This is a genomic window from Desulfuromonas sp. (assembly GCA_002869615.1).
In the GTDB taxonomy this organism is placed as follows: Bacteria; Desulfobacterota; Desulfuromonadia; order Desulfuromonadales; family UBA2294; genus BM707.
On record PKUH01000001.1, the window covers coordinates 1 to 57,671 of the forward strand.

Below are 57,671 nucleotides of genomic sequence, written 5' to 3' on the forward strand. Positions count from 1 at the left end.
CGTTGTTGAGATCATAAACAACAGCAAAACGCTTCAATCCCATTTCCTGGCAGGCCAGTTCGGCAATTTTTCTTGCGTTGAAACTGCTGGGGGCCGTCACCCGTAAAAGGTAGTCATCCTTACCGCTGAAAAGGTCGGATTTGCTGGTCGGGCTGATCATCAACTTCTCAGCCTGGTTGACCAGCGGCAGCGTCACAGCAGTCATCGAACTGGTCATGTGTCCGATAATGGCGACAACATCCTCTTTAATGAGTTCGGCAACACCCTGTTTCGCTGCAGTCGGATCCTGTTTGTCATCCTTGACCACAATAACGACATTGCGCCCGTTGATGCCACCCGCCGCATTGACTTCCTCGACCGCCAGCAAGGCCCCATCACGCCCTGAGATACCGAGCCCCGCTACGCGACCGGTCAAACCTCCGACAAAACCGATTTTAATCGGTTTCACCTCGCGCTCGCAACCGAGAACCAGCAGCAAAAGAAACGGCACGAGCATCACGCGTCGAAAGCTCAATCGCAACATGAAATATTCCATCCGAACCCTCCCCTGGATATTTTTTCAGTTAAATCAGGCCAGGTACACCCGCGAAAAAACATCCAAACCAATCGGACCAGCCATTGCAAGAAAAACAATCTGATTATACTATCATAATTCATTGAGAATCTGGAACGTTTCCTTATCCACTGCGAGAGAAACAAAATATTTACAACGACGAATTTATCAGTCTATTCAACCGGCCAGCATTTATACAAAAAAGGGAACGCCGTCTGGCGTTCCCTTGGAATTCTTTTTTCTGATCGTAATCAGGTCTCAATTTTATCCGGCGAATCGTTGACAGCTCCTGACTCATCAACGTCCAGAACAACTTCCCGGTCAGTCTTTTCGCTACCGGTTCCTGCAACCTTCGGCAGCGGCACAATGTTGCTGGCGCTGCGGCCATTGCCGACCTTGAATTTACCAATCCCCTGTAACAGCATGTCGGTCTGGGTCTTGAGCGATCCTGCGGCATCACTGACTACAGCAGTCGCTTTCAGGTTCCCCTGTGCTGACAGATTGATCCCGGCGACAGCCTCGACGATCTGCTGGCTCTCTTTCCGTTGCTCATCGCAAGCCATGTTGACCTTCTGGATCATACCGTTAACTTCTTCCATGCCGGCAGCAACATTCCGGCTTGCATCACTCTGCTCACGGGTCGATGTGTTGATCTTACCGGTCAGGTCACGCATGTTTTCCGAGACGGAAATGATTAATTTACTGCCCGATTCCTGTTCACGAATAGCGGATACAATCTGATTGACCATATCGGAGACACGATCCATGGCAATCCGGATCATCTCACCGCCTTTGACTTGTTCGCGCGTGGCCGAAGATATCTTGTTCATTTCTCCGGCGACCTGCTGCGATCCGGAGACGATTTTCTTCAGGGCTTCACCTGATTGGAGCGAGAGGCTTTCGCCCTCGGAAATGTTTTTCTCTGCTTCATTGATTGCACTGACGGCATTGCGGCTTTCCATCTGAACGCCCTCGATTATCGACACGATTTCCTTGGTCGACAACGATGTCTGGTCCGCCAGCTCCTTGATCTGGTCGGCCACCACGGCAAAACCGCGACCATGTTCTCCGGCCTGTGCTGCGATGATGGCTGCATTCAGCGCCAAAAGATTTGTCTCGTCGGCAAGATTGTCGATCACTGAAAGAATTTCACCGATATTCTGGGCCTTGTCGGAAAAGGAGTTGATGGCCTGGGCGGCCTGTTCGGATGTTTCCTTGATGCGTGACATTCCGGAAATTGTCGCATCTACAGCCTTCTGGCCGGCCTCGGCATCCTGCCGAACGCTTGCTGTAATCTCGGCTGTATCCTTTGCTCCCTGTTCAACCTGGCGGATTGAACTTTCCATTTCAGCTACCGACGAGGCGGTCACATCGGCCTCTTCCTTCAACCCGGAAACACTTTCGGAAACCTGTTTGATATTGCTCGCGATCTCAACAATCGATGAATTGACGTTTTCGGCCGATTCGGACAGGTTCTCGACATTCTGGGCGATCTCCTCGGTACTCGCAACCTGCTCGAGTATTGACGTGGTCACATCATCGGAAGTCGCAGTGATATGGCCCATTGAACGGGCAACATCAGCAACCGAGTTATCAATCCGCTCGATCGCAGCAGAGGTTTTACCAACCTCCTCTACCTGTCCACGTGCTGATTTATCCACCTGCCGGGCCGTGCTGGTCAGATTTGCAGAAATTTCTGTTATCTGATCAGATGAACTATTGACCTTGAGAACCATCTCACGCAGGTTATCGGCCATCCCGGTCATCGCCTTGACCAGATCACCAACCTCACCGTCCGCCTTGATTTCAAAAGTCCTGGCAGCATCGATGTCGCCTTCGGCAAGACGTGTCGCCAGATTCTGAACTGACCGGATCGGTTTGATCAACAGTCTCCCCGAGGCAATATTGATAATCACAGCCGAAAGAACCATGAAAGCCAGAAACAAAACAAGAATCAGATTTGATGTGTTGTTAGCGAGAGATTCGCCAGCAGCGATCTGATCTTCGACTGAAGCGACATGCGTCTGGTTGAGATCGTAAATTGCGGCGGTCAAGCTCTGCTGTAACTGGCCAACTTCCCGAATCTCATCCTGCAGCGATGCGACATCCTCCCCTTCAGCCAGCATCGTGTAGTATTTGCTGGCTTTCGCCTTGTAACCGGCATAATTTTCGCGGAATTCAATCAGGGCTTGATGGAATTTGGTGTTTACCTTGCCACCCTCTGTTGAGAGTTCAACCATTTCATCGAGTAGTGAGAGCACCGTATTGCCGAGGATATTCGCCTTTTCAAGGGCTTCTTCATCGGCCAGAAGGAAGGCATCCTCATAAAAGCTGGATTGTTTCAAAAAAACATTCTGAGCCTCGGTACCGCGTAAGGAAAGAGGAAAATCGGCATCACGCAAGCTACTGAGATCATTGACCAACTGATTGTTGGCATTGAAGGTCACGACTGTCGCTACGAGAAAGCCGAGAGCAACGACCCCGACACAGATCCAGATCTTGAATTTGATACCGCTGAAAAGAATCATAACCCCTCGTTCAGGATACCTGCTTAATTGATATCCAGCTTCTTGACTGAATCGTCCAGTGACGCTGCTGAAATATAGCCGATCGCACCGGCCTTGGCAGCAACCGCCTTTTTCATGGCAGCATCATCCGGGAAATCTTTCGGCGGCAATCCGGTGCCGGTGAAGAGTGATTTTTTCCAGAAAGTTGAATACTGCTGCGGCGATTTTTTCACTATTTTCTTAAGAAAAGCTCCATTCACCGGTGAAGCCGTCTGGGTATAAACGGTAACCTGTGAGCCATCGTTCCAACTACGCTGTTTACCGAGATAAATATTCTTGACCTCCTTGGCCGAGACAACCGTTACCGGATTTGATTTATTGGTAATCACCACATAATCAGCAGCGAACGCGACTGAACTGACCAGGAGCATTGAAAGGGTCAGGACACATATCAAATATTTCATCGTATAGCCTCCGTATATTTTAGGCTTGGGAAGGTTCATGTATTAAAAGTTGAAGGACGTTTTGAAGATATAATAGTTCCAGTCTTTTTCAGTGTTAAACGCCCCCGGACCATCGTTGAAATAATTCGTTAACAGGTCCGCTCCTTCAATATCGTGCCACTCGGCCTTGATCAGCCAGTTGCCGCTGAAATCGTACCGAAAGCCGACACCAAAATCTTCACGATAGAAATAATGCGCTGGCATTCCACCGTTTGCAACAGATTGAGCAACTCCATCCTTATCACCTTTATCACGATAAAAAGCATCATAGAGCACTGTAAAGGAGAGAGCTTCAAACCCCGGGGTCGGAACCGTCAGCATCGCATAGTATCCCATTGAATCATCTGGGTTCGGCAATGCCGGTGATGGAGATATCTGACCAAATTCATTATATTCTGCCGGCTGTTCAAACTGGATGTATTCTCCGGCAAAAATAAGATACGGTGTTGCGTACTCCAGAGAACCGATATACATCTGTTCCAATCGAACTCGTAGATTGTTGACTTTCCCAGGAGTGTCAGTTTGTAATCTAAAGTCTGCCTTACCTTCAAAAAAAGAAACGCCGACTTTCAATCCATCCAACACGGTGTTATACATAAACCGACCACCATAAACATATTCATTGTCAGCTGATATGCTCAATAACTGGTCATTATTCCCACCGAAATTCATTTCGGCCATCTGGGCAAAACCAAAAAAAGCTTGAAGAGTCGGCGAATCATCCGGGAAGTTGATCTGGCCACCATAGGCGGCATAATCAAGATCACCGGCAGCACCGAGTGATATATTGCCATAGAGCTGCCCACCCTGGGAGGCGACGAGCAGATTGCGGCGGGTTTCATCGTAGACCGATTGCGGCAGGAAGGCCATGTTGCGCAGGAAGTCCGAGTCACGCCCTTCGTTGTAGAGGCCGATCGGCATCTTGACTTTACCGAGACGAACGCCCAGAGCATCATCGAAACGATAATCTCCAAAAGCCCAGTCAAGACGGATGTCGTTGTTCCCCTCGTCGCCGAGGTCCCTGGAGAGGAACTGCATGCCGACCCGCAGTTTATCATTGACCGGAACATTAATGGTTAAACCCGCTTCAAGAATCTGGGTCGTTCCATCCGTAGAATCGGTCGCCAGCCAGTCATTTTTATCCGTTTTCATATAACCCTGCGAAACGAAACCATTCAGCCGCAACTGGGTCAGATCAAAAGCCAGTAAAGCCGTCGGGAGCAGAGTCAAGACCAGTACCAGACAAATAATTCTTGCGTTGTGCATGGAGCCTCCTGATAAAAAGCGCGATGGAGTAATGTAATATTACGAGTCAAAACAACGATTAATGCCGAGCACAGAACATTTAAAGCATTATGATGACAATCGAAACTTTCGTTTAACAATACAATACCAAAAGAGGAGAATTTTACATTTACCATGCCAAACAAATATTCAGAATCGATTAAAAACCAAAAACTACAGTAAATACTTATCTTTATTCATATCTGAATCATCTTTTTTCAATTGCTAAATTCATGATATATGTCGTGGAACCGCCTCCCCATCAGAGAAACTAGCCAAACCACTGAAATCCTTTTCAATTTCAGTGATTTGGCATATACAAAAAACAGTTTTAGTTCTTATTGGCTCTGAAAAACGCTTAAATGTGATAAAATGTCGATCTGGTTCAATATAAAAACAACTGGAGTACCAATGATCCGAACAATTTTGATATTGATCATTTTTGTATTTTCAACAATGCATTGTTATGCAGCTGAGACGGATAAGCAAGGTCGGTTGTCCCAACGCGATCTCGCTGTCGAACTGGTTCAAAGCCTCGGCTGGTCTTTCGGCCTGCCCGATGAACCTGAGAATGAAGATTACCTGACCATCCTTAACGGTCGCCGCACCTGGCGGTTTGAATTTGAAGATATCGTTATCCCCGATGCCGAGGCGCCACTGGCCCCGAAAGAGATCCTCACCTTCGGTAAGTTCAGCGGCAAGAACTGGCAGCGGGCTCCGGGGCGCAGGATCACGCCGCGGCTTGAATTCCTTCTGCCGCTCTCCGGTCGCTACACCATTAAAGCATCGCTGTTCAAGCCGGGCTACCAGCTCGCGATCAATGAGCACGAACTGGCAGCAGACGGTACTACCAATTTCAGCAAGGTGACCTTCGGAACGATCGACCTGACGGCCGGTCGGCTGAACGCCGAGATGACAATACCGTCGCGCGGCGGTATCGATTACATAGTCCTCGAAGCACCGCCGGCCCGCAACATCGCTCCGCACTCCGGATGGGAATTCGACCGGCCACTTGAAAACAGGTATATGGCTGTGACTGCCCTGCAGGCTCTGGAACTCGAAGGGCTGCTGCCCGGGCGTCCGGAAACGCTGGAACTGGAAGCAGAATCAGCGCCCACGCCGAGCGGCGCTGTCTGCTGCACCGACCTTTACAAGGGTCCGATCAAGGGAGAGTGGGTCCGCTCGGACAGCGGCCAGTCCGAATACAGTCACCTGTTTGAGATTGAACAACCGGGAGTTTACGATCTCTCCATGAATGTGCAGGGAAAAAGCCCTTTTTCAGGGATGCTGAACGGCAAGGATTATTTCAAAATCGATCCAAAACCGTATTTCACTGAGATTTATTCCGGATCGTTTTTCCTTGAAAAAGGGACCAATCAGATCGAAATAAATATTCCGCACCGGGGCGGCCTCGACCGCTTCTCTTTCCGGGCCAGATCATCGTCTCCGGACGATTACCTGCAACTTGCCGGGTTGGCCGATACCCCAACAACACCGGAAGAGCTCAATAGATTCCTGCGTCTCGTTGCCGCCATCGGGACCAATCGATAGGTCAGTATAGAGATACGATAAATGAAAATCGGAGGGGGATTGACAAGTTACGGGGCCGGTCTGTCTGCCGCTCCTTTTCTCTACTGGTTCGAGCTGTTCCACAGCTTTCCTTTTATTCTGGCGGCTCTGGCGCTGCCAGCCGCGCGAACCAGGCTGTTTCCGGTCGTCATGGTGCTTTTTCTTTTCCTGACCGGACTGAGCAGCTACAACGTATTTATATCTCATGACATTCCGTCCGAGCTAAAAAAAAGCCTCTCCAGTCACCAAAACATACGGATTGAGGGAACGATCCGGACCCTGAACAGCCGGCCCGAAAACGGGCTGCGCATTGATCTTGAATCGGTTGTGGTCGAAAATGGCAACGGGACGATACCTGTGCCCGGAGCTCTCCGGATTTATGCCGATATTGACAATTCGGACATCGCCCCCGGAAACCGGGTCCGACTCATGGCCAGACTGCGCCCTCCCCGGAACTTTGCGACGCCGGGAGGTTTCGATTATGTCCGCTACCTGCAACGGCGCGACATTATCGCCACCGGATATACCGAACAGACTGCCAATCTCGCCGTAATCGCAGATGAAGTCAAAGAGAGTATCATCAACCGCATCAGGCGATGGCGCGCGAGGTTGCGTCAACAGATTCTTTCAAACATCGACAGCGAGTCAGCACCCCTGGTTAACGCCCTGACAACCGGAGACCGGGGCGCAATCACGCAACAGCAGCGTCAGCTCCTGGCACAGAGCGGTCTGGCCCATCTCTTCGCCATCTCCGGACTCCATATCGGGCTGGTTGCTGCATTTCTCTATGCACTCTGTCGATATGTCTACCTGGCCATTCCGATCGGTCAGCACAAGCCACCGCCGCGGCGCATTCTGCCGCCGTTACTGGTACCGTTTCTATTCGGCTACATGATTTTGACCGGCTCGGCAATTTCAACCCTACGGGCGTTTATCATGCTGGTCGCTATTGTTCTCCTCTGCGGCATGGCGCGCCGCAGCCGACCGTTCGACATCCTGCTTGTAGCCGCCTTCATAATCCTGGTGGCCGACCCGCTGGCCCTTTTCGAACCATCGTTTCAACTCTCATTTGCCGGTGCCGCCGGCATCGCTCTCCTGTTCCCGCTCTGGCGGCATCGCCTGGCCGACAAACCGCTCTACCTGCGCTACCCTCTCGGGCTGCTGGCCGCCAACCTGTCGGCAACTGCAGCAACAATGCCACTGGTGCTCATGCATTTCCATATCCTGGCGCCGGCCGGGCCATTGCTCAACATGCTTGCGATCCCTCTTGTTTCGCTGATAATCGTCCCGATCATCCTTGTCGCGACCTTGTGCCAACTGTTCTCGGCACCGCTGTCGCTTCTGCTGTTCAAATCTGCAGCAGTCATCCTTTCCATGTTTTTTACTTTCTGCCATACAATCGTCAATAGCGATTACCTGAACGCTGTCACAATTTATTCCTCATCAGTCGAAATACTGGTGCCGATCATTTTGGCGGCAACTCTGTTCTTACTCTATCGGGCGACTGAGCAATGGAGATTTGTTATCTGCGGCTTATCGATCTTTATTGCGATTTCGGCTTTTGCCTTTCAATCGCCCCGTCCGCTCACCGTAACAGTTCTCGATGTCGGCCAGGGTGATTCGACCCTGCTGCAATTTCCGAATAACAAAAGCTACCTGGTCGATGGCGGTGGTCTCTACAGTGACCGCTTCGACATTGGAGAGAAGGTCGTCGCACCGGCCCTCGGTGCACTCGGAATCGACCGGCTCGAGGCTGTTATCCTGACCCATGACCACCCGGACCATCGGAAGGGGCTTGTCTATATACTCAAACATTTCAAGGTCAAAGAGTTCTGGTGCGGCCAATCTGCCGAAGAACTGCATCCGGACCTGGAAGAAGTATTGAATGCAAAAAAAATCCCGTACCGTCAATTTGAACCGGGCTGGCAGGATCTCTCGACCGGAACCAGTTTGTTTAAAATATTCACGATCAGAACCGTTCGGCAAAAAAAGAACGATCAATCACTCGTTCTTTATGCTGCAACCGGCAATGATGGCGTTCTGCTGACCAGCGACCTCGAAAAGGAAGGGATCCGGATGCTCGTTTCTTCGGCGCCGCCAGGTCCGGTTAATCTTTTAAAAATACCGCACCATGGCAGCCGCTATTCCAACCCGAAACCATTACTGAATACCTATGCCCCCGGGCTCAGCTTTATTTCCGTTGGCTACAACAACCGTTACAAGCATCCTGACCCAACAATGATTGAACAGATTAAGAAATCATCATGCCGCATTGATCGAACCGACCTTGACGGATCGATCCGGTATCTCACTACCGGCAATGGCTGGGCTATAACACATTGGAAAAAGGGGCTTTTTCGTTGACAAAATCTTGTTCAAGCTGTTATTTTTACTAGGTTTAACCTGCAATCTTCAAGGGATCCGAAATGACACAAGCAACCATCCTGGTCGTCGATGATGAATTGTTCTTCCTCCGCCTGTACTCTGAACTGCTTGAATCGGATGATTACCTGATTGAAACAGCTGCATCCGGTGAAGAAGCGGTTACCAGAATCAGGCAGGGCGGAATTGATCTTGTCATGACCGACATGAACATGCCGGGAGTCGATGGTCTCGAAGTTTTGCGGGCCTCACGAAATATCAGAAATTCCCCCGATGTCATCATGGTGACAGGCCATGCGACCACCGAGAGCGCTATCCAGGCGCTCAAAAACGGCGCCCGTGACTACATCATAAAACCATTTAATCCGGACGAATTGCGCCATCTCGTCCATACCTGTATTGAGCAACGTCGTCTGCTCAATGAGAACAGTTCCCTGAAAAGTCAAATCGAGCTTTTCCAGAAAGGTCAGAACCTCGCTTCGCTGATCGATCTCGATCGATTGTTGCCACAATCGATCAACTCGATGCTACAGGAATTGGGCGGCGGTCGAGGGATCGCCTTCATGTATGGCAACAATTCGGCTCCGGTACTCCGTTCCTGTATCAGCATGAACGAAAATGAAGGCCGCGCTATTGCCCAGACAATGCTCCCAATGATCGATCCGCAGGGCAGACTCAGATTCCTTGACGGAAGCGAGTTCACCACTTCATCCGGATGGCCCGAAGATGTCAACTCCATCGGCATTCTCCCTCTTCCGTGCCAGGGCGACATAAAAGGTGCTATCATCCTCTGCAACGCTCCGGACGACCGCATGGAAACACTGGAAACGACCGAAAACCTGCTTTTTCTTTCAGAACAGATCTGTCTCGGCTTTGATAATGCCTTTCAGTTTCTCGGTACCCGCGAGCTGGTTTACACCGACGACCTGACCGGCCTCTTCAATCACCGTTATCTGCACCTGGCTATCGAGAAGGAAATCAGCCGTGCATCACGGTATGATTTGAAATTTTCAATTATTTTTCTCGACCTCGATCATTTCAAGCAGATCAACGACACGCATGGCCATCTGGCCGGGAGCAAAACCCTGACCGAAGTTGCCGCTGTCCTCAGATCATCGGTTCGCGAAGTCGACACCCTCTTCCGTTACGGTGGAGACGAATTTACGGCCCTGCTCGTCGAAACAGATGAAGAGGGGGCACGCATTGCAGCAGAAAGAATGCGGGCCTCCATTGCCGGCACAACCTTCCTGCAGGATGAGGGGATTAATGCCAAGGTCACAGCGACTATCGGTTATGCGACATATCCCTACCACACCGGGAACAAGTTTGACCTGATCGACATGGCCGACAAGGCTATGTTCAATGGAAAAAAAGAGCGGAATGTCATCCGAGTTGCCAGCCCAAACAGAAGTCAGGAAGCCTGATGATATTTTCCATTAAAAATGGAATTCTGCTTTACCTTCTGCTTTTACTATTGATCCCGGCCACGGTCAGCACCGTTGTCTCGGCAGCTGAAAACTCGATGATTGAACGGTATCGACTTTCTCTCAAAGTCGACCCGGACAACCCGACTCTGCACTATTTTCTCGGGGTCGCTCTGATCCGGGAAAATCTGATCAAAGAGGGGCTCAAAGAGCTCAGAATCGCCTATCCTGCCTATACTGATTCGATTGAGATGCAGTACAATATGGGCATCGCATTTTCGAAGCTGGGAGACCAGGATAGCGCCATGCTCTACCTCGAGCAGGCCGAAGCCCTCGGCGGCCTCGATTCACCCGATGTTTTTCCACTGATTAATGCCTATTACAATGTCGGCCTGGCATACCTTGAAAGCGACAATTTCGCAGCCGCGGAAGAGGTATTACTGAAAGTTTTGCGGCTCGACCCCGACCGGGTCGAAGTGTACCGTCTGCTTGGCGACATCGCCGCCCGAAGCGGCCGGGAAGAAGAAGCCCAGTCCTTTATCTCGAAGTATCTCAACAACTACCCCGATGACCAGTCGGCCCGCGACTACCTCTATGCGCTGCATTTCAACCGGGCGCTGAAACTGCTCGGTAAGAATGATAATGCGGGGGCCCGGCAGTCGTTCCTGAAAGCTTTTGAACTGACACCGGACAGTCCGCTTGTTCTCTACTATCTCGGCTCCCTCGATTACAATCAGGGCAATTATACATCGGCTGTTGAAAAACTCCGGGCCGCCTACCCGAATGCCCCGGAGGAACTGGAAGACAGTACCCGGGCAATGTTGTACAACTGTGCCCTGCAACTGTCACAACAAAAAAGATGGGACAAGGCAATCAGGGCGGTCGAGCCATTAACCGATATCGCGGCTCCGCGCATCAAGGATCTTCTTCTCGCCGGAAACATCTACCTTCAACAGGGAAAACATGATCAAGCCCGCAAAATATACCTGCAGGTTCTGGCGCGCGATCCGGCAAACTCAAAAGCGGTGGTCAATCTGGCCAATGCAGAAAATGGCGCCATAGACACCCTGTTCGAAGAAGGCCGGGTCCTCTTCTCCCGTGGCGAATATAACAAGGCACTCGAAAAATTCGATACCGTACTGTCTATCCGACCGAATGAAAACCGCAGTCTTGCCTATCGGCAAAAGACACAGGAACGGATGGCTTCTGATGCCGCTGGTGCTTTCGCCGATGCCAGGAAGGCCCTGTTGAGGAATGATTATCCGGCCGCTGTCACCAGCGCCAACCGTGGCCTGGCGATGCAGCCGGAAAACCGGGAAGGACAAAGCCTGCGCCAGCAAGCACTCAATGCCCTGCAGCAGGAAATAAATCAGCTTATTGATAACGGTCAGGCTTTGCTCGCGCGGAATGACTTCGCAGCGGCCGAAGCGCAATACAACAAGGTCATCAATCTCGAACCGGACAACAGGCGGGCTCTCGATGGTCTGCAAAAAATTGGCAAAAGTAAACACGAACAAGCCATTTCAGCGGTTAATGCCGGCAACAAGGCTCTTGATGAGGGGAAGATCAAAGCAGCGAAAAGCGCTTTCACAAAAGCCCTGAATTTTTCGCCCGATTACGCTGAAGCGAAACAGGGACTGGCCCGACTTGAATCCCTCACCAATTCACTGGTTTCCCAGGAAGTTCAGTGGGGGCGTCGGGCTCGAAGTGCCGGCCAGCTCGACCAGGCGAAAAAACATTTCCGCAACGCTCTTGCGCTTAAAGACTCGGCGGAAATCCGGCGTGAGCTTGCATCGATAGACAAGGCCCGGACCGACAAGGTCAATTCCCTTCTTACGGCGGCTCGCAAAGCACGCAACACGAAAGATTACGCCAAGGCCCGCACTCTTTACCGGCGGATTCTTGACATCAATCCCGAGCATAATGCAAAGAAGGAGCTTTCTGCTCTGGAGAGCGAAGTTTCATCGTCGATTACTGCTGCGCTTGATGAAGCCCGGCGGCATATACTGAACGGAGAGTATCAGGCCGCCGTTTCCAGCTATCGTCAGGCACTCGACCTTGACCCGGCTAACAAGACTGCGTTGGCCGGGCTGGAAAAGGGTCGCAGCAAACTGACAACATCGATTACAGATCTTGTCGGCACCGGTTATGCCGCCCTCGACAAAGGAGACTTCGCAGGCGCCGAAAAAACTTTCAACGAAGTGCTCAAACTCGACCCCTACAACACCGACGCAAAAACAGCTTTACAGAGACTCGACAAGATTAAGCTGATCGAAACAAAACCGGGTGACGAAAACAAACTTTACCTCCGGGGCATCGAGCTATACACCAAGGGAAAGTATGCCGAGGCGGTTTCGGCCTGGGAACAGGTTCTGGTTATAGCCCCGGATCATGACAAAGCAAAAATGAACATCGAAAAGGCCCGACGCAAATTGAAAAAAATAAAGGAGTTTCAGGGTGGCTAGGTAACCACAGCAAAAGAAGCTTCCCAAGATCGGATTTTTCTCAAGTCTGCGTTTCAAGTTTGCCTTTACCATGGCTGTTTTCAGTGGTCTGCTCATGGTCGGCGTCATCTTTACCCTGGAACAGAATTTCCGTGAATCCCTGATCCGGGAAAGCATCGAAAAAGGTCTGGGTATCGCTCGCGGGGTAGCCTTCAACGCCGAGGATCCCCTCCTGACCGGCGACGATCTGTCTCTCTTCTCAGCAATCACCAACGCTGCCCGTTCTCCCGGCATCCGCTATGCCATGATTGTTGACAACGAATTAAAAATCAGGGCTGCCAGCGATGTCAACAGCGTTGGCGGAACCTATCAACTACCGGCTCAAACAGAGTTGATCGACAGCCAGCAGGACTATCAGGTCAAACAGATCGGCCGGGGCGAAGACACGATCTATGACCTGCAGGTTCCGATCTTTACGCTGGCCGACAAGCCGGTTCGTCTCGGTGCAATCCATCTCGGCCTTTCGGACGAGCGGGTCAACAGGGAAATATTGGCGATGCGCTATCGACTCGCTATCCTGACGGCTGTTGCCCTGGTGATCGGAATCATCGTTGCCTATGCCCTCGCCGGCGTTTCCGTTCGTCCTGTTCACTCCCTGCTTCGTGGCGTCCGGGCCGTTGGCGCCGGACGTCTCGATCAAACGATCGATATTTACCGGCGCGACGAAATTGGGGTCCTGACCCAGGCGTTTAATGACATGACCGAAAATCTGCGCGACAAGGAGTTCATCAAGCAGACGTTCGAACGTTATGTCAGCAAACAACTGGCTGAACGGTTACTGAAACGAAAGGACGAAATCAAACTTGGTGGCGAAGAGATGATGATCACCATTCTCTTCTCGGATATCCGCCGGTTCACATCATTGGCCGAAAGACTACCGCCAAAACAGGTGGTTGATCTGCTGAACGACTATTTTACGCGGATGATCAATGTCGTTACAAAGTATGACGGCGTGGTTGATAAACTGATGGGGGATTCGGTCATGGCTCTGTTCGGCGTACCGTTCCCCGGCGTTGACGATGCAATGTCCTCGGTGCGCTGCGCCATAGCAATGCAGAAAGAGGTTAAAGCTTTCAACCGGATCAGATCTGGCCAGGGGCTGCCAACTATCGATCAGGGTATTGGCCTCAATACCGGCCCGGTAATCGCCGGCAATATCGGCTCAAAAGAACGGATGGAATATACTGTCATCGGCGACAGTGTTAATATTGCCGCCCGGCTACAGGGCCTTGCCAAGCCGGGAGAAGTTCTGGTCTCGGAGACAACCTATCGCCAGGTCAAGGGCAAGGTTCTGGCCACGCCGCTGGAACCGATGACCCTGAAAGGGAAAAGGATCCCGGTCGGTGTTTACCGGATTGACAGTCTACTTGAAATCTGAGAAGCTTCACCACCCCGCTGAACCAGGCGTCTCGCGGAGAGCTTTCCGGGGCGTTCATTTTACGTTGAAAGAGAAGAGCAAACAGTGAGTATTACAGGCATCAAAGGTATGAATGACATCCTGCCGGAAACGATCTCGACCTGGCAGTTCATCGAAGCAAACGCCCACCGCATTTTCAAAAGTTTCGGATTCAGTGAGATCCGCGTACCGGTCGTCGAAAAAACGGAACTCTTTTGCCGATCGATCGGTGAAGCCACCGATATCGTTGAAAAGGAGATGTACACCTTTAATGACCGGAGTGACAATTCACTGACCCTGCGGCCGGAGGGAACTGCTCCGGTTATGCGATCACTGATCCAGCACAAGCTGTACAATGCCGACCCGATTCAGAAGCTTTACTATTCAGGTCCGATGTTTCGTTATGAACGGCCGCAAAAAGGGCGTTACCGCCAATTTCACCAGATCGGTGCCGAGGTGATCGGAGCAGACGATCCGAAAATCGATGCCCAGGTTCTGGCGATGCTGTCCCATTTCTTTACTGAAATCGGGATCAATGATGTTGAGTTGCAGATCAATTCGCTCGGCTGTCCGGAATGCCGGCCGGATTTTCGGGACGAACTGACTGCCTTTCTGAAAAAGAGACTGGATCAGCTCTGTGATGATTGCCGTCGACGTTACACAGCGAATCCGCTCCGGGTCCTCGATTGCAAAGTTCCCGGCTGCAAGGACGCAACAATTGATGCACCCGACATGCTCGACCAACTCTGTGCCGTCTGCAACGACCATTTTACTGCGGTCAAAAACCACCTTGATCAGATCGACGTCGCCTACAGTATCAACCCACGCATGGTCCGCGGACTTGACTATTACACCAAAACCACTTTTGAAATGATTACCGGCAATCTCGGCTCGCAGAATGCGGTTGCCGCGGGCGGACGTTATGACGGGCTGATCAAAGCTCTCGGTGGCCCGGAACTTCCCGGCATCGGTTTTGCCATGGGCGTTGAGCGCCTGGCGCTCCTGCTGCAGGGTTCCAGCACCATTAGTGATGATGTTCCGCAACTTTTCATTGCGGCCCTCGGCGCCCCGGCGATTGCCGAAGGGTTCTGCATCCTGACCGAATTGCAGCGCAAAGGTATCTGCGCCGAAATGGATTATCACGGCAGAAGTCTGAAGGCTCAGCTAAAACGAGCGGATAAAATCAGAACCAGATTCACCCTGATTCTCGGAGAGGATGAACTCGCCTCCGGCAAGGCATTATTGCGGAACATGAGCGATGGCAGCCAGCAGGAGATTGAGCTGAGCAATATTGCTTCCGTCCTGGCGGAAGCGGTCTCCTGAATACCCGCAAATAACTTCTTGACGACAAACTTCAAATGTCTATACTGAACCGCTGTCTAAAACGACCTGAAACTGCAAACAGAGCGGCTGCGCCGCATATTTTCGTATTAAATGGAGGAACGCTGTGAGCGACATTCTCGGCGACTGGAAACGATCTCATTATTGTGGCGATTTAAGAGCAGAGCACATCGGCCAGGAGGTCTGCCTGATGGGCTGGGTGCATCGGCGCCGCGACCATGGCGGCCTGATCTTTATCGACCTGCGTGATCGCACCGGAATCGGCCAACTCGCCCTTGATCCGGATCGGGACCTCAAGTCCCATACCAGGGCGGAAGCAGTTCGCAACGAGTTCGTTATTGCCGCCAAAGGCAAGGTTTCGCCACGCCCGGAAGGGACCGTGAACCCTTCGATGAAAACCGGTGATGTTGAAGTCGAAATTACCGAGCTGAAAATTCTTAATCCGGCCAAAACACCACCGTTCATGCTTGATGAATACACTGAAGTTGCTGAAAACCTCCGGCTCAAGTACCGCTATCTCGATCTGCGCCGGGAAACCGTTCAACAGAATCTGATCATGCGCCACAAGGTCGCACAGACCGTGCGCAACTACCTGACCGACAACAATTTCCTCGAGATTGAAACCCCGGTCCTGACCAAGAGTACTCCGGAAGGTGCCCGTGACTACCTTGTTCCGAGTCGGGTTAATCCGGGCAACTTTTATGCCCTGCCCCAGTCACCGCAACTGTTTAAGCAGCTATTGATGGTCTCCGGCTTCGACCGTTATTTCCAGATCGTCAAATGCTTCCGGGATGAAGATCTGCGGGCTGACCGGCAGCCGGAATTCACCCAGATTGATTGCGAACTCTCTTTTGTTGATCACGATGATGTCATGTCGATTATGGAAGGTATGATCGCCGCAATCTTTCAAAACAGCCTTGGTATCGAACTCCAACTACCGATGCCGCGCATGACTTTTAATGAAGTTCTTGAACGCTACGGAGTCGACAATCCCGATCTTCGTTTCGACATGGAACTGGTCAATATTACCGAAATCGTCAAAGGCTGCGGCTTCAAGGTTTTCGCCGACGTCGCTGCCAAAGACGGTCTGGTCAAGGCCATCAACGCCAAGGGCTGTGCAACCTTCTCACGCAAAGAACTCGACGATCTGACCGCATTCGTCGGTATTTATGGCGCCAAAGGACTGGCCTGGGTCAAGATCCAGGAAGATGGCAGCTGGCAATCACCTATTGCGAAATTTTTTAACAAAGACGAACTCGCAGCAATCGGGCAGGCGCTTTCTGCCGAACCGGGTGACCTGCTGATGTTTGTTGCCGATACGGCGACCGTGACCAACGAGGCCCTCGGACGCCTGCGCGGCCATCTCGGACAGAAACTTGGCCTGGCCGACCCGAAAGAATACCGATTTGTCTGGGTTACCGAGTTTCCGCTTCTTGAATGGGATGGCGAAGAGCGGCGCCATGTCGCCGTCCATCACCCCTTCACGGCTCCACTTGACGAAGACATCCCGCTGCTCGAGACCGACCCCGGCAAAGCCCGGGCCAAAGCTTATGACCTCGTCCTTAATGGCTCCGAGATCGGTGGTGGTTCAATCCGTATCCATGATCAGAACGTGCAGAGCCGGATGTTTGCCTTGCTCGGTATCGACGATGAAGAAGCAAGAGAAAAGTTCGGGTTCCTGCTTGATGCGCTCGAATTCGGTGCTCCACCGCATGGCGGAATTGCCTTTGGCCTCGACCGGATCATGATGATCCTGACCGGAGCCGACTCAATACGTGACGTCATTGCCTTTCCGAAAACCCAGAAAGCGACTGATATGATGTCTGAAGCACCGGGTGTCGTTGACGAAAAACAGCTCCGCGAACTCGGTATCCGCCTGGCGAGAAAAAAGACAGACTGACACCCGAAACGCGATTTCGAAAATCCGGAACAATGAATAGAATCTTAATATCATTTCTTATAACTTGCCCTCTGCTTTTCGGCGGATGCGCCAGCCATATTCCGCCAGAGCTTGAACTCGCCGAGACTGCCGTATCAAATGCTTACTTCTCCGGAGCGGGCCGGATAGCTCCCGAGCAGTACCGGGCGGCACAGAAAGACCTCGAAAAAGGCCGCGAACTGGTCGATGCCGGTGATGATTCGGCGCATCTGGCTCTGCTTGATGCAATCATCAAAAGCCACGCCGCTGAAATCGAAGCGTATCGCCACCAGATCGAAGCGACCGAAGAACAACTCGATTCAGCCGAAGAGTACATTCTCAAGCTGGAGATCCAGCGTAGCAAATACTTTGAAGTTCTCGGAACAATTTATGATGAGCAGAAATTGTCCGAAATCCGGGCAAACGGCGATAATGACGGCTACAAGCCCGCTTCAAACTACCGGGTTCGACGAGGAGAAAACCTGTTCGCGATTGCGGCCAGACGTAAAGTATATGGTGACGCCCTGCTCTGGCCACTGATCTATAAGGCCAATCGGGACCAGATCAAGGACCCGCAACAGATCTACCCGGGCCAGGTGCTGACGATCCCGCGCGATGTTTCGGAAGAGGAAAAAGATGAGGCGCGGGCGACCGCTAGAGAGTCAAAAATCTTCCAGCAACCGGCAAAAGGAAGCAGCAAAAAATAAAACGTGCTTACCAACAAAAAAACTCTCTTAACAGACAAATCCGGACCCCGAAAAGGTTCGGATTTTTTCTTGACAGCCTACAGCCGTTTGTATACTGTATACAATCCATCCGGCCGTCGGAACAACTTGCGACGGTCATTATTTATCATATATTGAACATCTGTTTTTCAACAGTGAACATCAATATCATAGAAGAACAAGGAGAGAGAAAATGGCAAAAATTATCTGGTCAGAAATCGATGAAGCTCCGGCCTTGGCGACCTATGCTTTTCTGCCGGTTGTCCAGGCCTTCACCAGGGGGACTGGCATTGAAGTTGAAACCAAGGATATTTCCCTGTCGGGCCGCGTTATTGCAAACTTCCCGGACAAGTTGACTGATGAGCAGAAAATTCCAGACTATCTGTCAGAACTGGGCGACCTGGTCAAGAAGCCGGAAGCGAACGTGATCAAACTGCCGAACATTTCGGCCTCGATTCCCCAGCTCCAGGCATGCATCAAGGAACTGCAGGCAAAAGGTTACGATATTCCAAGCTATCCGGAAGAAGCCAACACTCCGGAAGAAAAAAAACTGCAGGAGCGTTTCGCCGCGGTTCTCGGTTCGGCCGTAAACCCGGTTCTGCGCGAAGGCAATTCCGATCGCCGTGCCGCCACCTCGGTCAAGAAGTTTGCCCAGAAAAACCCGCATCGCATGATGAAAGACTGGCCAGCGCCTGGCACTTCAAAGTGCCGCGTTGCACACATGGAGAGTGGCGACTTCTATGAAACCGAGAAATCGGTAACCATGGATGCTGCCGACACTGTTAAAATCCAGTTTGTCGATGAAGCCGGAAACGTAGATGTCAAGAAAGAAGTAGCGCTGCAGGCTGGCGAAGTCTTCGACAGCTCGGTCATGAAGGCTGCTGAACTCCAGGATTTCTACGCCAAAACGGCACAAGAGGCAAAGGAGAAAGATGTTCTTCTGTCGCTCCACCTCAAAGCAACCATGATGAAGATCTCCGATCCGATTATGTTCGGTCACTGCGTCAAGGTATACTTCAAGGACGCCCTTGACAAACACGCAGCCACCCTTAAGGAAATTGGTGCCAACCCCAACTACGGTATGGGTGACATTCTCGCAAAACTTGAAAAGCTGCCGGCTGACAAAAAAGCTGAAATTGAAGCCGACATCAGTAAATGCTACGAATCCGGCCCCGCCCTGGCCATGGTCGACTCACGCAAAAACATCACCAACCTGCACGTCCCGAACGACGTTATCGTCGATGCCTCGATGCCGAACGTAGTCCGAGACGGTGGCAAAATGTGGAACCTGCAAGACGAACTGCAGGACACTATCGCCATGGTCCCGGATCGCTGCTACGCCACCATGTACCGCGAGATCTGCGAAGATGCCAACAAGAACGGTCAGTTCGACCCGGCAACCATGGGCAGTGTTGCCAATGTTGGCCTGATGGCACAGAAAGCCGAGGAATACGGCTCTCACGACAAAACCTTCGAAGCTCCTGCCAACGGTAAGTTCCAGGTTGTGGCTTCCGACGGAACCGTGCTTATGGAACAACCGGTTTCACCAGGCGATATCTATCGTTCCAGCCAGGCAAAAGACATTCCGATCAAGGACTGGGTCAAGCTGGCAGTGAATCGTGCCAAAGATTCAGGAGAGCCGGCCATCTTCTGGCTCGACGAAAAACGCGGTCATGATGCCGAGATTATCAAGAAGGTCAACAAGTATCTGCCTGAACATGATACCACCGGGCTTGACATCCGGATCATGGCACCGGTCGATGCAATGAAGTTTTCTCTGGAGCGGGTTCGCAAGGGACTGAACACCATTTCAGTGACCGGTAACGTCCTCAGGGATTATCTGACTGACCTCTTCCCGATTCTTGAACTCGGAACCTCGGCTCGGATGCTTTCGATTGTACCGTTGATCAACGGCGGCGGCCTGTTCGAGACCGGTGCCGGCGGTTCTGCTCCAAAACATGTCGAGCAATTACTCCGGGAAGGTCACATCCGCTGGGATTCCCTCGGTGAATATTGCGCGCTCGTTCCTTCCCTGGAGCAAGCGGCCAAAGCCGACAACAATCCGAAAGCAACGGTTCTCGCCGAAACGCTTGATGAAGCGATCGGCCAGTACCTGGAAAACCAGAAGCTGCCGTCACGGAAAGTCAAGGAAATTGACAACCGCGGCAGCTCGTTCTGGCTCTCGGTCTACTGGGCCAAGGCTCTCGCCGCCCAAGACAAGGATTCTGAACTGAAAGCCCGCTTTGAGAAAGTTGCGGCCGACCTGACAGAAAATGCCGAAAAGATCGACCAGGAACTCATCGATTGCCAGGGTGAGCCGGTTGATGTCGGCGGTTACTTCCGTCCTGACCCGACCAAGGCGGCTGCCGCGATGCGCCCGAGCGCCACATATAACGCCATAATTGATGCGATGTAATTGCTATTCAATTTAATTTGGTACAAAAGGCCGGGGCAGTGTTGCTCCGGCCTTTTTATTTCCAGATCAGCGCAGCCGGACCACAAAGTCACGAGGCAGTGAAAACTGCCGACTAATCTTGTTCAATATCAGTTCATTTTTAAAGAAAAGAATTACCCGGACTGGCAATTTGGAACTCTCCGGATGTCGAGGCCCAATGAACAGATAATCGTGACCGAAAAACAGCCTTTAACATACAAAGTCCTCTTGACAGCCATACCTTGTTTGTATACTGTATACAGCGTTCTTTTATGAGAAGATTCTACTCTTGTTTCTTGCCCAAAGTTGCCGGTATTTGATGACAGGCGAAATTTAATTATTCAGTTAAAGGAGAGAAAAATGGCCAGACCTAAAATTGCTTTAATCGGTGGTGGACAGATTGGTGGCGTGTTGGCTCAACTCGCATGCCTGCGTGAACTGGGTGATGTCGTTATGTTTGACATCGTTGAGGATATGCCTCAGGGCAAAACCCTCGATATCGCTGAAGCTTCCCCGGTTGACGGTTTTGACGTTTCCTGTACCGGAACAAATAGCTACGAAGGTATTGCCGGCGCTGATGTTGTTATTGTAACCGCTGGTCTGCCCCGTAAGCCGGGCATGAGTCGTGACGACCTGATCGAAGTCAACTCGAAGATCATGACCTCGGTTGCTGAAGGAATCCGTGACAACGCTCCGGATGCACATATTATTGTTATTTCCAACCCCCTTGACGCCATGGTTACCCTGTGCCAGAAAGTAACCGGCTTCCCGCCGGAGCGCGTTATGGGTCAGGCCGGAGTTCTTGACTCAGCCCGTTTCGCGACTTTCATCGCCTGGGAACTCGGCGTTTCGGTCAAAGACGTTACCGCCATGACCCTCGGTGGTCACGGTGATACCATGGTGCCACTCGTTCGTTACGCCAGTGTTCAGGGTATTCCGGTCATGGAGTTGCTCGAGCAGAAGTATGGCTCGGCTGCCAAGGCTCAGGAAGTCATGGAAGCCATGGTCGACCGGACCAAGAAGGCCGGTGGCGAAGTTGTTGCCCTGCTCAAAACCGGTAGCGCTTTCTACAGCCCGGCCTCTTCGGCAATCGCCATGGCCGAGTCGATTCTCAAGGATCAGAAGCGGGTTCTGCCGACCTGTGCACTCCTTGACGGTGAGTTTGGTGTTAAAGGCTTCTACGTTGGCGTACCGTGTGTCCTTGGAGCCGGTGGTGTTGAAAAGATCATCGACTTCAAGCTTGACGAAACCGAGCAGAAAGACATGGATCGTTCTGTTGCAGCGGTTGAAGAACTCGTTGGCGTACTGAAAAACCAGGGCCTGATCTAAACCCGGGTTGTTATTTGCCATCTAAAGAAGGGCAATGGCAACATTGCCCTTCTTTTCATTCAGTTTCACCAAAAAATCGAGATTGGTCAGACCTTTTAATACCCTGTAATCAATAGACTTTTTTATCGGTTTTTTATTATCACTATAATTGAATTTTCAGCGCACAAATCGCTGGTACATAACAGGCGATTGTGCTAAGATTCCGCCGTTTATCAGCCGTCACAGACGGTACCAAAAAGCAAAGGAGAGAGACGGTAATGAGCAGTCCTAAGGGTGAAGTCGAAATCATTGATCAGTACTGTAAAGGCTGCAACATCTGTGTTGCATTCTGCCCGACCAATGTACTGGAGATGGACCTCTTTGTGGTCAAGGCCGCAAAGCCGGAAGCTTGCATTGCTTGCATGCAGTGCGAACTCCGTTGTCCGGATTTTGCAATCAAAGTTCACAAAATTGAAGATAAATAGAGGAGGAGCTCAAAGTGGCTAAGAAAGTTGCTCTGTTACAGGGGAACGAAGCTTGTGCGCAAGGTGCCGTTTACGCCGGCTGCACATTCTTCGGTGGTTACCCCATCACCCCTTCCACGGAAGTCGCCGAAGTTCTCTCGGGCGAACTGCCGAAGGTTGGAGGGAAATTCATTCAGATGGAAGACGAAATTGCAGCCATGGCTTCGGTCATCGGCGCATCGCTAACCGGAGCCAAGGCGCTGACTGCGACTTCAGGTCCCGGCGTCTCCCTCAAGCAGGAACTGATCGGCTATGCCTGTATCGCCGAAACCCCCTGCGTTATCATTAACGTTATGCGTGGTGGTCCTTCGACCGGCATGCCGACCGGACCGGGGCAGTCCGATGTCATGCAGGCCAAGTGGGGAACTCATGGCGACCATGCAGCCATCGCTCTGGTTCCGGCTTCCTGCCAGGAAATCTACACCGAGACCATTCGTGCCTTCAATCTGGCCGAGAAGTATCGGATGCCGGTGCAGGTGCTCTATGATGAGATCGTCGGTCACATGCGTGAGCGGGTCGAGTTTGCCGAGCCCGGCGAACTGGAAGTTATCGATCGCGAAGCTCCGTCTGTATCACCGGAAGAATATAAACCGTACGATGATACCAAGGGCCAGGTACCACCACTGGCGGCTTTCGGATCCGGCTATAAATTTCATGTAACCGGCCTGAACAAGGCTGCCGATGGCTTTCCGACCACCAAGGCTGAACTGGTCGATGCCGAGGAACGGCGTCAGATCGACAAGGTTGATGACAACGTTGCCGATATCGAAAGCTACGAAACTTACATGACCGAAGACGCCGAAGTCATCATCTGGGCTTACGGTTCAACTTCGCGAAGTGCCCGTTACGCTGTCAACGACTTGCGTGCGGCCGGCGTCAAGGCTGGCCTGTTCCGCCCGATCACTCTCTGGCCGTTTCCGGAAAAGCAGACTGCTGAACTGGCCAAACAGGCCAAAGCAATCATCGTCCCGGAAATGAATCTCGGCCAGATGATTTTTGAAGTTGAGCGAGTTGCTCAGGGCGCCTGTACTATTGCCGGTGTCCATCGTGTCGACGGGGAGCCAATCAATCCTGGCCAGATCGCCGACAAGGTCAAGGAGGTACTGTAATGGCTTACGATTATGAATCTTCAATCCGCCCGGGCAAGCTACCGCATATCTGGTGCCCCGGATGCGGACACGGTATTGTCATGAAAGGCCTGATCCGGGCCATGGATACGTGCGAACTCGATCGTAAAAATACTGCGATCGTCTCCGGCATCGGTTGCGCCAGCCGCCTGCCGGGCTACCTCGACGCCTGCACGCTGCACACCGCCCATGGTCGTGCTGCAGCCTTTGCGACAGGCGTAAAAATGGCCAAACCTGACATGAACGTTATCGTTTGTGGCGGTGACGGTGATGGAACCGCTATCGGCGGCAACCATTTCATTCACGCCTGCCGCCGTAATATTGATATGACCTATGTCATCATGAACAACTACATCTACGGCATGACCGGAGGTCAGTTTTCACCCTGCACGCCAACCGGTGACCTGGCGTCAACCACACCTTATGGCAACCCTGACCCTATTTTCGATATCAGCAAGCTGGCAATCGGTGCCGGTGCAACTTTTGTTGCCCGAACCACCGCTTTCCATGCAACCCAGATCGACAAGCTGATCGCCGAAGGGATCAAACACAAGGGAATGGCAGTGGTCGAAATCCTCGATGATTGCCCGACGACTTACGGTCGCCGCAACAAGTTCCGTTCGGTTGTCGAGATGATGGAACGTCTCAAGGAAATGGCCATCCCGGTTGCCGCAGCTGCCAAACTGCCGGCCGAAAAACTCGAAGGCAAGACCCTGACCGGCATTCTGCATCAGGAAGACAAGCCTGAGTACACCAAGATGTATCAGGAAGTCATTAACCGGGCGCAAGGCGCCTGATCACTCACTGAGGAGGAAAGAATGGCTGAACGTTATGAAATCCGTTTCTCCGGTGCCGGTGGTCAGGGTCTGATCACTGCCGGAATCATCCTGGCTGAAGCGGCCACAATTATTGAAGGCAAGCACGCCGTCCAGTCCCAGAGCTACGGCCCCGAGGCCCGTGGCGGCGCATCAAAGTCGGAGGTTATCATTTCCGACGATCCGATTGATTATCCGAAAGCAACCATCGTCGATGCCTGCCTGGCGATGACCCAGGAAGCAGCCGACAAGTATGCCAACGGCATCAAGGACGGCGGTGTTCTGCTGCTCGACGATGACTTCGTTCCGAATACGCCGGAAGGGAACTACAAGGTCATCCGCATTCCGATCATGCGCGCCGCCAAGGAAGAGATCGGCCGCGAAATCGTTGCCAACGTCGTGGCGCTCGGCGCCATGATTGCTCTCACCGACATCGTATCCCGTGAAGCTGGCGAGAAGGCGGTTTTGGCAAAGGTTCCGGAAGCTTTCAAGGAACTGAACCAAAAGGCTTTCAGCCTCGGCTTTGACAAAGTCAAAGAAGCAATGAATTAAAATTTTCAGGAATCGTTCCAGGCCCGGCAGGCAACTGCCGGGCTTTTTTTTGGCAACAGATTCAAGACGAACAGGTTATGATGGAATAATGAAGCTTGCAATACGGCCAATTTCCATTAGCCTTACAGCTTAACAATAGATGGAGGTTTCCATGCCTTTCCCAAAACCTTTCTATCGCTGGCGCCCGCACCCCTGGCACGGTCTTGATGTCGGTCCTGACGCTCCGGAAGTGGTACATGCCTACATTGAGATTACCCCTTTTGATAGGGTAAAATATGAAATCGACAAAGAGACCGGATATCTCAAAGTCGACCGACCGCACCGGGCCAGTTCGCAGCCGCCCAACCTCTACGGGTTCATTCCAAAAACCTTTTGTGGAAAGCGGGTTGCCGCCCTGTCCGACAAAACCGAAATTGCCGATGGCGACCCGTTAGATATTTGTGTTCTCAGTGAACGCCCGGTCAGCCAGCCGGAAGTGTTCCTGAATGCCAAGGTGGTCGGCGGTCTGCAGATGATCGACAACGGTGAGGCCGATGATAAAATCATTGCTGTTCTCGCCAACGACAATCTCTATGCCCACATCGAAGATGTCTCGGAACTTCCGGATATCTACGTTGAACGCCTTCGTCATTACTTCAGTACCTACAAATTGGTACCCGGTGAAACGGCTCCCGTCGAAGTCTCGGAAGCTTACGGGGTTGGTCATGCCCTGAAGGTTATTACGGCGGCTATGGAAGATTACCAGGAGATGTACGGGGAATAGAGGTGTAAACCTGAAAGAAGATATTCTACTCGTTAAAGCGGAATGTCCGCTCCAGTTTTCCGGCAACAAGCGAACAACTCCAGGTTAAGAAAAAATAGAGCGCCGCGACGGTCAACCAGATTTCAAATGTCAGGTAGGTTGACGCCATCAACTCCATCCCCTGGAATGTCAATTCCTGGATCGAAATGACCGAAACAATCGACGAATCCTTGATGGTCGAAATGAACTGGCCAGCCAGAGGCGGAATCATTCGCTGGAATGCCTGCGGCAGAATAACCGTGCGCAATAGCTGCCAGCGTCTCATGCCGAGTGCCATACCGGCTTGCCACTGCCCGGATTCGAGTGACTCAATGCCGGCACGGACAATTTCCGCGAGATAAGCCCCTTCAAAGAGAGCCAGGGTAACAATTGCGGCAATAAACGATTCAAGATAAGCAACCGGAGCAAAAAACAACTCAACAATGCTTCGGAACGATTCAGGAGCACTGGCAACAGCGTCGGCGATACCGGTTTTTGGTAAAATCTGATCGCTGACAAAATAATAAAAAAGCAGGATCAGAACCAGCGGCGGCAGATTGCGCAACAGGCCGACATAAAAAGTCCCGGTCAGACGATTAAATAGATGCGAACTGACCCGCAACAACCCGACTATCAACGCGAGCGGCATCGCCAGAATCAATGCCCAGATACTCAGCTTGATCGTCATGAAGAGGCCCTGTATCAGGAAATTGGCGACCCAGCCTCTTTCCGGATCGTAACGCACAAGATACTGCGGGATCGCCGCCCAGTTCCATTGATAGGAGAGACCGATCTCGACACGGTAGAGAAACCACCCGACAGCGACCAGAACCAAAGCCAATAGAGCCGTATCAAGACGCCGCCAGCCCATTCTGAACAAACCTCCCCCGTTCAATCCTATTCTACCAACCCTTTCCAGTCGTTAGTTGTAAACCAATAACGATAGCGTTGCTGCAGCCAGCCATTGGCGTCATTGACCAGGATCCAGTTATTGAGAAAATTAAGAAAATCAACATCGCCTTTGCGGATAGCGAACCCGATCGGTTCCCTGGTGAAGGTTTCTCCCTTTAAAGGAAGATATATTTTTCCGGCATACTTGATTACCTGGAATTCAGGGAATGGCTGGGAAGCCACCAGGGCATCGGCGCGATTATTCAGAATTTCCTGCAAAGCCTGTCCTTCATCGTCAAACAGCCGCAGTTCGGCTTTCGGCAGATATTTTTTGGCGGCCATGGCCGCGGTCGTACCGATCCGGGCAACAATCGTTGTTTTGCTGTTATTAAAATCCGCCAGTGCGGTCCGTCCCGCAGCTCGTTTGTTGCTTGCCAGTATCGACATTCCGCTGTATTCATAGGGCCGGGTAAAATTAACCTTAAGGTTACGTTGCGCAGTGATCCCCATACCACCAATGATAATGTCAAACTTGCCGGTCAGAAGAGCCGGGATAATTCCGGACCATTTTGTTGGAATAAATTCAACTGCAACATTCATATCTTCAGCCAATTTACGGGCGACCTCGATTTCATAACCGACAAATTCGCCGGACTTGTCCTTCATCGCCCAGGGGACAAAAGTTGAAAACCCGACCCGCAAACGATTTTTCTGCAGAACCTGCTCAAGGGTACTCTGTTTCGCAAGATCGAGTCGAACGTTATCGGCCATTGCTGGCAAAGGCCAAACAATCAGTGACAGAACTATCAGCAACAACAGAGAATGCTTCATAGTAATAATCCTCCTCGCATAGTTTCAGGATTTTTGATCAACCAGACTCCACTCAAGCAACCTGACCAGACCCGACATGGAGAGCGTCAACAAGAGATATACAAGAGCAACAGAAATCCATATTTCAAAGGTCAGAAAAGTTTCGGCAACGATCTGCTGCCCCTGCATGGTCAGGTCATAGATGGCAATTGTCGAAACAAGCGCCGAATCCTTAACCAGCGATATCGATTGACTGGTCAACGGTGGTATGACCTTGCTGATCGCCTGGGGCAATATAATATAACGGTAACAATGTCGCGGACTCATTCCAAGAGCGCGGGCCGCATCCCATTGACCGCGGGGGATCGCCAGGATACCGGCCCGGATGATCTCGGCAGCATAAGCTCCTTCAAAGAGACTCAATGCCAGAATCGCCGAGGCAAAACGACCGATTCCACAAACTGGAGCCAGGACAAAATAAACGACAAAAACCTGTACCAGGAGAGGCGTATTACGGATAGTTTCAAGATATCCGTATCCGATCAGACTCCCGACAAGGCTTCCGGAGAGGCGCAACAGGGCCGTTACGCCGCCGATAACCAGAGAAAAAACAAGAGATATCAGAACGATTTGAATAGTAACATTGAGCCCCTGCAGCAAGGGTCCAGGAGCAAAGCCACCGTCAAGTGGTTGGTAAAAAAACTTCACGACCCGGAACCACTGCCAGTTATAGCCAAGATTCTCGGCACCGCTATAAAAACCACTACCAAGTAAAACCAGTAAAATAAAGAAAGATATGATCTGAATCAGGTTGGCTGGTCGCAAGAATAATTGCATAGCATCATTTAAAGTCTGTTTGCGTATCAAATTGATTTAGACGATAATAACACGAATATATTATAGTTTTGATCTTCAACTCGGGATTTTTAAACAAATGAGCCTGACTGACACTTTTACGCTACAAAAAATCGGGCATGTTCGAACACCATTCCAGGCAATGCAGGAGTGTCCACGTAACACAGATCCGGATGGTCCGGTCTGCCGGCTTGAACTCGATCCGCAATTCACGGACGGACTTTATGGTCTCTCCCCGGGTGACCGGATACTGGTCCTCTACTGGCTTGACCGGGCGACCGTTACCGGGATGCAGCGCCCTTCTCGCAAGACCGGTGAAATCAAAGGGATTTTTGCATTGCGTACACCGCACAGACCGAACCCGATCGGTACTGCCGAAATTATCATTGAAAAGATCAGCGACAATGAAATTGTGACCAGAGGGCTCGACTGCCTTGACATGACACCCCTGCTCGACATCAAACCGGTCATGAAAAATAAATGACTGAAGATTAGCTTTACAGGCGATCATTTACAGGAGGTTCTATGAGAGAATTACAAAACCTGTTTAATAGAAACAAAACGTGGGCAGAACGGGTCAAGAAGGAAGATCCCGATTTTTTTACCCTGCTTTCAAAACAACAGGCGCCGGAATATCTCTGGATCGGCTGTTCCGACAGCCGGGTTTCAGCCGATGCAATTGTTGATCTGATGCCCGGCGACATTTTTGTTCATCGCAACATTGCCAACCTGGTTATCCACACCGACCTTAACTGCCTGAGTGTGATCCAATATGCCGTCGAGGTCCTCAAGGTCAAGCACATCATCGTCTGCGGCCACTATGGCTGCGGTGGCGTGAAAGCAACCATGGAAGACGCCCGGCACGGTCTGATCGACAACTGGCTGTGCCACATCCATGATATCAAACGTAAATACAAGGAATTCTTCAATAAAATAACAAGTGAGCAGAAAAAATTCGAGCACCTTTGTGAATTGAACATTATCGAGCAAGTCGCCAATATCTGTGAGACAACTATTGTCAAGGACGCCTGGCGCAAAGAGCAGAAGTTGACCGTTCATGGCTGGATTTACCGCCTTGAGGACGGAATTATTCGCGATCTTGATGCGACTGTCGGATTCAACCAACCCCACGAACAGATAATCGAAGAAGCTGTTAAAAAGATTCTTGTCAAAAGAGATTAGACATGCCCCTCAACCGCTGTAAATGGGCAGGAGAAGACCCCCTGATGGTTGCTTATCATGACTCTGAATGGGGTGTCCCGGTTCATGACGACCGTTTACTGTTCGAGTTCCTCATTCTGGAAGGCGCCCAGGCCGGTCTTTCCTGGCAGACCATCCTTAACAAGCGAGAGGGATATCGGCAGGTGTTTGCCGATTTTGATCCGGTCCGGATTGCTGAATTTACACCCGATACCGAGGAAGCGTTACGCAAAAATCCGGCAATTATCCGCAACCGGCTAAAAATTTCATCAGCGGTCAGTAATGCGCAGGCATTTTTGAAAATCCAGGAAGCATTCGGCAGTTTTGATCGGTATCTCTGGAGTTTTTTCGATGCGCTGCCAATACAAAACAGCTGGCAGAACTGGCGTGAGATTCCGGCCCAGACTCCGGAATCTGAACTCCTCAGCAAGGATCTCAAAAAACGCGGCTTCCGTTTTGTCGGACCGACGATCTGCTATGCCTTCATGCAAGCAGTCGGCATGGTCAATGATCACACCACCGACTGTTTTCGATATACTGAGCTTACGTAAGGTACCGATCTGTTCGTCACCCCACCTTAAGACTTATTGCGAAGCCGTTCACAACAATCAGCTCACCCGGTCAATCCTTTAAGAAAAATAAATCAGAAAAGATAAACGCTCCTGTTTGAAAAAATTACCGTTATCATTCAGTACTTTTCAAATCGTATAAGCATTACTAATACATCCATAAAAAGTTTTAATTTGCTTTTCATTGTTAGCAAGAACTAATCTTCTGCGCATAATATTTTGTCTGTAAAAGCCAAACCAATCGTGAGATTGGGACGGAATGCCACGGGTCTTCAATTTGAAGATCGCCGGGCTGCCAGGACTTCATTAAACATGAATCCTGGTTTTTTTATTGGCATAAACCTGAAAAGACCAAACCATTCGCGAGATTGGGACGGAGAGCCACGGATCTTCAATTTGAAGATAGCCGGGCCGCCAGGGAACTGAACAGTTGCCTGGTTTTTTTTGGCCACAAGAAAGGAGGTAAAGAAAAAGGCTGACAAAAAAACCGGGAACTCTTCAGGGAGTGCGTTCAATCAATTTTATTTTGATGAAAACCAAACTAAACGGGAGGAAAAAACAATGCACAAAATTCGTTTTTCAATCAAAATGGCCAGCCTGTTTGCAGCCATTTCCCTGGCGATCACCCCCGCCGTCCTGGCCGATACCATTACCAGTTGGGACATGTCGGACGTTTCTCCGATGGCGCCCACCAATGTAACAGATCCAGATTTCGTTTTTGACATTTACAATTACATTGAACCGGGCTCACTGGTCGACCCTAACACCGGAGCGGTTGCAACCGGCGGCTTCATGCCAAGCGGCTATGCAAAATATTCCGGCGGCGTAAATTATCTGCCGAACGGCGCCATGACCTGGAAAGAACGTGACACCCAGGGCCCTGGCCTGAGTGTTGTAACCGGCGATAACGTGACCGGCGCCAACTGTATCATGTCGGCCGGCTGGAACCCCGATTCGACTCCTACGGCAACCCAGATGAGTGACTGGTGGGGTGTTGACCTCAAGCAGTGTTCTGATCCGTGGCAATCGAGCAAACGCTTTAAAGTCGTCAGCTACAACCTTGATGCCCCGGTCGACCTGGTCTTCAACGTCTCCGCCAACGGTCAGGAGGATATCTACCGTGTCCTGCAGAAATATGGCAACCAGACCGGTCAGCGTGTTTCAGGCTACACCCAGCAGCTCGGTTTCGGCACTGGCGCCAATTTCGTTGAGGCTGCCCCCGGTCAGGGTCTGGCATATACTTTGAAGAACGGCACCAAGCACGACAACAATGATCCGACCCCGAGCTCCATGGCGAATCAGGGCGAACTTGATTCCCTGGTCGCCCACGGCCTCTTTGGTGCACCAGACAAACACCACACATCGGCCGGCTACTTTAATCCGTACGTTCGTGCCAACTTTGGCCTGCTGGCCGGTGAAACCCACATCAACACCACCGGCATGCATCCGGTTCACACCGACCTGTTCGGCGAGTGGATGCCTTCAAGCAATCTCAAAGGCGCCATTTACTTCGACATGGACGGTATCATTTACACAGACAATGCCCTGATGGGTCACTGTGACGGCGCTTTCAATGAAGAAATTGCCCAGACTGTCGGTGCTGCCGAAGGCTGTCAGGGTGAGTGGGTTACACATCGTGAATCGCTGGTTCCGATCGATAATGGCGACGGTACCTGGACGATTCCGCCTTCCCACGGCGCCGACCCGAGTGACCCTGCTTATGTCCGGAATGTTATCCCGGCAGATGTTGTTGCATCCTGGGATACAAATCCGCTCTGGATTCCCGGTGACATTGACGATTTTGCCAACGTTAACATTAATGCTTACATCTCAGTCGGTAACGCTGCCAGCTGGCCGACTGCCGATGCCGCAGGCAACGCCAGCTTCACCATGCGTATTACCCCGACCTTTGATGCGGCGACTGCCACAACTGAGCCTGGCACTTCCGCTCCTGAAGATTTCATCGTCTTCATCGAAGCGCCGACCACGGTTGTACAGTAGGTATTTAATGTAACGTAAAGCAAACTGGATATTTATCTGGAGGATAAAATGAGAACAACGAAACTTATTATAATGGTGATGATCTTCGCATTCGCATGTGCCACCATGGCCCACGCCGGCTTGCAAGTTCAACAAAGCCAATCGGTTAACTTCACCGCTTCTGTTGAAAACAATACCGACAACAGTGTACCGGCAGCTGTTAAGCTGACCGGTTTCGATGACCGCGGCACAGTCATTGGCCACCTCTGCCAGCAAGCATGGTTGAGCGAAGGAAGGACAACTGATGTCGACTTTTCCTGGCAAGCACCAGCTTATGCCACCGGAGTTTACTGGACCTCCAAGGTTGAGGTAAACGGAGATTGTCCAAATAGTAATAATTCAACTTATGACGATGACCATCACGACGATGACGATGACCATCACGACGATGACGATGACCATCATGACGATGACGATGACCATCATGACGATTGATCATCAGCAATCGGAAATTCATAAAAAATCCCGGCAAGCAATTGCCGGGATTTTTTATGAAAGTAAAGTCAAGGTTACTGAGAAAACTCGAAATTTGACCTACAAACAATTTACTTGTATTCTAATAAACAAATTTGAAGAAAGTGAAGTTTTTAATAATTATCTACCGTCGGAGGAAAAAATGGTGAACAGATTCGGAGTCATTTTCGTTTTTTTGCTTACATTGAGTTTTCTCATGCCGACACACTCAACGGCAGCAGACACGTGGGCGTATTTATCGGTTAAGGATGCCCTGAACAGCTCCTTGGCCAAGGACAAACTCGACCCTTCGCTCTCCTTCTACATGAAGGGCCAAAAGCATGGAAAAACACGCAATGCCTCACGAGAATACACCGCTAACAAACGCGCCCGAAAGTTCGGACGGTCAGCCGAACAGGCCTGCGAAAATGCATTTATTTCGGCCTTGCTTGCCTTCCAGGACAGAGCGTCACGTGAAGGTCGAAATGCCGTAATAGATCTTTATTCGGTCACCAAGAATAAAGATTATGTCGATCGAGAGAAATATTCCTGTCTTGTTGGCGGGATGATGACGAATGTCGCGCTACGAGGAAAAGTGGCAGATATTAAATAAATGTTTTTCAAAAAAGCAACAGCCCGGCTCTTCTGCTGAGCCGGGCTGTTGCTTTTTCAATCCGTTGTCCGCTTCAACCCTCTTCCGCGATAAACTTCTCCAACATTTCGATTTCCGCCTTGCTCCCGATGAAGATCGGAGCACGATCATCAATTTCCTTCGGCAGATAGTCAAGGATTGGACCCTTGCCGGTCGAGGCCGCACCACCGGCCTGTTCAATCAAAAAAGCCATTGGATTCAGTTCGTACAAAACACGGAGTTTGCCATCGGGTAGATCACTCAAGTGCGGGTACATGAAGACGCCACCCCGCTTGATCAGAACCTGATTGATATCCGGAACAAATCCACCGCTGTAACGGAGCTTGGTTCCGCTGTTTTCCAGATACTGGGCAAACTTCTCGGTGCCGGGAGAGTATTTCGTCCGGGTACCACCCGGGGCGTAGACCCTGGCCGGACCTTCAAGTTTGATATTCTCTTCGACGAGATCAAATTCCATCAGCAGATTCATCGCAAATTCATGAACGCCGTTACCGGTTGATACGACCATAGTGGTTCTCGGACCATACAACACATACAACGCCGCAACCTGGTTGCGCCCCGGTTGCAGAAGGTTGTCACCCTCATAAATAGAAACGATCGTTCCAACAGCCAGATTGACATCAACCAGCGATGAACCGTCGAGCGGATCGAAGGCAATCGAATAACGCCCGTTTGTCGGATATGTTACCGGTGTAATCTGGTCTACTTCCTCAGAAGCGATATTGGCGACGACGCCGGAATGTATCAGCCGTTTTGTAATAATCCGGTCAGACAACACATCAAGTGCCAGTTGCTGCTCACCGTAGAGGTTCGATGTTCCGGCAACGCCGAGGTCACCAGTACGGATAGCATTGATAATATATTTCGATGCATTGGCAATCTCACAGATAATCCGGGTTAGATCCCGGTCGACCCCTGTTTCGCGTAGATACCGGCGTAGATTGATCTGAAATTTGGTTTGTCCCCGTTCAGTTGATGCCATAACTTTCCTCCTGAATTTTCAATCTGTTCAGTTTAATCCAACAGAAGCACCGGAGCAAGGAGAGATATGGAAAAGTTGGTCTTGACCCGACACTTACCGGTGCTATGCTGTAAGAAAGGCAATCAATGGAGGACAAAATGGAAGAGAACAGGGAAGAAAAAAAACAGGAAAACGGCAACATGACGACCGAGAAAATCTGGAATTCAACAGTTAAAACCTTCCACTCGGCGACGTTCAAGGCAAATCAGTACAAGCGGATCGTGCAAAAGAAAATTGATCTCAATGCCGTCCAGAAAAAAATCAGTGCGGCTCATTCCGACCTCGGCAAACTGATTGACGACATGCGCGAAGCGGGTGAAAAAGCGATCCTGAACAAAGCCGATGTCAGGGCAATGTTCTCCCAGATCGATTCCCTGAAGCATACGGCAACATCATTGGTCGAAGAGATTGAGCTGATCAAGTCCGAAGAGGAACCGACGGAACCGGAAGAAGTTAACTGACGCCGCATTCATCAGCCTTTTCATAAAAAAACCCCTTCTTGCGAAGGGGTTTTTTGACTCATGGTGTCGTCTGTCAGCGTCTGTGTTTCTTTCCTTTCGGCACACTGTGGAGATGTGAATCCTTGTACTCACGATCCCGTTTTTTCATTGACTCCTGAATACTCTCTTCCACTTCAGCCATCTCACCAGCATGTGCATCCATAATCTCAAGGTCGGCATCCAGGCGGGATAGTTTGTCCGGATCAGATTTCGTCTCTGCCATGTAACCTCCTCGTGCAACTGGGCCCGCCGAAACAGACCGTTATTCCGGACAGGCGTTAAAAAAACTCTGAAAACCATAATACCTTACACCTAAAATATAACTGCTGAAACCGACGAAACAACCCCTAACCTGCTGTTTTATTGAGAAAAAATTACAACCCGGCACGCCATTCCTCGACCAGGGTCGGAAAATCAAGACCGAAACCATTGAAAACACTGGCAAATGCCTCTGGGGTAGCAAGGCCACGGCCATAAGCATTCAATAAGTCCTTCAAACTGTGCCACCCGAATTGATTGACCAGGTATGCCACGAAAGAAAAACTCTGTTCATAAGCAAGCAATGCCTGTCGACGTTCAAAGCGGTCAAAACTCTGTTCAAGCTCCGCGAAACCGAGGAGTTTTCCTTGCGCAATCGCTTCGGAAAAATGGGTGCTCCGCGATCGTGGATGGTTCTCGGCAGTCATCGCCGTACCTTCATAAATCCAGGCTGGAGCCCGGCCACGGCTTATCTGCTGTGCAAGAAAATGATTGTATTCGTGCGTAAGGATACGATCAAGATCGGCCGCTTCAACGCGGCGGGTGCCGATTGGAATCCGGATTTTCCCGTCAAACCGTCCGGCCGACCAGGCCGGAGCACCGGTTGTCATATCGTAATCATCTCGAGAATAAAGAATTACCTGCACTGTTTTCTGCGGATAATGATTCAGCAGCGATCCCTGCTCGGCATAAGCAACCTGCAGGATTTCGATAACCCTGTCTGCAAGCTCGGCATGGGTTCGCTCATCAAAAGTGACGGTGAAAATTGAGTTAACGTCCTGCACCATCGCCTCTTCAACTTCTATTTCTCGCTGTACCTGTTTAATCTGTTTTTGAAGATCAAGGTCGCCTGGAGAGATCTGTTGCGCTTTTATCAACACATCACGGGCTGCCGGAAGGTTCCCTGCCTGATAATATAAATCACCCAGTCGGCGTACAGGCAAATCGGAAGCAGGTAGTTGGCTGACAGCTTCAAGCAGGTATTTTTCGGCCAGCAGTTCATCTCCGCTCCGTGCATAAAGATCACCCAGAAGCAGGCTGAAGCGACCATCGTCGGGAGCCAGTTTGCGCCCGGAATTAAGGTACCTGACCGCTGTCGCGTTATCACCTTGCTCAATCGATTTCCGGGCGGAGACAAGATATAGCTCAGCCATTCCGGCCTCGTCGGTTACTGACGAATGGTCATTGCCGTCCCGGTTATCACGGAATTCATCGTAGTTCTGGCGAACAATCGGACTGTCGGCAAAAACAGTACCTGAGACAATTATAGAGGCGCAGAAAAAGAGAAACGTAAAACCGACACACCGCTTCATCGTCGAACAGCCTGGCTGAGAACAGCGAGCATCGGTTGATGAATACGGCCATTACTGGCAACAATTTCCGGCTTATAAATATTGGCAGTATTGCCGCAAAAATCTGACAGAGTGCCGCCCGATTCAACAACAAGCAGCATCCCGGCCGCGACATCCCACGGTTTCAGCTTCATCTCCCAGTACCCATCGAAACGACCGGCGGCAACACAGGCAAGATCAAGGCTGGCAACACCGGGACGACGGCAGGCCTGGGCCGCTTGTTGAAAATTGACAAAGTGATCATAATTATTGTCCGGGGTCGTTTTTCGATCATAAGGAAAGCCGGTTGCCAACAGAGACTGGTCAAGGTCCGGTATCGATGAAACCAGGATCGGTCGGCCATTAAGGGTCGCTCCCTCCCCTTTTTTGGCAACGAACAGTTCATCATTGCACGGGTTGTAGACGACGCCGGTAATGATCTCACCGGCGACCTCCAACCCGATCGAAACGGCAAACCAGGGAAAGCCATGAGCGTAATTGGTCGTACCGTCAAGTGGATCAATAATCCAGCAGTGATCACTTGTCCTGACACCATAATCCCCTTCTTCAGCGATAATGTCATGGGTCGGAAAACGCTCCCTGATGGTGGCAACAATTGCTGCTTCAGCCGCCTTGTCGGCCTCCGTTACCAGATCGACTTCACCCTTGTGTTCGATCCTGATGTCGGTACCGAACTTCTCCATCAGGATGCCTGCCCCCGACCGGGCTGCGGACACCGCCGTTTCAGTCAGCATCAGAACCTCCGGTAATCTGCTGGCGGGTACTGTCGTACCAGAAATGCACCGCCCCGACCACACCGAGCGGTATCGTAAAAAACTGTAGGAAAGGGATCGCCAGCAGGCAGAGAGAACCGAGTCCAAAACCGAGCGAAGCCATTTTTCGCTGCCTGATAAACTGCCGCTGATCGCTGAACTTCTTCTGGTGGCGGGCGAAGATAAACCCGGTGTATTCAATGACCAGAAAAAGCGCTGTCCAGATGATCGACAGCACCGAATAGAGCACCGGCCCGACCGCCGGTAATAATAGCAGGATCAGAAGGACAAGCATCCCGCCAATAAAAGCCGCAATTTTGAGCATATCATCAAACAGAATGCGAAGGCTCTCACGCAGGAAAGTTCCGAGCCGGAAGCGCTCATCATTCTGCCGGCCGGTCAGAAGCAATTCGGTCTTTTCCGACAGCAGATCATTAAAAGGGGAAGCGATCAGATTGCCGACCACGGCAAAGAGGAAGAAAAAAAGGAGTGCCGTCGCGACAATCGCAACTAACCAGAGGAAATAATAGAGAAACGCCCAATACCAGGCGTCACCTTGCGGGATCATCGTGGTGACCGTTTCCTCAAAAAAATCAAGACCGAACCAGACGGCACCGGCGAAGACAACGGTGTTGATCAGAAAGGGTATCAGCACATAAAGAATCAACCCGGGATTGGCCAGAAGATAACGCCCGGCCTTGAACGGGTAGGAGAAGCCGGCCGCAAAACCGACGATACTGTTTTTCACCATAGAAGCAACCTGTCAGACTCTGTTTTAGATATTAATTTTCAATATAATAATCATAAGCGATTTAAAGATAATTGTCGACTTCTGACCCGACGCCTTGCACACCCCGAAAATGATGATTAAATTGGTAATAAAAGGAGCAAAAACATGCGAAAGCGAAGGAACATTATTATCTTTCTGGCGTTGCCGCTTCTATTAACCATCAGCAGCATCAGTGCCCTGAGCGACGAATCAATTCGTGTTTATTCAGTCAAAAACGGAGAATACATCGTGACCGATAAAGTTGAAAAGTCCGCCGAAGAGTGGAGCAGGATCCTGCCGCCGGATGTTTTTCACATCACCCGCCAGCAGGGGACCGAAGCCGCCTTTTCCGGAAAGTTCTGGAACCACAAGGAACATGGTATATATCGATGCGTTGCCTGCGGACAGGACCTCTTTCACTCCGATACCAAATACGATTCCGGTACCGGCTGGCCGAGTTTCTATGAGCCGGTCGCGCCGGAGAATGTCGGAACCGAAACTGACACCAAGTTCTTCATGGTCCGCACCGAGGTCCATTGCAGCCGCTGCGACTCGCACCTCGGACACGTCTTCCCGGACGGACCGAAACCGACCGGCGACCGCTATTGCCTCAACTCGGCATCACTGGCATTTGAACCGATAAAAAAAGAGGACTGATGATAGTCCTCCTATAAGAATCCCGGCCTGATGGTAAATGGTAATCAGTTACCGCTCAGTCTGGATCAGATTTGTGATAGTGGTTATAGAACTGGCGCGCGGTACGACCGCTACGTGCGGCCCTGGCGGCGGCGAACAGCTTGGCCGCGGCATGGAGTTCTTCCCTGTTGCCCGAATATTCCCGGAACAGGTGATCGACAATTGACAAATAATTCTCCAGGCTTCCCGGATAAAAGGCGACCCAGAGGCCAAAACGGTCGGAGAGGGAAATGCGCTCTTCAACGGCATCTGCGTAATGAATTTCACCGTCGACCAGCTCGGTCTGAAGATTGTCGCTCATGCGCTCCGGAAGCAAATGGCGGCGATTGGAAGTCGCATAGACAAGAACGTTGGCAGGTGCCACTTCGACAGAACCTTCGAGCACGCTTTTCAAATGCTTGAATACGCTTTCGCCGGTTTCAAAGGAAAGATCGTCACAGAATACGATAAATTTGTACGGTTGTTCACGCAGGCCATCGACGATTTCCGGCAAATTCACCAGGTCATCCTTGTCGACTTCAACAAGGCGTAGGCTCTTGCTGCGAAAAGCATTGAAAACAGCTTTAACCAGGGAAGATTTCCCGGTGCCGCGTGCCCCCCATAGCAAAACATTATTTGCCGGGTTTCCGCAAAGAAACCGCTCGGTATTGGTGACAACCTGTTGCTTCTGTTGATCGATACCGATCAGGTCGGCAAGTTGTACGGGATCGATATCCCGCACCGGGCGGAGTGTCCGGTTGTATTGCCGCCAGATTGCAGCATGGCTGATTGTCCAATCGATCGACAAGGAGTCCTCCCGTGAAGCAGTTTACTGCTCCGGCAGCATGAATCGCAACTTGACGTTGCCAATCTCAATCTGATCACCCGATTTAAGACTGGAAGCATCCCTTACTTCCTGACCGTTCAGCCTCACCTTGTTTTTCTTTTCCGGAGGAATCAGACCGTAACCGGAGCGATCTCGTGAGATAAAACAACCGATCTTCGGAGCCAGCATCCCTTCGAGCTTCACCTCGGAGTCCTGATCTTTACCAACCAGGGTCAATTTTGCACTCAGATCATACCCCGGCTTATCGGTACTGCCGGACAAAACCTCAAGGCGGCCGACCGGACCGGCCGGTTGTTCTACCATCTCGGTATCATCGCCGATCAGCTCACGTTGTTTTTTTGTATCGAGAATCATCGTTTTTTCCATCTGCAGCTCCTCGATGCCGGCCTGACCTTCGTTGACCTCCTCGTCAAGGAAAACTATCGTATGCTTGCCGATGGTCATAACGTCGTTATCAGCCAGGGCCCATTTGCTGATTTTGCGATCATTGACAAATGTCCCGTTGGTACTGCCGAGATCCTCGACAAAAAAGTGCCCCATCTGACAGACGATATGCGCGTGAAAATTGGACACCGCCAGGTTGTCGATCTGGATATCGTTTTTCAGATTTCTACCGACGGTAATCAAATCCTTGTTCGAATCAATTACCTTGAGCACTTCATCATTGAATTTGAGTAACAGGCGTGGCATTCAGGACCTCCGACCAAACAGATTGGTAATTTTTGTTTTCAATGTACCCTCTTCAAGAAATATCAGCAAGACCGTAATATTGTCATGCCCACCGTTGCGATTGGCGAGTTCAATCAGCATCCGACACGCTTCTCCCGGTCCGGATGCAGACAGGATAATCGAGCGGATAACATCTTCGGAGAGTGAATCGGTCAGACCGTCACTGCAGAGCAGAATCCGGTCGCCGTCTTTAGCCGCTATCGTGGCCAACGAGGCCTCGATTTCGCTTTCCAGGCCGAGACAGCGGGTCAAAACGTGGGCCATGCGGCTGGTGGTCCCGACATCAGCCAGACCTTGGCGCTGCTGTTCAGCCAGCACCGTGTGATCCTCGCTAAGTTGCTCCAACACCTGGCCTCTAACCAGATAGGCCCGGGAATCGCCAACGTTGGCGAGACAGACTTCGTCATCCCGAAACCAGGCCGCGACTACGGTTGTTGACATTCCACGCCAGGCCGGATTGCGCTCCGCCTCCCGCCGGAGGAGATCATTGACTTCACTGATGGCACTGCCGAGAAGCTCTTCAGGCTTACCTTCTCCCTGTTGCTTTGCCAGAAATTCCGGTAGTCGATCGGTCACCAGACGGCTGGCAATCTCCCCGGCCGGTTGCCCGCCGACACCATCGGCAACGACATAAAAGGACTGTCGTTCGTCGAGAGAGAAGCTGTCTTCGTTATTCTTCCGGCGTTGACCGATATCGCTCAACCCTCCTGCCCGAATTCTCATGGATTAACCTGTCTTGTCGATGCACTTTTTTAACGCATCGGCAACTTCGGTGGCATTTTTATAACGATCCCTGACATCCTTTTTGAGAAGCTTTCTTACAACGGCATAACAACATTCCGGCAAATCGGACCGGACTCTCTTTAATGGCGTGTATTTGACGTTGGCAATATTGTGCATCAACGCTCCGAGACTGTCGCCAGAAAACGGCTTCTCGCCACAGAGCAATTCGTAGCAAACAACTCCAAGTGAAAAGAGGTCGGAAGCGCCCTCGATCTTCTTTCCCGATACCTGTTCCGGCGACATGTAGCTTGGCGTACCGAGGATTGTTCCGGTTTGGGTCTGGGTAGAGTTTTTGATCCGCGCGATCCCGAAATCGGTAACCTTGATCTGCCCGTTTTTGAGCAACATCAGGTTAGACGGTTTGATATCGCGGTGATAAATATCGTTTTTATGAGCGTAAGCCAGTGCTTCAGCAATCTCGACAGCAAGCTGCATCACCTTTTTCGGTTCAAGCAGTTTTTTGATATTGCAATGGGCAGTCAGGTCCTCCCCTTCGAGATATTCCATCGCCATATAAGCGAGGTCGTGTTCCTCGCCGGCATCGTAAATCGTTACAATATTCGGATGGTTGAGGCGGCCAGCCGCTTCCGCTTCCCGGAAAAAACGTTCCTTGAATTCCTTCAGTTCGGCCGGCTCGACTTCCTGCAGATTGAGGGTTTTGATCGCAACTTCACGGTTAATCTTGGGATCGCGACCGAGATAAACCGTGCCCATGGCGCCCTGGCCGAGTTCACGAACAACTTCGTATCGGCCGAGCGTCGGGGCGGTCGAACCCTTACCGAGAACCATTGTCCCGTCGCGTTTGCCATTACCGCCGAACACGACTGACTGTTCCATGTTGTTCAGCTCTTCTATTTTCTTTTTCGCATCCTTGAATTTGCCGCCCCTGAGCAGGTGTTTGTAGACCGCAATCGCTTTATTGAACATCCGCTTCCGCTCAAAGTCGAGCCCGAGATTATAAAGAATCTCGCGAATCGATTGATCTTTGACCGGAATATCCCGAAACTTGTCAAAGGCTATGTCAAGCATGCCCTGTGATTGAAATGACAGCCCGAGCATTTTAAGATCTTCAAAATTCCGGGCAGTCCCACCGAGATAGCGCTGCATGGCAATCAACAACATCCCGAATACGAAAACCATAAGATGCGGTGCCATCTGAAACCAGAGCCCTTTGAGCATAAGCAAGCCGGTGACAACGCCAATCCAGCTGACAAGAAAAGAGGCCTGAAGAAGTAATCCGAGCCCGAAATGCAGACGCGGCAACACCAGGATCATAAAAACACCTAGATAGATCAGAACTGACAATTCCAGAAGAAAGCCCCAGAACGGCCTGATAATCTGCTGTCCCGAAAGCAGATCTGAAATCACTGCGGCCGCCGATACAACCGGTGCCGGTTGCGGGACCGGTACAACTCCGCCCGTTGTCCGCGCCGACGTGGTCAGCCCGAGAAGCACAATTTTGTCTGCCAAGGCATCATCCGGCAACACCCCGTTTACAACATCAACAATCGAGTGTCGGGGGACGGCTGATTCGGTGACCGGATTAACATAAACCGAATAATCCTCGCCGGTTGTAACCGCCTGGTTATTCAGGTAGAGCACTTGCGTATCGACTTTCAGATAGGGATTCTTTCTCCTATCTGCCGCACCGGCCAGTTGCAGTACCAGGGCCGGAAATAATTTTCCCCTGTATTTTTTAAGTAAAGAGACCGCACGGGCGCGGCCGTTAAGATCGGACTGATAAAAGACATGGCCAAGCAATGTCCCGTCGTTGCCAAAAGAGCCGAAGCCGGGAATGAGTTCGGCGGGGGAATCTTGTCGACGCAGCGGATTGTGAAGAGCACTCAGGCTTGCCTGCCAATCCGGATCAGGATGGGTTGATTTTAAATGCGGTGGTAGAGCCTCGGACGGATCAGGTGCAAGTTCACCGGCCGCAAAAGTGTAAGGCAGGACCTTCACCGGAGGAGACTGTAGAGCCTTGGTCAACTGGCCATTACCATCAATCGATGATTCGATTTCGGCCAACTCGAGGCTGAGCGGCCCTTTTATGCGGTTAGATTTAAGCTGCCGTTTCAATGATCGCAAACCGGCCAGCCCAGGATTCCACTCCTCTTCTTCAAGGAGCAGATGCACACCGATAGCAGCCGGGTTCTGTGCACTGATGCGCTGTAACGATTCAGCAAGATATGTCCGTGGCCAGGGCCAGCTTCCGACTGTTTCGAGGCTTGACTCATCAATAGCAACGACTGCGACCCGATCAACATCGGTCCCGGAACGCAGTCGGATTATTTGATCAAAAAGAAGATGATCGATTTTTGTAAAGGGAGGACATTCAAAAAGGGAACCGGCAACAATAACGACAAGCAAGAGACCCCGGAGAACCGGACCGGATATGAACCATTTCAGAATTCTTTTCATCTGCAATAATCCATCAAGGAATCACTAGGAGACAATTCAATTCGGGAACTATAACACAGCCGATCCGATTCCATGAAGAAATTCATACTGTTAGCTTGCAGATTTGCGTGTGCAAAGCTAAGATGTAGACGCTTCTACAAAACCTGACTCTCACGGGGGACTTCATGAAAAAACTGACCAAACGCTTCAACCTGCCGTCCTGCACGGTGGACAAGCGATTGATCACCCAGTTGGAAACCTATTTCAACACCCGGATACCGACATTTCTGAAAAAAGATCTGACCCAGATGATGAACCTCTACGACCTGAAAAATCCGGCCTCGCTGCGAACCTATGCCCTGACAATCGAGGAAGGCAAAGAAGTCAGTCAGCTCGAATCGATCAAACAGTATCGGGAAGAGAATTTTGACCCTAAAATCAAGGGAATCAAAATGCACCTCAAAGTCGGCCGACCCGAGGCGATTGACCTGCAGATTGTTTTTAATCGTTTTGCAGCACCCTACATGGAGATTGCAACTGTCAGCGAGAATGTCAAGAAAACCATCCCCCGTATTGCTGAACAGATTCAAAGCATCTTTGAATCATGGTCGAACAAGAACCACATCGTTTCAACCAGCTGGTTCCGCTCGCTGCTGGTTCTTGCGCCTCTGGCCGCCGTTACCGGTGCCGGGCTTTTACTCGGGGGCAACCCCTTTTTTCTCGGAGCCTCCCTCGGCTGGCTGTTGATTCTGAGCGCTCTTCTTGCGTTCAACCTCTACCGGCTGTTTCAGCTGGTCAGCTTCAAGACCCGCAAGCATGTCGCCTTGAAAAGACTCGGGGCTATTGCGCTGCTGACGGTCAACCTGTCACTGATCGGCTTTTATATCTTCGTTCTTTTCGTCAACCTTGACATCCTGTCCATCCCCACCTGGGTCAACGTATTCTGACGACACCGATTCTGCCGGTCCGGTTCCGGCAATTCTCCGGGTCAGAATCTGCTCGATCTGCAGCAATGAATCGCTTCCGGTAATCGAGCGAAAAAGTTTTGCCAGCAACCAGAGCAGACCGATCGGCAGAACCACCGTATTCAGTGTAAAAACGGCAATCATCTTCAGCAGGTTTTCGATCATTCCGGTCAAACGGGTCTTCATCCGGCTGATTCGATGCTGCAGGTCGATCATTTCACCAACCTGTTCCGCCTTTTTTTTGACACCATCCCAGATACCGTCCGTTTTTCGATCACTTGATCCGTGTTCCATCGGATCCATTTTGCGTAACGCTGCGTTGCCATGTTCGATTTCGTTGACCGCCGAAGTATAATGCTGATCGAGGAACAGAGCATAGATCTCTTCATTGACAGCGGCAACAACCGGGATACAGAACCGCACGACTATTGCAAGAAAAACCAGCCTGGTGCCGAACCGGGTCAATGTTTGACGCCATCGCCCTCCGGACCAAAGCCCGGCGAGAATAAACAGTAGAGCCGGGAATAGCAGCAGCTTGATGCTGAACCAGGGGCTGATCTCAATCAACATTTTTTGCATGCCCAATGAAACCAGGCTGACCAGCATCACCCAGGAAAAACGTTCGATCATATCATTTACCGGGTCGAGCGCCTCACCGACCGCGATCGTCACGCCGACACCGGCCGGAGCAATATTAATTTCGCTATCCTGGATAACCGATATAATCGCATTGGTCGTACGCGCCAGGGCAAACGAAACAAGTGCCCGATTAAAAGCATCGTCGACATAACGCATACCGATTTCATCGGCGCTGTTCAACAGTGGTGACTCAAAGACGCTCAGATAGAGTGGCGGCACCAGAACCAGCAGCAACAAGACAACAATAATTACACTTTTGATGGTTTTCGCCTTTTGTATCGACGCCATGATTACCTCCACACCTGAATCAGGTTGCTCATTGTAGATATTTTGCCCCGAAAAGGGTTTCAAGGGTTACAACGAATCCCGGCTCATCCTTCCAGCCGGTTTCACGCCGATAAATAATTTGTGGCTTTAACTCGAGAAAAAGCCAGCCTTGATGAATATCTTTCCGATAGCGCAGGCTGCTGAAGTAGTAAAGATCATTCAGCTTCGGTCGAGTCTCGGCAGTCGTACCGATTTCAAAAGAAAGAGATTGCCGCCGATTGAACAGGTGATTGACCTGGAAAACCTGGGTCAGCAACTGGTTGCCGGGAACCTGCTGTTGCCAGAGCAGCGAAGTAGCCGAACGAAAAAGCGTGCTCGCGCCGATTTTTCGCTCCAGGTCGAACTCCCACCCGTTTTCCCAATCATCTTCCGTGTTGTACTCAGCCTTGATTGTCCCCCGGAACATCCATTTCTCGCCGAGCGGCTGATAATTGCGGTACCTGAATTTCACAAAAGCTTCCAGCGGACTTGTTAATTTGATGCAGGGACGAATTGATAAATTCCATTTTTCCTTCTGCCTCAGCATGAATTGCAGAGCTGCTGACAAATCATTATCATCGATTTCTTCATTCAGCTCAGTCCCGCTGGTAATGCGGTCGGAATCTTCTTCCTCATCGCGTTCATCCCGACTCTCGATAACAAAATTAACTTTTTCTTCAATCTGCGGCAGATCGACCTTGATGCGAAACTTACCGTCATAATCACGGTGCCCGCCCTCACTGAAAATAGCGCTTCCCCGAATCTGGATATAAGTTCCGGTCGCTTCTTCGTAAATACGTTCTTCGCCGAAAAAGCTGTCGATCCTTTGTGACAGACGTTCCACAGTATTTGAAATGTACGAGTGCGTCGCATTGGCGCCCCTGACCCCGGGAAGGTTCAATTGTGGTTCGGAAATTTCGGCAAGGGGGGCAGGTTCCTCTTCGGCCTTGACCGCAGCAGGACAGTACAAAAAGGCGAAGACCAGGATAGAGGCCAGTAATAATAGAGGAAACAATGAAATTTCCGTTCTTGACCATATTTTCGGAGGTAATAGCATTAAGAATAAGTTTACCTGGTGCGACGATTCAGTAATCGATGCCGGGTTGCGGTTCGATGTCCTTGCGATAGGCGTGTTTTATTTCATTGACTTCACTGACGGTATCGGCCAACTCAATCACGTCGGGATGGGCATCACGACCGGTCAGGACCAGATGCATCTGGGCGGGGCGGGACTTGATCAGTTCAATGACCTGCTCAATATCGACCAGTTTCAGCTGACGCGCATTATTAATTTCATCGAGAATGAGTAAATCATAGGCCTGTTCCGAAATTTTTTCCATGGCGAGAGCAATTGCATACTGGGCGTTTTCGCGATGCTCTTCGCGCGAATACGGATTACCGAGGATCCCGCAGAAGCCTTTGCCGGTTGAAAAGAGTTCAACACAATGTCCCAGTTTCTTGATACCATCCCATTCACCGGCGTACATATCACCTTTCATGAACTGGATGATTCCGACCTTCATGCCATGCCCGACAGCGCGCAGAACCATGCCGAGAGCAGCCGTCGTCTTCCCCTTGCCGTGACCGGTGATCACGAGCACGAGGCCCTGCTTCTTTTTCGGTTCGTATTTCGTAACTTCGACCGGTTCCGGTTTTTTTGTTTCCATATTTCCCCCTGTATTATTCCTGAACAATTCTAGCATGTTTCAACAGCAACAGGCAAAATAGCCAGAATCTATCTTAATTTGATGCCGGCTGGCTCGGGGTTAATTCTATAAAAAGCGACACAACTGTATTGCAATTGATTTACCGTGCCACGGACAAAAAAAGGCCGCTACCCGGGAAGGTAGCGGCCTGAAGTCGATTAGGAGGCAAATCCTTTCGACAAATCTTACTTTTTTAGAATGCGAGAGTAACGCTCACACCGCCGGTCGAAACAGCGTCTTTACCCATTGCGAATTCAGCCTCATCACTGAGAGAATCAGTGTAGAGAGCCGAAACGTCAATACTGACCTGTTCGGAAACTGCATAGCTCAGGCCAACGCTCAGTTCGTAGTTGTGCAGTTCACTATAAGGTTGCTCATTACCGCTGTTGTCAACATCCTCTGTCAGAAACGGGCTTTCATCAGCATAGGAAACAGCAGCACCGAGGGAGAGGCCAAGGTTTTTGGCGAGTTCAATATCATGGCCACCAGCAAGGACATAGTACATGCCTGCTGCATCAGATCCATTTGCCATCGCACCCTTAGCAGCCTGATAATCGTAGTAGATGGTCAGGCTCGGAGCCAGGATGGTATTTAGAGAAGCACCGACATAAAGTTCGTGGGTGTTACCCGGAACATTGAAGTTGTAGTAGATATCACCAACACTTATAGAGAGCATATCGTTGACGTCAAAAGAATAATCAAGAACGATATCGGTTTCGGTTACTTCGTCATGCCCGAGAACATTAGCATCATTAATGCCGTCTCCTTCTGTATCAATAAGTCCTTGCGAAGATGAAGACAGTTGAGTGTTGGTCCAGTAGCTGACGGTAAAACCGTTAAAGCTCATGTCCATGCCAGCCTGCAGAACCGGTTGCGAACCGCTCAGCTTCAGTCCACGCCATACGTACTCATCATAAACACCTGCGTAAACATCACCTTCAACTTCAACTGCTGCAGCCGGAGCTGCGAACACCATCAGAGCCATAACGGCCAAAACAAGCTTCTTCATTTCAATAATCTCCTATAAAATAATGTTGTTTGAAAACGCCGGACGACTTCATGCCGTCCGGCACAATTAAGCGTTTCTTTATGTGTTGATCTTCTGGAAATCCGGATAAGCTTCCATACCGATTTCGGTAACGTCGAGGCCCTTGAATTCTTCCTCTTCGCTGGCACGGATGCCGATGGTGAACTTGATAATCATCCAGACGATTGCAGATGCGATCATCACGAAAGCACCGGTAGCGATCACGCCGATGAACTGGGTCGCGAAGCTGGCGCCGTCGTCAGTAATAGGTACTGCCATGGTGCCCCAGATACCGCACACCAGGTGAACCGAAAGAGCACCGACAACGTCGTCAATCTTCAACTTGTCGAAGAACGGAACGGCCAGGACACAGAGGATACCACCGACAGCGCCGATCAGGGTCGCAGCACCGAGAGACGGAGTTGCCGGACCGGCAGTGATTGAGACCAGACCAGCCAGAGCACCGTTCAGTCCCATGGTGACATCAACTTTCTTGTACATGATCTGAACCATGATCATGGCTGCGATCATACCGCCGCAAGCGGCCATGTTGGTATTGGCCATAACGTTCGACATTTCAATCGCCGAAGCGGCATCGCCAAGTGCAAGCACAGAACCGCCGTTAAATCCGTACCAGCCCATCCACAGGATGAAGGTACCGAGGGTAGCAAGAGGAATGTTGGAGCCAGGCATCGGGTTGATGCCACCAGTTTTGTTGTACTTGCCTTTACGGGCGCCAAGAATGATGGCACCGGTCAGAGCAGCCCAACCGCCGACCGAGTGAACGATGGTCGAACCGGCGTAGTCAGCGAAGCCCATTTCCGACAGCCAACCGCCACCCCAGCCCCAGGAACCCTGGATCGGGTAGATAATTCCACAAAGTACGGCGCAGAACAGCAGGAACGACCAGAGCTTGATCCGCTCAGCAACGCAACCGGACACGATCGAACAAGCCGCGCCGCAGAAGACCATCTGGAAGAACCAGTCAGAAGCAGCAGCGTATCCAGACGAATAATCACCGGCAAGGGCAGCAGCATCATCAGCAGCCCAGAGGCCGAAAGAACCGACATAACCACCGTCAACACCGGCGTACATCAAATTATAACCACAGATGTAGAACAGGATGCCGGCGATGCCGAACAGCGAGATGTTCTTCAGGCAGATGGTCGCAACGTTTTTCTGACGGACCAGACCTGCTTCAAGCATACCGAAACCGGCAGCCATCCACATGACCAGGATGCCCATCACCAGGAACGAAAAGGTGTTCAGTACGAACGACAGTTCCGAAACCGGAGCATCTTCGGCCAGAGCGAGAGTCGGAATCGCCAGAAGACCAAGAGTGATAATCGAGACAAACTTTTTCATTTTTCCATATCCTCCTTAATTGGATAGTTTTCTGTTTAAAGTGAATCCGGGCCCTCTTCGCCGGTACGGATACGAACCGCTTTTTCGACTTCGAGAACAAAAATCTTGCCGTCACCGATCTTGCCGGTGCAGGCTTCCTTCTGAACCAGCTCAACAACTTCACTGACCTGATCAGCCGGCACAACCAGTTCGATTTTAACCTTGGGAATAAAATCGATCTGGTACTCAGCTCCACGGTAGAGCTCGGTGTGACCTTTCTGACGTCCGAAACCACGGACCTCGCTGACGGTCATACCGGCAACGCCGAGTTCAGACAGTGCCGCCTTGACGTCGTCAAGCTTGAACGGCTTGATAATGCATTCAACTTTCTTCATCTGGTATCTCCTTCCTTTCCGAGTAAAAAACAAAAAGGCGCCCAACCTCTCACCGAGAGGCTGGGCGCCTTTGCCCTTAATCGATTCACCGGACATCGTTGTCCCGAATAATCGTTATGTCTGGTACAAATTCCCTGTGTCCAACACCCTTGCCGAACACGACAGTCCTGAATATAGCATAGGACGTGCCAAGTTTTATTTCTCAACAATTTCAGTATTTTACGAGCAGTGCCTGTTATTTATGCATATAATTTAGACACACTTCAGATATCAATGCTTAACTCGAAGGCATATCCGACACCGGCAGGCTGATGCGAAAGCTGGCGCCCTGACCAACATTGCTGTCAAGGATGATTGACCCGCTATGCTCCTCGATGATATTGCGACAGATATAAAGGCCGAGGCCGGTACCGACACCTTCCTTCTTGGTTGTAAAAAACGGTTCAAAGATCGACGCCCTGACCTCCCCAGGAACACCGGGACCGCTATCGGCAATGACGATTTCAACCGTATCCTCTCCGGCCATGCCGGTCTCGATCCTGATCGTGCCTCCACCTTTTAAAACATGTACGGCATTCAGAACAAGGTTGATGAAAACCTGCTTCAATTTATTCGGATCAGCATTGACCTGTAAAACATCATCAGATTCAAATTCAATCTCAATTGAATTTTTTTGCAGCTCATACTTGACCAACTTCAGAACATCATGAATAACCGCATTAACATTAATCTTTTGCCAACGTGTTTCGCGTCCTCTTGAAAAGGAGAGCAAGCTTCCGGTCAGGGTGCGCATACGCTCGGTTTCGTTGGCAATCCGTTCGAGCATTTCATCAATAAAGGGTGAGTTCCCGTCTTCGCGGAGGATCAATTCAACTGCATAGGCAATGACGCCAAGCGGGTTATTGATTTCGTGTGCCAGTGCGGCCGACATCCGACCGACCTCGGCGAGTTTTTCACTATGAATCGTCTGTTCGAGCAACTTTTTAAATTCAGTAATATCTTCGACCAGAACAACGACCCCGCTCATCTCTTCACCATCCTTCAGGGGAGCCAATCGACGTTTCTGGAACCGCATCTGTCCCTTGAGGGTCCGGTGAACCAGTTCCAGTTTTTCTGATTGACCACTGGCAAGAACATTTTCGATCCGGGTGACAACACCTTCGGCATCCAGTGCCGGGAAAAGGTCAAGCAACTCTTTACCATGGGCATCGGCAGCGGAAATTCCGCTCATCTCAACCATGCGCCGATTCCACGAGGTAATCCGCAAATCGGTATTGACCGTGTAAACACCGAGATCGGTACTCTCGAGAATTCTTTTATTCAACTGGTGCAATTCCCTATTCCGTCCGGAGACGTCGCTCAGATCACGGTAAAGTCGGGCATTGTCAATGGCAATTGCAGCCTGTCCGGCAAGGGCGAGCAGTGGTTCGATATCATCTTCAGTAAATGCGCCAATGGCAGGGCTTTCAACATTGAAGACTCCGATAACCCGATCACGTGCCAGCATCGGTACAGCAAGCTCGCAAACGGCGCCCTTGATTCCCGGCACATAATCAGTTTCATTGTGAAGATCATTAATCAGAACCGGGGCACCGCGCAGTGCGGCTCGCCCCATAATTCCCTGGCCAAGAGCGATTTCCTGCCTGACCGCTTCATCGTCATAACCGTAAGAGGCAACGGCTTCCAGAACACCACGGTCCATATCGACTAGACGAATGATCGCATTGTCAAAATGGAACACCCTTTGAGCCGCAACCAGAATCCGGTCAAGCAAGGTATCAAGATCAATTGTCGAAGCAAGATCCTGCCCGATAGAGATCAATGCTTCATAGATCCCGGCGCGATTATTATTGTTTTGTTCAATCTGATTAGCCACGTCTATCCCAGTTGCCTTTTTTTTCATCAGCACAAGTCTGTTTACCAAAGCAGACAGATCAATATTTCCGTCTCGGCCCGTTTTCGTATGAACGAATATAGAAAATGTAAGTGCCTGTAATCACAGCCCTTCCATAAAGGAACATTCAAATAAACACACGAAAAGACGTACAGAAAAGCTGGTTGTAAAGCCTGATCCGGTTATGTAATTGCATTTAGAATGCCGACATCTACAAAGAGATAAAATTCCTTGTCATGACCCGCCAATTTTCCTATACTGAATAACAGAAAGATCAGACAGAGTTGCTCTCTGCCCTGCCCGTGAGGTAACAACGCCCACGCGGAATACTTTCTATCCGGGACAGCTTCAGAGGCGTGGTGAGCAGGCCCGCCGGGCAGTGGGAAGCCTGAAGCGCTTACAAGCTATCCCACCTTGTTGGCCGTCGACGTGTGGCCACGGACCCACGGCAGGATGGAGAGCTCGATTTAGAGGCGTCGATTCAATCGGCGCCTTACTATTTGCATGACTTTGGAAGGCAGACCATTGACTACCGCCACACCCTCGGATCTTCATCGAATCACCCTTGATGATCGGGAAATTATCCTGATCGGAACCGCGCATGTTTCCCGGGAATCTATCGAAACCGTCAAAAATGTAATATCTGCCGAAAACCCGGACACTGTCTGCGTCGAACTCGACGAACAACGCCTGAAAGCATTGCAGGACAAGAACCATTGGGAATCACTTAATATCTTTCAGGTCGTCCGCAAGGGACAAGCACCCTTCCTGATGGCAAATCTTGCTCTGGCTTCTTTTCAGAAAAGAATGGGAATGCAGACCGGTGTCCGACCGGGAGCCGAGTTAGCCGCCGCCGTCGAATGTGCGAGGGAGAATGCTGCGCATGTCGAACTTGTTGATCGCAATATCAGGACAACCCTTTTGCGGGCCTGGCGGAAGACCGGATTCTGGAAAAAGATGAACCTACTGGCAGTCCTCTTCGCCAGCATGTTCGAATCGCAGAAAGTCGATGAGGAAGAACTGGCGCGGCTACGCGAAACCGACACGTTGTCGGCCATGCTCGAAGAGATGGGCGAACTCCTCCCTTCAGTCAAAACCATTCTGGTTGATGAACGTGACACTTTCATGGCGCATTATATCCGCCAGGCCCCCGGCAAAAGAATTGTTGCCGTCGTCGGAGCCGCGCACCTGCCGGGCATTATCAGAAAGATCAAAAACGAGGCGGACCCCGCGATCATATCCGAAATCTCGACAATTCCGGAGAAGCCACTTATCTCCAGATTTATCCCCTGGCTGATTCCGGTCATTGTTGCCGCCCTCTTCATCGTTGGATTTTTTCTCGGTGACCGTGAGCGGTTCACTGAAGCGGCAGTCGCCTGGATTCTCGCCAACGGAATCCTCTCGGCAATTGGCACTCTATTCGCTTTCGGCCACCCGCTGACTGTTGTCACGGCATTCGTTGCGGCCCCGATTACATCACTGAACCCGACTATTGGCGCCGGCATGGTGACCGCTCTGGTCCAGGCGTTTATTGCCGCTCCGACGGTCGGCGACCTTGAACATGTCGGCGACGATCTGACTTCGGTTCGCGGATGGTGGACCAACAAAACAACCCGGGTGCTGCTGGTATTCTTCTTTTCATCTCTGGGCTCCGCCATCGGGACATTCGTCGCCTTCGGCTGGCTCAAGGATATTCTTTAAAGGCAGTGACTGGTTGACAGTAATCGGTTCTCAACTGGATAAATCCTGCTTCACAATCTGAGCTCAGGATTCCGACTGAGTCTTAATTTGAGATTTCTTCCCCCTGGCAGAACTGTAAAGCAGGCACAACTTTTCAAAACAGCTGCATCCTTTTATCCCCACTTCCAAGTCATTTCATTACAATTGCGATGAATAAATCAAATTCAAGCGAAATAACCGCTTGCAGGGAGGGTTGAGTTTTACAAGAATTGACCATCGCGGCTTGCCGCATCGGAAATAATCTGTAATAGTATGAAACAACTCAAAAGGGAATGGAATGGACTGGAAGATTTTTTTTGATCGACTCGGAATGAATGGTACCGTCTGGCAGTGGCGGATTATGCGTTGGGAAAGATATTGGAAAGCTTTTTGGCGCGGTGGATCCGATACCAGCCTGCTGTCACTCAGTCGCGGGCTCATCTATATCAATCTGATTCTCTTCGTTCTGATGATTGTCAAGGCGCTCGCCGCCGGCCATGGCCCCGGATCGCTCCTCTCCCCGTCAACCCGGTTACTGATTCATTCGGGTGCCCAGTACTGGCCATTTGTTATCTATGAGAATGAATGGTGGCGGTGCATTACCTACGCATATACCCATGGCGGCTTGATCCATCTTGCCTTCAACATGATGGTTCTTTACCAGGTTGGGCCTTTGATCGAGGGTGAAATCGGACCAGCCCGTTTTTTTATTCTCTATACTCTCGCCGCCCTGACGGCGACGGCCGCCGGCTATCTCTGGCATCCGATGGTTCCGGTTGTCGGCGCCTCCGGATCACTTTTCGGCCTGATCGGTTTTGCGGTCGTCTATTACCACCGGATAGGTCCGGCCGGGCATGAGCTGAGAAATTTCATGTTCCGCTGGGCCGTATTTGCTTTTATTTTCGGTATCGTAGTTGGCGCCGATAACGCGGCTCATCTCGGAGGCGCCATTTGCGGAGCGTTACTCGGGATGTTCCTGCCCCTCGGTATCCGGGGTCGACAGAAGATGAAATTGCTGTTCAATTCTCTGGCCGGGGCAGCGCTTGCGGCCACCGTAGCCAGTCTCGCATTTATGATCGGGAGCTGGTTTATTTAAAGCGGATTTAAACTAATGGCAAAAAGCAAGGTGCCGGTTACGGCGGCGATCCGGTTTCTCAGGCAGCACGGCATCCCCTATTCCGATCATCTCTATTCCTACGAAGAAAAGGGAGGGACTTCTGTATCGGCGCGCGAACTCGGCGTCAACGAGCATGCTGTTATAAAAACCCTGATCATGGAAGATGAAAATCGCCACCCGCTGATCGTTCTAATGCACGGCGATTGTGAGGTTTCGACAAAGCAACTTGCCCGGGCAATCGGCTGCAAGCAGGTCACCCCCTGTGACCCGGATTCGGCGCAGAAACACAGCGGATATCAGGTCGGTGGCACGTCACCGTTTGGAACCAGAAAGAAATTGCCGATTTATGCCGAAGAATCGATATTTAATCTCGAAAAGATTTTTATCAACGGTGGCAAACGTGGCTACCTTGTGGGCATAGAACCGCATGGCCTCGATAACGCGCTACCGATTACAAAGGTAAATGTCGGAATCTGAATACCACTGACGGAGGAACTTCTCATGAACGACAGTGCAGCCAAGGCCGCCGAAGCGATTCGCAAAGCCCGGGCAATGGTCATTACCACCGGCGCCGGCATGGGTGTCGATTCGGGCCTGCCAGACTTTCGTGGAGATCAAGGCTTCTGGAATGCCTATCCGATGTATGAACGACTCGGGATTAATTTTATCGGTGCGGCAAATCCGGCACATTTTTCCCGGGACCCTGAATTCGGGTGGGGATTTTACGGACACCGGACCAATCTTTACCGACAGACCGTTCCGCATGAAGGTTTTTACATGCTTCAGAACTGGGCCGAAGATTTCGATTTTGAAAGTTTCATCGTCACCTCCAACGTTGATGGTCAGTTCCAGAAAGCAGGTTTTCGTGAGGATCAGATTCTCGAAGTCCACGGTTCCATTCATCATCTGCAGTGCCTCGCACCCTGCTCGACCGATATCTGGAATAATGAAGAGGAGATTCCGGTTAACTTTGACACGATGCGGGCCGAACATGTCCCGGTCTGCCCCAAGTGCAACGGAACAGCCCGGCCCAATATCCTGATGTTCGGCGACTTCTCATGGATCTCGAGCCGTACGCACGGACAGGAGATGCGATTCGATATGTTTCTTGAACAACACCGCAACGAACCAGTGGTAGTTATCGAAATGGGGGCCGGCACCGCCATTCCGACCATCCGGCACATGAGTGAGCAACTCGGTGATCGACTTGACGCCACGGTTGTTCGGATCAATCCCCGCGAATCTCATATTGAACAACCACACATCTCCCTGGAATACGGCGCTCTGGATGGACTTCGGCAGATCGAAGCGCAACTCCAGAGTTGATTTCAGCCAAGGCCCTCGTGCAATGACGCTTTCAGCGCTCCAGACTGACCTTTACCAACTGACCATGCTGGCGGGATATTATGAGCATGGCCTGTATGAGCAGCCGGCAACCTTTGAACTTTTTTTCAGAAGACACCCTTTCGAAGGGAACTATGCCGTTTTTGCCGGTCTGCAGCCGGCCCTCGATTATCTCAAAACCCTTCAATTCGGCACGAAGGAACTTCTCTGGCTTCAACAACTCGGCCTTTTCAAATCTGATTTTCTGAACGAACTGTCGAAATTCCGATTTACCGGCACTGTAATCGCTCCGGCCGAAGGGACTGTTGTCTTTGCCAATGAGCCACTACTCACAATAGAAGGAACACTGGCTGAAACCCAGTTCGTCGAAACCGCGTTGCTCAACATCATCAACTTCCAGACCCTCGCTGCGACCAAGGCGGCCCGCATCTGCCATGCTGCCGGCACAGCCGAGGTTATTGAATTCGGACTGCGCCGTGCCCAGGGACCGGATGGCGCTCTCAGCCTGGCCCGAGCCGCAGCGATAGGTGGAGTCACCAGCACCAGTAACCTGGAGGCAGGTTACTGTTTCAACCTGCCGGTCAGAGGCACTCATGCCCACAGCTGGGTCATGGCATTTGATGACGAATTGAGTGCCTTCAGGGCTTATGCAGCATCATTCCCCGACACCTGCATTCTCCTCGTCGACACTTACGACACCCTTGAAAGCGGCCTGCCGAATGCCCTGCTCGTCGCATCGGAATTACGTGAGCGTGGTCATGAGCTCGCGGGCGTTCGCCTGGATTCCGGAAATATTGCCAAACTGAGCCGTAAGGCCAGGCAGATGTTTGATCAAGCCGGTTTCCCGGAGGTTAAAATCGTCGCCTCGAATGAGCTTGACGAGTATGAAATTGAACGCATCCGCCAGGCCGGAGGCTGTATCGATATCTACGGCGTCGGCACGCGGTTGGCGACTTGTGCCGGCCCCGGTGGCGGCGCCCTTGGTGGAGTATACAAGCTGGTTGAACTCGGTGGTCACCCGCGGTTCAAAACGACCAGCGACCCCGGCAAAAGCACATGGCCCGGAAAAAAAGAAATCTGGCGGGCAACTGACCAGAATAATCTTTTTGCCACCGACATTCTGACAGCCTGTGCAGAGGAACCGACGGCCCCTGAAAAAGCAGCTCATTCAGGCACCCAATCGCCACATTTCGAATTCAACAAACTGTGTCAAATCGTCATGCAGGGTGGACAACAAACCGTACCGGCCATCAAACTGGAAGAGATGGCCGCGCATTGCACGACACAGCTGAATCGACTGCAAGACCGACACAAAAAGACCTCTGAGGGGGCTCCCTATCCGGTTCGGCTCTCTCCAAAACTGGTTGAGCTTAGAAACAGACATGGCAAAGAGCATCTGATCAAGCCCTAAAGCTTTACAAGATTGAGTAATCAAAGTTATTATGTCACGTAAACCAACTTCAACTAATTACATTTCATGGCATACGCAGTTATTAAAAGATATGGGCATTCTCTCTTTAACGGGGGATATGAGTGGAATGGCAAGGTTCTCAAACCCTACGGGAAATCCTCATCTGCCGGCTGGGAGTTCAACGGCTCGCAACTCAAACCGCATGGCCAGTCAATGAACAAGGGTTTTGAATGGAACGGCAAAGTTCTCAAACCGCATGGTCGCTCTGCTCTTTCCGGGTATGATTGCTCGACGCACTACATCAAGCCTTACGGACAGTCGAAACAAAAGGGTTGGGAGATCAAGAACAATATCTGTATCCCATTCGGCAAATCAAATAATGATGGCTGGGAGATTCAGGGGAAAATCCCGATGCCACTGATAGCCCTCGTTGTCTTTAACCTGACATGAAAATCAAAGGCCGGGGATAACCCCGGCCTTTCTAACGTGGACAAGAGGTCCTGTCCACGCCCCCCCTTTTATGTACGCACCCCACTACGGTAAATGTTGATAAACAAGTGAAACCGGCGAACCGTTCGGCATGATGTTCGGCACGAAAAAAACC

General features: G+C 51.0%; 53 protein-coding genes, 1 other RNA gene, 1 pseudogene and 2 riboswitches (1 of these 57 running past the window's edge). Of the genes and pseudogenes, 31 read left to right on the plus strand and 24 right to left on the minus strand.

Translation table 11 applies throughout. From position 1 onward, the window contains the following. From C0623_00005 to C0623_00020, 4 genes are all read right to left on the minus strand, one after another. A partial coding sequence (locus C0623_00005; protein PLY03770.1) for an ABC transporter substrate-binding protein occupies positions 1 to 496 on the minus strand: 496 nt, incomplete at its 3' end. Positions 497 to 804: 308 nt separating this feature from the next. Then, on the minus strand, positions 805 to 3,081 hold the full coding sequence (locus tag C0623_00010; protein ID PLY03771.1) for a methyl-accepting chemotaxis protein: 2,277 nt from the start codon (positions 3,079 to 3,081) through the stop codon (positions 805 to 807). A 23-nt stretch (positions 3,082 to 3,104) separates the two neighbouring features. Next, on the minus strand, positions 3,105 to 3,563 hold the full coding sequence (locus C0623_00015) for a phosphate ABC transporter substrate-binding protein (GenBank protein ID PLY03772.1): 459 nt from the start codon (positions 3,561 to 3,563) through the stop codon (positions 3,105 to 3,107). A 3-nt stretch (positions 3,564 to 3,566) separates the two neighbouring features. Then, positions 3,567 to 4,829 carry a hypothetical protein gene (locus tag C0623_00020; GenBank protein PLY03773.1) on the minus strand — a complete coding sequence of 421 codons (1,263 nt, stop codon included), beginning with the start codon at positions 4,827 to 4,829 and terminating at the stop codon, positions 3,567 to 3,569. A 429-nt stretch (positions 4,830 to 5,258) separates the two neighbouring features. Here C0623_00020 and C0623_00025 point away from each other — a divergent pair, with 429 nt between their 5' ends. The 15 genes from C0623_00025 to C0623_00095 all read left to right on the plus strand — a co-directional run bounded on the left by C0623_00025 (position 5,259) and on the right by C0623_00095 (position 25,629). Next, the gene (locus C0623_00025; GenBank protein PLY03774.1) at positions 5,259 to 6,398 is read left to right on the plus strand and encodes a hypothetical protein; all 1,140 of its coding nucleotides are present in this window, start codon (positions 5,259 to 5,261) and stop codon (positions 6,396 to 6,398) included. Positions 6,399 to 6,419: 21 nt separating this feature from the next. Further along, positions 6,420 to 8,780 carry a DNA internalization-related competence protein ComEC/Rec2 gene (locus C0623_00030; GenBank protein ID PLY03775.1) on the plus strand — a complete coding sequence of 787 codons (2,361 nt, stop codon included), beginning with the start codon at positions 6,420 to 6,422 and terminating at the stop codon, positions 8,778 to 8,780. 62 nt (positions 8,781 to 8,842) lie between these two features. Continuing rightward, on the plus strand, positions 8,843 to 10,222 hold the full coding sequence (locus C0623_00035; GenBank protein ID PLY03776.1) for a diguanylate cyclase response regulator: 1,380 nt from the start codon (positions 8,843 to 8,845) through the stop codon (positions 10,220 to 10,222). Further along, a complete protein-coding gene (locus tag C0623_00040; protein PLY03777.1) occupies positions 10,222 to 12,687 on the plus strand; it encodes a hypothetical protein in 2,466 nt (821 codons plus the stop codon). Before C0623_00035 ends, C0623_00040 begins: the two co-directional genes overlap by 1 nt. Positions 12,688 to 12,757: 70 nt before the next feature. After that, positions 12,758 to 14,104: a hypothetical protein gene (locus C0623_00045; protein PLY03778.1), complete on the plus strand. Its 1,347-nt coding sequence runs from the start codon at positions 12,758 to 12,760 to the stop codon at positions 14,102 to 14,104. Positions 14,105 to 14,188: 84 nt separating this feature from the next. Further along, on the plus strand, positions 14,189 to 15,445 hold the full coding sequence (locus tag C0623_00050) for a histidine--tRNA ligase (protein PLY03779.1): 1,257 nt from the start codon (positions 14,189 to 14,191) through the stop codon (positions 15,443 to 15,445). A 124-nt stretch (positions 15,446 to 15,569) separates the two neighbouring features. Continuing rightward, positions 15,570 to 17,363, plus strand: coding sequence for an aspartate--tRNA ligase (locus C0623_00055; GenBank protein ID PLY03780.1), 1,794 nt, complete (start codon positions 15,570 to 15,572; stop codon positions 17,361 to 17,363). A 32-nt stretch (positions 17,364 to 17,395) separates the two neighbouring features. Beyond that, a complete protein-coding gene (locus tag C0623_00060) occupies positions 17,396 to 18,088 on the plus strand; it encodes a hypothetical protein (protein ID PLY03781.1) in 693 nt (230 codons plus the stop codon). A gap of 211 nt (positions 18,089 to 18,299) precedes the next feature. After that, positions 18,300 to 20,522, plus strand: coding sequence for an NADP-dependent isocitrate dehydrogenase (locus tag C0623_00065; protein ID PLY03782.1), 2,223 nt, complete (start codon positions 18,300 to 18,302; stop codon positions 20,520 to 20,522). A 378-nt stretch (positions 20,523 to 20,900) separates the two neighbouring features. After that, positions 20,901 to 21,869, plus strand: a complete 969-nt coding sequence (gene mdh, locus C0623_00070) for a malate dehydrogenase (GenBank protein ID PLY03783.1) — start codon at positions 20,901 to 20,903, stop codon at positions 21,867 to 21,869. A 257-nt stretch (positions 21,870 to 22,126) separates the two neighbouring features. After that, the gene (locus tag C0623_00075) at positions 22,127 to 22,333 is read left to right on the plus strand and encodes a tungsten formylmethanofuran dehydrogenase (protein ID PLY03784.1); all 207 of its coding nucleotides are present in this window, start codon (positions 22,127 to 22,129) and stop codon (positions 22,331 to 22,333) included. 14 nt (positions 22,334 to 22,347) lie between these two features. Then, a complete protein-coding gene (locus tag C0623_00080; GenBank protein ID PLY03785.1) occupies positions 22,348 to 23,481 on the plus strand; it encodes a 2-oxoglutarate synthase subunit alpha in 1,134 nt (377 codons plus the stop codon). Continuing rightward, a complete protein-coding gene (locus tag C0623_00085; GenBank protein PLY03786.1) occupies positions 23,481 to 24,296 on the plus strand; it encodes a 2-oxoacid:ferredoxin oxidoreductase subunit beta in 816 nt (271 codons plus the stop codon). The genes C0623_00080 and C0623_00085 overlap by 1 nt, the downstream gene beginning before the upstream one ends. A 21-nt stretch (positions 24,297 to 24,317) precedes the next feature. Further along, positions 24,318 to 24,866 (plus strand): 2-oxoglutarate ferredoxin oxidoreductase subunit gamma, encoded by a 549-nt coding sequence (locus C0623_00090; GenBank protein ID PLY03787.1) that lies wholly within the window; start codon positions 24,318 to 24,320, stop codon positions 24,864 to 24,866. Positions 24,867 to 25,017: 151 nt separating this feature from the next. Beyond that, positions 25,018 to 25,629 (plus strand): inorganic pyrophosphatase, encoded by a 612-nt coding sequence (locus C0623_00095; GenBank protein PLY03788.1) that lies wholly within the window; start codon positions 25,018 to 25,020, stop codon positions 25,627 to 25,629. A gap of 25 nt (positions 25,630 to 25,654) precedes the next feature. On the opposite strand, the gene C0623_00100 is transcribed toward C0623_00095, so the two are convergent. Genes C0623_00100 through C0623_00110 form a run of 3 tightly spaced genes read right to left on the minus strand, consistent with a single transcriptional unit; the run spans position 25,655 to position 28,185 of the window. Then, entirely contained in the window at positions 25,655 to 26,518 is an 864-nt protein-coding gene (locus tag C0623_00100) for an amino acid ABC transporter permease (protein ID PLY03789.1), read from the minus strand. Between the two features lie 26 nt (positions 26,519 to 26,544). After that, positions 26,545 to 27,369: an amino acid ABC transporter substrate-binding protein gene (locus C0623_00105; GenBank protein PLY03790.1), complete on the minus strand. Its 825-nt coding sequence runs from the start codon at positions 27,367 to 27,369 to the stop codon at positions 26,545 to 26,547. 24 nt (positions 27,370 to 27,393) lie between these two features. Next, positions 27,394 to 28,185: a polar amino acid ABC transporter permease gene (locus C0623_00110; GenBank protein ID PLY03791.1), complete on the minus strand. Its 792-nt coding sequence runs from the start codon at positions 28,183 to 28,185 to the stop codon at positions 27,394 to 27,396. Positions 28,186 to 28,282: 97 nt separating this feature from the next. On the opposite strand from C0623_00110, the gene C0623_00115 reads away from it, so the two are divergent. From C0623_00115 to C0623_00140, 6 genes and pseudogenes are all read left to right on the plus strand, one after another. Continuing rightward, a complete protein-coding gene (locus C0623_00115) occupies positions 28,283 to 28,687 on the plus strand; it encodes a tRNA (N6-threonylcarbamoyladenosine(37)-N6)-methyltransferase TrmO (GenBank protein ID PLY03792.1) in 405 nt (134 codons plus the stop codon). Between the two features lie 41 nt (positions 28,688 to 28,728). Next, a complete protein-coding gene (locus C0623_00120; protein PLY03793.1) occupies positions 28,729 to 29,385 on the plus strand; it encodes a carbonate dehydratase in 657 nt (218 codons plus the stop codon). Between the two features lie 2 nt (positions 29,386 to 29,387). Then, positions 29,388 to 29,954 (plus strand): DNA-3-methyladenine glycosylase I, encoded by a 567-nt coding sequence (locus C0623_00125; GenBank protein ID PLY03794.1) that lies wholly within the window; start codon positions 29,388 to 29,390, stop codon positions 29,952 to 29,954. Positions 29,955 to 30,193: 239 nt separating this feature from the next. After that, a riboswitch (cyclic di-GMP riboswitch) is annotated at positions 30,194 to 30,272 on the plus strand. Between the two features lie 40 nt (positions 30,273 to 30,312). Next, positions 30,313 to 30,391: riboswitch (cyclic di-GMP riboswitch) on the plus strand. 229 nt (positions 30,392 to 30,620) lie between these two features. Further along, a pseudogene (locus tag C0623_00130) lies at positions 30,621 to 31,973 on the plus strand (hypothetical protein). Between the two features lie 48 nt (positions 31,974 to 32,021). Then, the gene (locus tag C0623_00135) at positions 32,022 to 32,447 is read left to right on the plus strand and encodes a hypothetical protein (GenBank protein PLY03795.1); all 426 of its coding nucleotides are present in this window, start codon (positions 32,022 to 32,024) and stop codon (positions 32,445 to 32,447) included. After that, positions 32,428 to 33,078: a hypothetical protein gene (locus tag C0623_00140; GenBank protein ID PLY03796.1), complete on the plus strand. Its 651-nt coding sequence runs from the start codon at positions 32,428 to 32,430 to the stop codon at positions 33,076 to 33,078. Before C0623_00135 ends, C0623_00140 begins: the two co-directional genes overlap by 20 nt. Before the next feature lie 73 nt (positions 33,079 to 33,151). On the opposite strand, the gene C0623_00145 is transcribed toward C0623_00140, so the two are convergent. Then, positions 33,152 to 34,099, minus strand: a complete 948-nt coding sequence (locus tag C0623_00145) for a fructose-bisphosphatase class I (GenBank protein ID PLY03797.1) — start codon at positions 34,097 to 34,099, stop codon at positions 33,152 to 33,154. A 137-nt stretch (positions 34,100 to 34,236) separates the two neighbouring features. Between C0623_00145 and C0623_00150 the strand changes: the two genes are divergently transcribed. After that, positions 34,237 to 34,599, plus strand: a complete 363-nt coding sequence (locus tag C0623_00150) for a hypothetical protein (GenBank protein PLY03798.1) — start codon at positions 34,237 to 34,239, stop codon at positions 34,597 to 34,599. 73 nt (positions 34,600 to 34,672) lie between these two features. Here the strand turns inward: C0623_00150 and C0623_00155 are convergent, their stop codons facing one another. The 4 genes from C0623_00155 to C0623_00170 all read right to left on the minus strand — a co-directional run bounded on the left by C0623_00155 (position 34,673) and on the right by C0623_00170 (position 37,751). Beyond that, positions 34,673 to 34,861 carry a hypothetical protein gene (locus tag C0623_00155; protein PLY03799.1) on the minus strand — a complete coding sequence of 63 codons (189 nt, stop codon included), beginning with the start codon at positions 34,859 to 34,861 and terminating at the stop codon, positions 34,673 to 34,675. Between the two features lie 151 nt (positions 34,862 to 35,012). Then, positions 35,013 to 36,209, minus strand: a complete 1,197-nt coding sequence (locus C0623_00160; protein ID PLY03800.1) for a hypothetical protein — start codon at positions 36,207 to 36,209, stop codon at positions 35,013 to 35,015. Next, a complete protein-coding gene (locus tag C0623_00165; protein PLY03801.1) occupies positions 36,206 to 36,982 on the minus strand; it encodes an inositol monophosphatase in 777 nt (258 codons plus the stop codon). The genes C0623_00160 and C0623_00165 overlap by 4 nt, the downstream gene beginning before the upstream one ends. Next, positions 36,972 to 37,751, minus strand: coding sequence for a sulfate transporter CysZ (locus tag C0623_00170; protein ID PLY03802.1), 780 nt, complete (start codon positions 37,749 to 37,751; stop codon positions 36,972 to 36,974). Before C0623_00170 ends, C0623_00165 begins: the two co-directional genes overlap by 11 nt. A gap of 267 nt (positions 37,752 to 38,018) precedes the next feature. Here C0623_00170 and msrB point away from each other — a divergent pair, with 267 nt between their 5' ends. Further along, positions 38,019 to 38,426: a peptide-methionine (R)-S-oxide reductase gene (msrB, locus tag C0623_00175; protein ID PLY03880.1), complete on the plus strand. Its 408-nt coding sequence runs from the start codon at positions 38,019 to 38,021 to the stop codon at positions 38,424 to 38,426. Positions 38,427 to 38,481: 55 nt separating this feature from the next. Here msrB and C0623_00180 read toward each other — a convergent pair whose 3' ends face one another. Genes C0623_00180 through C0623_00195 form a run of 4 tightly spaced genes read right to left on the minus strand, consistent with a single transcriptional unit; the run spans position 38,482 to position 43,221 of the window. Next, on the minus strand, positions 38,482 to 39,252 hold the full coding sequence (locus C0623_00180; protein ID PLY03803.1) for an ATPase: 771 nt from the start codon (positions 39,250 to 39,252) through the stop codon (positions 38,482 to 38,484). Positions 39,253 to 39,273: 21 nt separating this feature from the next. Next, a complete protein-coding gene (locus C0623_00185; GenBank protein PLY03804.1) occupies positions 39,274 to 39,981 on the minus strand; it encodes a hypothetical protein in 708 nt (235 codons plus the stop codon). Beyond that, positions 39,982 to 40,743 carry a serine/threonine protein phosphatase gene (locus C0623_00190; protein ID PLY03805.1) on the minus strand — a complete coding sequence of 254 codons (762 nt, stop codon included), beginning with the start codon at positions 40,741 to 40,743 and terminating at the stop codon, positions 39,982 to 39,984. It abuts the gene before it with no gap. Between the two features lie 3 nt (positions 40,744 to 40,746). Then, a complete protein-coding gene (locus C0623_00195) occupies positions 40,747 to 43,221 on the minus strand; it encodes a hypothetical protein (protein PLY03806.1) in 2,475 nt (824 codons plus the stop codon). A gap of 164 nt (positions 43,222 to 43,385) precedes the next feature. Here C0623_00195 and C0623_00200 point away from each other — a divergent pair, with 164 nt between their 5' ends. Beyond that, positions 43,386 to 44,147: a hypothetical protein gene (locus tag C0623_00200; GenBank protein PLY03807.1), complete on the plus strand. Its 762-nt coding sequence runs from the start codon at positions 43,386 to 43,388 to the stop codon at positions 44,145 to 44,147. Here C0623_00200 and C0623_00205 read toward each other — a convergent pair. The 7 genes from C0623_00205 to C0623_00235 all read right to left on the minus strand — a co-directional run bounded on the left by C0623_00205 (position 44,067) and on the right by C0623_00235 (position 51,491). Then, positions 44,067 to 45,092 carry a hypothetical protein gene (locus C0623_00205; protein PLY03808.1) on the minus strand — a complete coding sequence of 342 codons (1,026 nt, stop codon included), beginning with the start codon at positions 45,090 to 45,092 and terminating at the stop codon, positions 44,067 to 44,069. The two genes, C0623_00200 and C0623_00205, sit on opposite strands and share 81 nt — an antisense overlap. A gap of 28 nt (positions 45,093 to 45,120) precedes the next feature. Continuing rightward, entirely contained in the window at positions 45,121 to 46,125 is a 1,005-nt protein-coding gene (locus C0623_00210) for a hypothetical protein (GenBank protein ID PLY03809.1), read from the minus strand. Between the two features lie 70 nt (positions 46,126 to 46,195). Next, positions 46,196 to 46,777 carry a cob(I)yrinic acid a,c-diamide adenosyltransferase gene (gene cobO / locus C0623_00215; GenBank protein PLY03810.1) on the minus strand — a complete coding sequence of 194 codons (582 nt, stop codon included), beginning with the start codon at positions 46,775 to 46,777 and terminating at the stop codon, positions 46,196 to 46,198. Positions 46,778 to 47,009: 232 nt separating this feature from the next. Next, positions 47,010 to 47,825 (minus strand): hypothetical protein, encoded by an 816-nt coding sequence (locus C0623_00220; GenBank protein PLY03811.1) that lies wholly within the window; start codon positions 47,823 to 47,825, stop codon positions 47,010 to 47,012. Between the two features lie 78 nt (positions 47,826 to 47,903). After that, positions 47,904 to 49,208 carry an ammonium transporter gene (locus tag C0623_00225; protein ID PLY03812.1) on the minus strand — a complete coding sequence of 435 codons (1,305 nt, stop codon included), beginning with the start codon at positions 49,206 to 49,208 and terminating at the stop codon, positions 47,904 to 47,906. Between the two features lie 35 nt (positions 49,209 to 49,243). Continuing rightward, positions 49,244 to 49,582, minus strand: coding sequence for a transcriptional regulator (locus C0623_00230; GenBank protein ID PLY03813.1), 339 nt, complete (start codon positions 49,580 to 49,582; stop codon positions 49,244 to 49,246). Positions 49,583 to 49,859: 277 nt separating this feature from the next. Continuing rightward, entirely contained in the window at positions 49,860 to 51,491 is a 1,632-nt protein-coding gene (locus C0623_00235) for a hypothetical protein (GenBank protein PLY03814.1), read from the minus strand. Positions 51,492 to 51,761: 270 nt separating this feature from the next. On the opposite strand from C0623_00235, the gene ssrS reads away from it, so the two are divergent. From ssrS to C0623_00270, 7 genes are all read left to right on the plus strand, one after another. Further along, a non-coding RNA gene (ssrS, locus tag C0623_00240) (6S RNA) lies at positions 51,762 to 51,940 on the plus strand. Positions 51,941 to 51,980: 40 nt separating this feature from the next. Continuing rightward, complete coding sequence (locus C0623_00245; protein PLY03815.1) at positions 51,981 to 53,177, plus strand: TraB family protein; 1,197 nt, start codon at positions 51,981 to 51,983, stop codon at positions 53,175 to 53,177. Positions 53,178 to 53,493: 316 nt separating this feature from the next. Further along, positions 53,494 to 54,291, plus strand: coding sequence for a rhomboid family intramembrane serine protease (locus C0623_00250; GenBank protein PLY03816.1), 798 nt, complete (start codon positions 53,494 to 53,496; stop codon positions 54,289 to 54,291). A gap of 15 nt (positions 54,292 to 54,306) precedes the next feature. Beyond that, a complete protein-coding gene (locus tag C0623_00255; GenBank protein PLY03817.1) occupies positions 54,307 to 54,789 on the plus strand; it encodes a Cys-tRNA(Pro) deacylase in 483 nt (160 codons plus the stop codon). Positions 54,790 to 54,813: 24 nt separating this feature from the next. Beyond that, a complete protein-coding gene (locus tag C0623_00260; protein ID PLY03818.1) occupies positions 54,814 to 55,638 on the plus strand; it encodes an NAD-dependent deacetylase in 825 nt (274 codons plus the stop codon). 22 nt (positions 55,639 to 55,660) lie between these two features. Continuing rightward, complete coding sequence (locus C0623_00265; protein PLY03819.1) at positions 55,661 to 57,067, plus strand: nicotinate phosphoribosyltransferase; 1,407 nt, start codon at positions 55,661 to 55,663, stop codon at positions 57,065 to 57,067. Positions 57,068 to 57,280: 213 nt separating this feature from the next. Continuing rightward, positions 57,281 to 57,517 (plus strand): hypothetical protein, encoded by a 237-nt coding sequence (locus tag C0623_00270; protein PLY03820.1) that lies wholly within the window; start codon positions 57,281 to 57,283, stop codon positions 57,515 to 57,517. An 84-nt stretch (positions 57,518 to 57,601) separates the two neighbouring features. Here the strand turns inward: C0623_00270 and C0623_00275 are convergent, their stop codons facing one another. Beyond that, positions 57,602 to 57,671, minus strand: the 3' end of a protein-coding gene (locus C0623_00275; GenBank protein ID PLY03821.1) for a hypothetical protein. Its footprint extends 161 nt past the window's final position; only the last 70 of its 231 coding nucleotides appear in the window; its start codon lies off the right edge, out of view; it ends in the stop codon at positions 57,602 to 57,604.

What these genes read in the sequence shown, in the direction of transcription:
- C0623_00010 (PLY03771.1), bottom strand. Translation starts at nt 3,081, where the DNA reads ATGATTCTTTTCAGCGGTATCAAATTCAAGATCTGGATCTGTGTCGGG.
- C0623_00015 (PLY03772.1), bottom strand. Translation starts at nt 3,563, where the DNA reads ATGAACCTTCCCAAGCCTAAAATATACGGAGGCTATACGATGAAATAT.
- C0623_00020 (PLY03773.1), bottom strand. Translation starts at nt 4,829, where the DNA reads ATGCACAACGCAAGAATTATTTGTCTGGTACTGGTCTTGACTCTGCTC.
- C0623_00025 (PLY03774.1), top strand. Translation starts at nt 5,259, where the DNA reads ATGATCCGAACAATTTTGATATTGATCATTTTTGTATTTTCAACAATG.
- C0623_00030 (PLY03775.1), top strand. Translation starts at nt 6,420, where the DNA reads ATGAAAATCGGAGGGGGATTGACAAGTTACGGGGCCGGTCTGTCTGCC.
- C0623_00035 (PLY03776.1), top strand. Translation starts at nt 8,843, where the DNA reads ATGACACAAGCAACCATCCTGGTCGTCGATGATGAATTGTTCTTCCTC.
- C0623_00040 (PLY03777.1), top strand. Translation starts at nt 10,222, where the DNA reads ATGATATTTTCCATTAAAAATGGAATTCTGCTTTACCTTCTGCTTTTA.
- C0623_00045 (PLY03778.1), top strand. Translation starts at nt 12,758, where the DNA reads ATGGCTGTTTTCAGTGGTCTGCTCATGGTCGGCGTCATCTTTACCCTG.
- C0623_00060 (PLY03781.1), top strand. Translation starts at nt 17,396, where the DNA reads ATGAATAGAATCTTAATATCATTTCTTATAACTTGCCCTCTGCTTTTC.
- C0623_00065 (PLY03782.1), top strand. Translation starts at nt 18,300, where the DNA reads ATGGCAAAAATTATCTGGTCAGAAATCGATGAAGCTCCGGCCTTGGCG.
- mdh (PLY03783.1), top strand. Translation starts at nt 20,901, where the DNA reads ATGGCCAGACCTAAAATTGCTTTAATCGGTGGTGGACAGATTGGTGGC.
- C0623_00075 (PLY03784.1), top strand. Translation starts at nt 22,127, where the DNA reads ATGAGCAGTCCTAAGGGTGAAGTCGAAATCATTGATCAGTACTGTAAA.
- C0623_00085 (PLY03786.1), top strand. Translation starts at nt 23,481, where the DNA reads ATGGCTTACGATTATGAATCTTCAATCCGCCCGGGCAAGCTACCGCAT.
- C0623_00090 (PLY03787.1), top strand. Translation starts at nt 24,318, where the DNA reads ATGGCTGAACGTTATGAAATCCGTTTCTCCGGTGCCGGTGGTCAGGGT.
- C0623_00095 (PLY03788.1), top strand. Translation starts at nt 25,018, where the DNA reads ATGCCTTTCCCAAAACCTTTCTATCGCTGGCGCCCGCACCCCTGGCAC.
- C0623_00100 (PLY03789.1), bottom strand. Translation starts at nt 26,518, where the DNA reads ATGGGCTGGCGGCGTCTTGATACGGCTCTATTGGCTTTGGTTCTGGTC.
- C0623_00105 (PLY03790.1), bottom strand. Translation starts at nt 27,369, where the DNA reads ATGAAGCATTCTCTGTTGTTGCTGATAGTTCTGTCACTGATTGTTTGG.
- C0623_00110 (PLY03791.1), bottom strand. Translation starts at nt 28,185, where the DNA reads ATGCAATTATTCTTGCGACCAGCCAACCTGATTCAGATCATATCTTTC.
- C0623_00115 (PLY03792.1), top strand. Translation starts at nt 28,283, where the DNA reads ATGAGCCTGACTGACACTTTTACGCTACAAAAAATCGGGCATGTTCGA.
- C0623_00120 (PLY03793.1), top strand. Translation starts at nt 28,729, where the DNA reads ATGAGAGAATTACAAAACCTGTTTAATAGAAACAAAACGTGGGCAGAA.
- C0623_00125 (PLY03794.1), top strand. Translation starts at nt 29,388, where the DNA reads ATGCCCCTCAACCGCTGTAAATGGGCAGGAGAAGACCCCCTGATGGTT.
- C0623_00135 (PLY03795.1), top strand. Translation starts at nt 32,022, where the DNA reads ATGAGAACAACGAAACTTATTATAATGGTGATGATCTTCGCATTCGCA.
- C0623_00140 (PLY03796.1), top strand. Translation starts at nt 32,428, where the DNA reads ATGACCATCATGACGATTGATCATCAGCAATCGGAAATTCATAAAAAA.
- C0623_00145 (PLY03797.1), bottom strand. Translation starts at nt 34,099, where the DNA reads ATGGCATCAACTGAACGGGGACAAACCAAATTTCAGATCAATCTACGC.
- C0623_00150 (PLY03798.1), top strand. Translation starts at nt 34,237, where the DNA reads ATGGAAGAGAACAGGGAAGAAAAAAAACAGGAAAACGGCAACATGACG.
- C0623_00155 (PLY03799.1), bottom strand. Translation starts at nt 34,861, where the DNA reads ATGGCAGAGACGAAATCTGATCCGGACAAACTATCCCGCCTGGATGCC.
- C0623_00160 (PLY03800.1), bottom strand. Translation starts at nt 36,209, where the DNA reads ATGAAGCGGTGTGTCGGTTTTACGTTTCTCTTTTTCTGCGCCTCTATA.
- C0623_00165 (PLY03801.1), bottom strand. Translation starts at nt 36,982, where the DNA reads ATGCTGACTGAAACGGCGGTGTCCGCAGCCCGGTCGGGGGCAGGCATC.
- C0623_00170 (PLY03802.1), bottom strand. Translation starts at nt 37,751, where the DNA reads ATGGTGAAAAACAGTATCGTCGGTTTTGCGGCCGGCTTCTCCTACCCG.
- C0623_00185 (PLY03804.1), bottom strand. Translation starts at nt 39,981, where the DNA reads ATGCCACGCCTGTTACTCAAATTCAATGATGAAGTGCTCAAGGTAATT.
- C0623_00190 (PLY03805.1), bottom strand. Translation starts at nt 40,743, where the DNA reads ATGAGAATTCGGGCAGGAGGGTTGAGCGATATCGGTCAACGCCGGAAG.
- C0623_00195 (PLY03806.1), bottom strand. Translation starts at nt 43,221, where the DNA reads ATGAAAAGAATTCTGAAATGGTTCATATCCGGTCCGGTTCTCCGGGGT.
- C0623_00200 (PLY03807.1), top strand. Translation starts at nt 43,386, where the DNA reads ATGAAAAAACTGACCAAACGCTTCAACCTGCCGTCCTGCACGGTGGAC.
- C0623_00205 (PLY03808.1), bottom strand. Translation starts at nt 45,092, where the DNA reads ATGGCGTCGATACAAAAGGCGAAAACCATCAAAAGTGTAATTATTGTT.
- cobO (PLY03810.1), bottom strand. Translation starts at nt 46,777, where the DNA reads ATGGAAACAAAAAAACCGGAACCGGTCGAAGTTACGAAATACGAACCG.
- C0623_00220 (PLY03811.1), bottom strand. Translation starts at nt 47,825, where the DNA reads ATGAAGAAGCTTGTTTTGGCCGTTATGGCTCTGATGGTGTTCGCAGCT.
- C0623_00225 (PLY03812.1), bottom strand. Translation starts at nt 49,208, where the DNA reads ATGAAAAAGTTTGTCTCGATTATCACTCTTGGTCTTCTGGCGATTCCG.
- C0623_00230 (PLY03813.1), bottom strand. Translation starts at nt 49,582, where the DNA reads ATGAAGAAAGTTGAATGCATTATCAAGCCGTTCAAGCTTGACGACGTC.
- C0623_00245 (PLY03815.1), top strand. Translation starts at nt 51,981, where the DNA reads ATGACTTTGGAAGGCAGACCATTGACTACCGCCACACCCTCGGATCTT.
- C0623_00250 (PLY03816.1), top strand. Translation starts at nt 53,494, where the DNA reads ATGGACTGGAAGATTTTTTTTGATCGACTCGGAATGAATGGTACCGTC.
- C0623_00255 (PLY03817.1), top strand. Translation starts at nt 54,307, where the DNA reads ATGGCAAAAAGCAAGGTGCCGGTTACGGCGGCGATCCGGTTTCTCAGG.
- C0623_00260 (PLY03818.1), top strand. Translation starts at nt 54,814, where the DNA reads ATGAACGACAGTGCAGCCAAGGCCGCCGAAGCGATTCGCAAAGCCCGG.
- C0623_00265 (PLY03819.1), top strand. Translation starts at nt 55,661, where the DNA reads ATGACGCTTTCAGCGCTCCAGACTGACCTTTACCAACTGACCATGCTG.
- C0623_00270 (PLY03820.1), top strand. Translation starts at nt 57,281, where the DNA reads ATGAACAAGGGTTTTGAATGGAACGGCAAAGTTCTCAAACCGCATGGT.